The sequence below is a fragment of the Halanaerobium hydrogeniformans genome (genome assembly GCF_000166415.1).
In the GTDB taxonomy this organism is placed as follows: domain Bacteria; phylum Bacillota; class Halanaerobiia; order Halanaerobiales; family Halanaerobiaceae; genus Halanaerobium; species Halanaerobium hydrogeniformans.
Window position 1 is genome coordinate 2,133,846 of sequence record NC_014654.1, and the last position, 57,671, is coordinate 2,191,516.

A 57,671-nucleotide genomic window follows, 5' to 3' on the forward strand; every position below is an offset into this window, starting at 1 on the left:
CTCTGTTAAAAACAATTCTGCTTCAGCTGGTATTTGAGCCAGGTAATTAACTCCAGTTCTAGCTTCATCTATTACTTCAGCTAACCAATCCCGGTTTTCTTTAGCATAATCACTATCAATAAGACCACTTTCAATTAAAAATGGTATAGAAAGATCAAGAATTCTATCTAGCTCAGCAGATCTAATATATTTACCATTCATCCAATTTAATTTCTCTCTATCAAAAACTGCTCCACTCTTGTTTACATCTTCGAGAGCAAAACGTTTAATAATTTCTTCTTTAGATAAAATTTCTTCTTCATCACCACTGGACCATCCTAAAAGAGCCATAAAATTAAATAATGCTTCTGGAAGATATCCCTGTTCTCTAAATTCACCTACATAAACGGAGTCTTTGCCTCTCTTTTTTAGCTTAGCTTTATTTTCATCTAAAATTAAAGGTAAATGGGCAAATTTAGGTAGCTCAAAATTAAGGGCCTTATAAATCATAATTTGTTTTGGAGTATTTGATAAATGATCTTCTCCCCTGATTACATGAGAAATTTTCATTAAGGCATCATCTATAACAACTGCAAAATTATAAGTTGCCATTCCATCTGATTTAAAGATTATAAAATCATCCAAAACAGAACTATTAAATTCCACTTTGCCACGAATGATATCATCAACAACAATTAATCTTTCTTCTTTAGGCATTTTGAACCTTAATACATAATCTCTACCTTCAGCTTCATATGCCTCTTTTTCGGCCTGGCTCAAATTACGACAGCTTCCATCATAACGAGGCATTTTATCATTTTCTACAGCTTTGTTACGCATTTCTTCTAATTCAGCTTGTGTACAGTAACATTTATAGGCATGACCAGATTCTAACAATTCATCTCCGTGTTTTTGATAAATGTCAAGCCTTTCAGTTTGACGATATGGGCCATATTCTCCGCCAATTCCCACTCCTTCGTCAGCTTCAAGTCCCAGCCATTCCATTTCACGGATTATTATTTCCTCAAACTCTTTGCTAGACCTGGCTTGGTCAGTATCTTCTATTCTTAAAACTAGTTCTCCACCTTTCTGCTCTGCGACCAACCAATTAAATAGAGCAGTTCTCATGTTCCCAATATGTATTTTCCCAGTTGGGCTTGGTGGAAAACGCAATCTTATATTATCCATTATTGTAAATTCCTCCCTAAAAAATATTAAATAACACTTGTTCCAACGGTAAGATGTTCAGGACCATCAACCAGAGCATGGCCAAACTTGCCGAATATCGCTACAGAAACATGGCCTTCACCTCTTACAACAGCGATCTTAAAACCTCCGCCCAAGCCAGGATTAACCAGTGCTAATTGACTATAAGCATCTTTAACTGCATTAGAAATCGCCATTTTTTCTCTAGAATTTTCATTGATAACTCCTCTTGCAATTGCTGCAACAGTTGTGCTTTCACGCAGTTTAATTGGCAACTTTTCTGCACTTGCTCCTGTTTGAGTTATTGCACCCCTGTAACCATATCCCTGTATTTTTTTTAACCAGTACTCTTCATAGTCCCTACTCCTGGTCATGGATAAATAAATAGCAGAGCTTTCTGGAGTAATAGTTTTCTTTTCCATCTCCATCTCTGCTTCTTCATCTTTTAAATAGCCATAAACTATATCCTCTGACGTTACAATTCCAACCAGTTCCTGCTTATCATTAAAAACAGGTAAACCTCCAATATGATTATCGGATATTTTTTTTGCTGCATCTTGAACGGTCTTTTTTTCATTTATTTTAATTAAATCTTCGGACATAAAATCTTCAACTGGTGCCTGTAGGTCTTTTTCAGAAATTATATCACCATCTGTAAGCATTCCAATTAATTCTCCATTTTCTACTACTAAAAGTCTTCCGATTTTATTAATTGATAGAATTTTTTCTGCTTCCATGATAGTTGCATCTGGATTTATTGTAATCGGATTAGCGGTCATTACATCTTTAACTAACATCATCAGTCTGCTCTCCTCCTTCTATGGAATTATAGAAATTCCATAATCTCTTCTCTATTATACTTACAACAGCAAAAGCTGCCATACCCTCTTCACGACCTACAAAACCCATTTTTTCATTAGTTGTCGCCTTAAAATTTATTTTGTCTTTAGTAATTTCTAAATCATCAGCAAGAGAATTTACTATCTGTTCTCTATAACTTTGCAATTTAGGCTTTTCTGCAACAACCTGTAGGTCACAATTATTTATCAGAAATCCTTCCTTATTAACTTCTAGAACAATTTTTTTTAGCAGCTTTGAACTGCTAATGTCTTTGTATTCGGGAACATCATCAGGAAAATGGGTTCCAATATCTCCGCTTCCTAATGCTCCCAGCAGAGCATCAATTAAAGCATGAATTAATAAATCTGCATCAGAGTGTCCTTTTAAACCAAACTCAGAAAGGATTTCAACGCCTCCCAAAATTAATTTTCTACCTTTTATAAATCGATGACTATCATAACCAAATCCAACTTTTAACAATTACTTTCTCTCCTTTAAAATTACCTCAGCAGGTTTTAAATCTTCTGCAGTAGTAATTTTGAGATTATTATAATCTCCATCAACTATATATACATTTTTCCCAAGCAGCTCTACTAAAGAAGCATCATCAAGGGCTGTTTCTTTTTGATACTCATGATGTGCTTTTTTTATTAAATCTAAATCAAAAGCCTGAGGAGTCTGTATAGCACGTAGTTTATCTCGATTCAAAGTCTGCTTGGAAATAGAATCCTCTACAAGCTTAATTGTATCTTTTACTTTAACACCACAGCTAACTGCTTTATGCTCTTTTACAGCCTGATAGGTAGATTCTATTAAAGACTTTTCTATCAAAGGTCTTGCTCCATCATGTATTAATACATAATTAATATTATCACTTAAAGAAGTAATACCATTATAGACTGATTCCTTCCTGCTATTACCCCCTGAAACCAGAGACAAAGTTTTTTGGGCAGAATAAGAAAACAACGGCTGTATTTTATTTTTAAAATAATCTATTTCCTTACTATTAAGCACAATTACAATTTCTGCTGCTTTACCCCAATCCGCAAAAGATTGAATAGTATAATATAAAATAGGTTTGCCAAGCAGAGGTAAAAATTGTTTGTTTATATTATGCCCCATTCTTTTTCCCTGGCCAGCAGCAGCTATAACAACTCCTACTTTGTTCATATTTAATCCATCCTCTTTAGTTTGTTTTTGGACGAGCAAAAATCATTCGTCCAGCTGCTGTTTGGAGAATACTTGTTACTAAAACAGAAATGTCATCTCCAATATATTTAACACCATCTTCTATAACAATCATTGTGCCATCATCAAGATAAGCAACTCCCTGACCATTTTCTTTTCCTTCTTTGATAACTTTTACATCCATTTGCTCTCCTGGTAGCACAACAGGTTTTACTGCATTGGCAAGTTCATTGATATTTAATACATTAACACCTTGAAGTTCTGCAACCTTATTCAGATTATAGTCATTTGTCAGTACTTTAGCATCCAAATTTTTAGCAAGGCGAACAAGTTTGCTGTCTACTTCGGATATTTCTTCAAAATCTGCATCAATAATTTTTACCTTTATTTTAACATCATTTTGCATTTGTCTTAAAATATCAAGCCCTCTTCTACCGCGATTTCTTTTTAAATCATCAGATGAATCGGCAATATGCTGCAGCTCTTCTAAAACAAATTCAGGAATGATAAAATTACCTTCAATAAAACCAGTTTTACAAATGTCAAAAATTCTTCCATCAATAATTACACTTGTATCAAGAATTTTGTCACTTCCTGTTTTGTCAGCTTTAGTAAAATCAAGGTTTTCTTTATTACTCTGAAAAATAAAAGAACTTATTTCTTTTTCTTTATGAATTGCAAGAGCAAAACCCATATAGGTAAAGGTGATGTTTATCAGTATCTGTAAAGGCATACCTATACGCGGGATATTAGGAATAGAAAATACAAAATTTATAATAGCACCAAGAATAAGACCAATAATTAGTCCAATAATTGCAATAACAATTTTTTTCCAGGTTATATCTTTAACTTTAACTTCAAAGTCCATTATAAAGTTAAGCAGTTGGTTTAAGGAATAATATATAATAAAATAACCGAGTAAAAAACCCAACAACACAGCAAAAAATTGTGTTGTTAAGAAAAAATCACCTATATTCTGCCAGCTAAATTGATATTCAGTAGCCAAACCGAAAATATCAACTAAATGATAAGCTATAATACCTCCAAAAATAGCAAATATATATCTCATTATTTTTTTTAACATGATCTCTCACCTCCTTCCAGACAAGTTTTTTATTTATGCTTCAAGATCTTCTTCGTCTAGAATAAAGAGATCATCCATTTTTTCAGCAATTTCTTCTTCATCCATATCTTTAGCCAAAACCAATTCACTAATTAATATTTTTCTTGCATTGCTTAACATCTTCTTCTCACCAGTAGATAAACCTTTTTCTCTATCTCTTATACTTAAATTTCTCACAACCTCAGCTACTTCAAAAATATCCCCAGTTTTTAACTTTTCTTGATTTGCTCTGTAGCGTCTGTTCCAGTTTTGTGACATCTTACTTTTTTCACCATTTAATAATTTAAATACATCATTAGCCTTTTCTTCTGAAATAACATCTCTAATTCCTATCTTATCAATCTTGTCAACAGGAATCATTACCTTCATTTCTCCTATAGGTAATTTCATTATATAATATTTCTTTTTTTCATCCAAAATAGTTTTAGTTTCAATACCTACAATTGTTCCTGCACCATGATTTGGATAAACGACTTTATCGCCAATTTTATACATCTTACCCACTCCTCTTTTGTGAAAGCAATAAAAATCCACTCTACAATTATACCATCTCAAAAAGCAGCAGTCAATTTATGCAGCTTTTAAGAATTCAACTTATTGTGAGTGACAAAATTAAATATGTCTATCTAATAAAACCTGATCTCTTAGTCTTCTTAAACCATCTTTGATTGCTTGAGCTCGAACTTCACCAATTCCATCTACATCGTCTAACTCATCTGCTGATGCTCTTATTATAGCTTGTAGGTCTTTGAACTCGTCAACCAAATTTTCAATTACTGGCATAGGCAACCTGGGTATTTTCTTTAATATTCTATAACCTCTAGGTGATACAGATTCGTCAAATGCATTAACACTGCCACTATAACCAAGTGCTTTACTGATTGTGTTAAGAGTTAAGATCTCATCTGAAGACCAGTCAGTGAGACTTTCTAAAACAGCTTCAGGATGTGTTAAATCTTCTTCTAATTCTTCAGAAATATAATCCTCTATTAAAAGCAGCCCCTCTTCTTTAACGTTACTTACCAATTCTTCTAACTGCATTTTAATCAAGCGCCCCTCTGAACCTAATTCTGAAATATATTTTTCGATTTCACGCTGAATTTTTAATACCATTTCTGTTCTCTGAATCACGGTTACTACATCAGAAACAGTTACTAAATCTTCAAATTCAAGAGCACTTAAATTAGTTAATGCCTGATCAAATACCGAGCGGTATTTATCTAAAGTTTGTATTGCTTGATTCGCTTTAACGAGTACCACCCTGATATCTTCTAAAATATGTTTAGAATCCTTTTTATAAATTGTAATTATTGAGCGCCTCTGAGAAATAGCTATAACCAGTTCACCTGTCTGCCGTGCTACACGCTCTGCAGTTTTATGTCGGGTTCCCGTTTCAGAAGATCCTACAGTAGGATCAGGAATAAGCTGGGCATTTGCAAATAAAATATTTTCTGCTTCTTGATCTAATACTATTGCACCATCCATTTTAGCTAGTTCATACAATCTAGCAGGGGTTACAGAAGCACCAATTTTAAAACCATCATTTACCAGTTCAAGTACTTCTTTTTTATCGCTTACAATAATTAAACCACCTGTTTGGGCTCGCAGAATATTTTCTAACCCATCTCTTAATATGGTGCCTGGTGCAAGAATCTTAAGAATATCAAGTAGTTTTTCATCAATCTCTTCCATTGCTTCACCCCTCTCTTTATATAATTTGTCTTTATTTTGAGCTTAGTTTTATTATAATATTTTATTTGTTTTTTAAAATAATTTTAATAAACTCAGCAATATTTTTAACTCCATCAACTTTAATCTCCTGATCGAAACTTAAACTCTTTAAATTACCAGCTGGAATCACAAAATGTTTAAAACCCAATTTTTTAAGTTCTTTAACTCTTTTTTTAATCTGGCCTACAGCTCTTACTTCACCTGCAAGACCGATCTCTCCTATTACAGCACTTTTATTATTTATAGCTATATTGCGATAACTGGAAATAACTGCAGCAGCAATAGCAAGATCAAGTCCGGGTTCTTCTACATTAATACCACCAGTAATATTCATATTTACATCTTTATCTTTGAAATTAAGACCAAGTCTTTTTTCTAAAACAGCAAGCAAAAGTGAAAGCCTTTTATGATTAACGCCCTTGCTTAACCGCTGGGGTGAAGAAAAAGCAGCATCTGTAACCAAAGCTTGAAGTTCAACTAAAAGCACCCTACTACCTTCTAAAATAGGGGTGATAATTGATCCAGAAACATCTGCTGGTCTTTCGTTGATAAAAAAACTTGAAGGATTGCTAACCTCTTTAATACCACTTTCTTTCATTTCAAAAACACCAATCTCATTAGTTGAACCATATCGATTCTTTTTCGCCCTCAGCATTCTATACATATGATAATTGTCTCCTTCAAACTGAAGTACAGTATCTACCAGATGTTCTAAAACTTTTGGTCCAGCTAATTCACCTTCTTTAGTAACATGTCGATTAAAACGATTGGAATAGATGTAGTTTTAGCAAGTTTTAATAATCTATTCGTTACCTTTTTTATCTGAGTTAAATTACCCGGAGCAGCATCTAATTCTGGTATGTGTACAGTTTGAATTGAATCAACTACAATTAATGAATAATCTTGATTATTAGAGATATGTTCTTCTAATATTAAATAATCTCTTTCATCAAAAATATTTAGTTTTTCATTTAAACAATTTAGCCTCTCAGCTCGCATTTTTATCTGCTGAGCAGACTCTTCTCCGGACATGTAAAGAGTTTTGCCATGTTTTTGACTAAAAAGAGAAGCCACCTGAAGTATTAGTGTTGATTTACCAATACCAGGGGCTCCACCAAGTAATATAAGAGAGCCAGAAACAACTCCACCACCAAGCACCCTATCAAGCTCTTCAATATTTGTCTTAAGGCGCTGTTTTGCTGTAGAATTGATTTTAGTAATCGGCTGAGGGTTTTTCTCCTCTCTTATAATATATTTTTTAGCTTTAATTTTATCATTATTTTCAATTTTTTCTTCAAAACTATTCCAAGCTCCACAGCTGGAACATTTTCCCATCCAATTGACTGTTTTATATCCACATTCCTGACAGACATAAAACCTTTTTTCTTTTGCCATAAAAATTATCTCCTAATTGAAGGATTTAAGCATTATTTCATAATTATTTACATATAATTATATCATTTTTTACAGCATTTTACAAGCTCATCAACTGACCGGAATGATTATTCTAGCAGCATCTATTCTGCTTTCACAGCTGTTTTATCAACCTTCTTAGTTGTATGAAATGTATATTCTCCATCTACAACATCAATTTTGATTTTGCTGTTTTCACCAATTTCTTTATCTAATATCTTAATTGATAATTCGTTTTCAATCTGACGTTGAATTGTTCTTCTTAAAGGCCTAGCTCCGAATTCAGAATCATAGCCATCTTCTGCAAGTTTATCTTTAGCAGCTTCTGTAATTTCGATCTCCATTTCTTTTTCATTAAGCCTTTCTCTTAAATCATCAAGCATTAGATCTGCAATTTGTTTAATGTGCTCTTTGTTTAAAGCATGGAAAACAATTATTTCATCAAGACGATTTAAAAACTCCGGTCTAAATGTCTTTCTGAGCTGAGTGATTACATTATCTTTCATGCTTTCATAATTTGACTGTTCATCATTTTCAGTTTTAAAACCAAGTTTTGATTGTTTTTCAATGAAATCTGCTCCAACATTAGATGTCATTATTACAATGGTATTTTTAAAATCAACTTTACGTCCATGAGTGTCTGTTAAAACACCATCTTCTAAAATTTGCAGAAGTACATTAAAAACATCTGGGTGAGCTTTTTCTATTTCATCAAACAACACTACAGAATATGGTCTTCTTCTGACAGGTTCTGTAAGCTGTCCTCCTTCATCATGACCGACATAGCCAGGAGGAGAACCAACCAGACGAGAAACTGAATGTTTTTCCATATATTCAGACATATCCACTCTTATCATTGCATCTTCGTCATTAAACATTGTTTCGGCAAGTGTTTTAGCTAACTCTGTTTTACCTACTCCAGTAGGTCCTAAGAATATAAAAGAACCAATTGGTCTTTTAGGATCTTTTAATCCTGCTCTGGCTCTTCTTACAGCTTCAGAAACTGCTGTAATTGCTTCATCTTGACCAATAACTCTTTTGTGTAATTCTTCTTCAAGCCTCAAAAGACGAGCAGTCTCCGCTTCTTCTAACTTAGTAACAGGTATACCTGTCCAACTTGAGACTATTTCAGCAATATCTTCTGTAGTAACAACAGCTTCTGCTTTACCTTTTTCATTTTCCCAGGAATTTTTTAGTTCTTCCAGTTCTTTTTTAAGCTTTTTCTCTTTATCTCTCATTCTAGCTGCTTTTTCAAACTCTTGATTTTTAACAGCAGCTTCTTTTTCTTTTTCTGCTTCTTCTAATTTTCGGCTTAATTCTTTAAATTCGGGTGGTCTGGTACTATTGCTCAATCTAACTTTAGATGCGGCCTCATCTATTAAATCAATCGCTTTATCAGGTAAAAATCTATCTGATATATACCGGTGAGATAAAACCACAGCATCTTCTATAGCTCTGTCAGTAATCTCCACTTTGTGATGTGCTTCATAAGGATCACGAAGACCCTTTAAAATATCAATTGCTTCTTCAACTGAATTTTCCTCAACAAGAACTGACTGAAATCTTCTTTCTAAGGCAGCATCTTTTTCAATGTATTTTCGGTACTCATCTAAGGTTGTGGCACCAACTGCCTGTAGTTCTCCTCTAGCTAAAGCTGGTTTCAGAATGTTAGCTGCATCTATTGCCCCTTCAGCTGCTCCTGCTCCAACTAAAGTATGCATTTCGTCAATGAATAAAATTATTTCTCCACTTTCAATAATCTCATTCATTACTGCTTTTAAGCGCTGTTCAAACTCACCTCTATACTTAGAACCAGCTACAAGAGAACTCAAGTCAAGAGAAACAACCCTTTTATTCAACAATAAATCAGGTACATTTTCACTGACTATCATTTGGGCTAAACCTTCAATTATTGCAGTTTTTCCCACTCCCGGCTCTCCAATTAAAACCGGATTATTTTTTGTTCTTCTGCTGAGAACCTGTATTACCCGATTTATTTCTTTATCCCTTCCAATAACAGGGTCTAATTTGTTTTCTCTTGCCATATCTGTTAAATCACGGCTGTATTCATCAAGATTTTTAGTTTTTCTATTAGAAGATTTGGATTTCTTTTGCACAGCATTTTTACCCCCTAATAGATCAACTACTTCTTCTTTGATATTTTTAATATCGCTGTTTAAGTCCATCAAAATTCTAACTGCTACTCCTTCACCTTCTCTAATCAAGCCTAAAAGAAGATGTTCAGTTCCAATATAATTATGGCCCATTTTTCTAGCTTCATCCATGGCTAGATTTAATACCTTTTTACTCCTGGGTGTCAAACCGATAGATCCTTTAACCTCATTTTGACCTTTACCTATCATATCTTCTATTTTGTTTTCAACAATATCTCTGCTAATACCATTATCTATTAAAGCGCGGGCAGCAATACCCTGCCCTTCTGCAATTAAGCCATACAATATATGCTCAGTACCTACATAACTGTGTTTTAGTTTGAGTGCTTCCTGCTCAGCTATACTTAATACTTTTCTAGCTCTTTCTGTGAATTTTGCAAACATTATTTGATCACTCCTTATTTTATAAACTATTTCTTATCAGTTCTGCTCTTTTTATATTTAATTGTTCTTTATTGTTATAATTATTTAATTGTAAGTGGGCAGTTCTAATTTTAAAAATCAACTCACTAAAAGCATTTTTATTAATTTCCTCTTCAATCAAACCACTGTCAAGACCAAACTTAACTTTTGAAAGAAAGTTTAAAGCTTCATTTTCTTTAAGACTATGCGCATATTTTAAAATTCCTAAAGATCTTAAAACATTATCTTTTAATTTATCATAATTCTTATTTACTAAATAAAGTCTGGTTCTTCTTTCTTCACGGATAATTTGTAAAATAATACTTTTTAAATTATCGATTATTTCTTTTTCAGAATAACCTAAGGTTACCTGATTAGAAATTTGAAAAAGTTCACCTGCCGAGCCACTTCCTTCTCCAAAGACTCCTCTTACAGTTAAACCAAATTTACCAACTGCTCCAAGAACCTCATTAATTCTGTCACTTAAAACCAATGCTGGTAAATGACACATAACCGAAGCCCTTAAAGCTGTACCAACATTTGTGGGGCAGGAAGTTAAATAACCCCATTTATTAGAAAAAGCGTATTCAACTTCTGATTCAATTTGATCATCAAACTGATCTGCGATCTGCCAGATAGTGGTAAAATCAAGTCCTGATCCAAAAACCTGAATACGTAAATGATCTTCTTCATTTACCATAGTTGAAAGATGCAATTTATTGTTTAAAATAAGTGCTGTTCCTTCAATATTTTCAGAATGACATTTGCTGATCAAATTTTTTTCATGGAGAACATCTCTTTCCAAAGAACTAAATTCTTCCATTTTAAATAAATGAAAGTTTTTGTCTTTTAAAAAATTTAAGTTATTCTGCAATTCATCAATAATTTTTTCTTTTTCAGATAATGTTGCTTTGTTTGGGAAGTTGAATTCTTTGAGATTACGAGCTAACCTAATTCTAGAAATTAAAACTACATCTTTTTCATTTCCACTTTCGATCAGCCAATTATTATCAAATATTTTTTGATTCATCAATATCTTCCTTCATGCTTTTTTTAATTTCATGGATTTTATCTCTAATTTCTGCAGCATCCTCAAACCTTTCCTCTTCAACTGCAGACTCCATCTCGGCCTTCAAACGATTAATCTCTTCTTGATATTCTTTTTTCTCCTCTATATTTGCTGGTCTTTTACCAGTATGTCTTTTATTTCCGTGAATTCTTTTAAATAGAGTTTCTAAATCATCTTCAAATTCCAAATAACAATCAGCACAACCAAATTCTCCACTTTTGGTAAATTCATGATAATTCAAAGCACAACTATTACATTTTTTATTATTATTCAACTTATTATGCATAAAAGAATTATCACTGCTTTTATTATCATTTAAAACTGCAGAAAGCATGCTCTGAAAGCTAATATTATCAAAAGAATCTAAATTAAACTTATTACTTTTTTTAGCACAATCTTCACATAAATGAATTTCTTCTTTTTCACCATTAATAATTCTTGTCAGATGAACTACTGCATCAGTTTCCTGACAATTATCACAGAGCATAGCTTATTCCTCCTTAAGTTTAAAAATTACTTCTAACATATTTTTTAAAATTCTTCCTCTTAAATGGTCTCTTTCAGGTAAAGAAATATTCAGTACATTTCGATGTACAGCCATTTCCATTAAATAATATTCTCTTTTTGAAATCAAGTTATTATCATAAAGTCTTTTAATTATTCCATTAGCTTCCCGTTGACTAATCGGACCGTTTAATTTACTAATAACATTCTGAATTACTTCTTTATCAGAATCAAGAGTAACCTCGATAATTCTAATAAACCCTCCACCACCGCGCTGGCTTTCTACAACATAACCATTTTCTACAGTGAAACGAGTGTCTAAAACATAATTAATCTGTGAAGGGGCACAATCAAAATTTTCAGCCAGCTGATTTCTCTTTATTTTTACTTTACCTTGATATTTTTGTATTTGTCTTCTTAAATACTTTTCAATTTGATCAGATAAACTTGGCACAACTACCCCCTCCTAACTTTGACTTATTTTGACCTTTGTATATATAATACTATATATATATAAAAATGCAAGTAATTTATTACAAAATAATAAAAAAAAGACCCCAAAAGGGTCTTAATAATTAAATGGCTCCCCGAGCAAGACTCGAACTTGCGACAAGATGATTAACAGTCACCTGCTCTACCAACTGAGCTATCGGGGAGTATAAAAAGTATAAAAAGGATCCGGCAGAGACCTACTCTCCCACATCGTTACCAATGCAGTACCATAGGCGCTGGAGGACTTAACTTTTGTGTTCGAAATGGGAACAAGTGTTGCCCCTCCGCAATTACCACCGGAAAGCTGTAAATTCAAAGATACATATAGGAAATAAATATGATTAAGCCCTCGATCTATTAGTACCGGTCAGCTCAGTGTATTACTACATTTACACCTCCGGCCTATCTACCTTATCATCTTTAAGGGATCTTAACTCTTTAACAGAGTGGGATACCTTATCTTGGAGTTTGTTTCACGCTTAGATGCTTTCAGCGTTTATCTTTCCCACACTTAGCTACTCAGCTATGCTCCTGGTGGAACAACTGATTCACCATCGGTGTGTCCATCCCGGTCCTCTCGTACTGGGGACAGCTCTCCTCAAGTATCCTCCGCCTGCGACGGATAGGGACCGAACTGTCTCACGACGTTCTGAACCCAGCTCGCGTACCGCTTTAATGGGCGAACAGCCCAACCCTTGGAACCTGCTTCAGCTCCAGGATGCGATGAGCCGACATCGAGGTGCCAAACCTCCCCGTCGATGTGAACTCTTGGGGGAGATAAGCCTGTTATCCCCGGGGTAACTTTTATCCGTTGAGCGACGGCAATTCCACACTATACCGCCGGATCACTAAGTCCTACTTTCGTACCTGCTCGACTTGTTTGTCTCGCAGTTAAGCTCCCTTCTGCCTTTACACTCTTCGTGCGATTTCCATCCGCACTGAGGGAACCTTTGAGCGCCTCCGTTACTGTTTGGGAGGCGACCGCCCCAGTCAAACTGCCCGCCTGACAATGTCCTGTGACCAGTTTATGGCCTCCAGTTAGAATTCCGCTGTAGAAAGGGTGGTATCCCACCAACGGCTCCACTGATATTAGCATACCAGCTTCAATGCCTCCCACCTATCCTGTACATTCTACACCAAAACCCAATATCAGGCTGCAGTAAAGCTCCACGGGGTCTTTCCGTCCTGTCGCAGGTAGCCTGCATCTTCACAGGCAATTTAATTTCACCGAGTCCCTTGTTGAGACAGCATCCAAGTCGTTACGCCATTCGTGCAGGTCGGAACTTACCCGACAAGGAATTTCGCTACCTTAGGACCGTTATAGTTACGGCCGCCGTTTACTGGGGCTTAGGTTCAGACCTTCGTACATAAGTACTAAGCCTTCTCCTTGACCTTCCAGCACCGGGCAGGCGTCAGCCCCTATACTTCGTCTTACGACTTAGCAGAGACCTGTGTTTTTGATAAACAGTCGCTTGGATCTTTTCACTTCGACCCTCTAGGTATTCCTAAAGGGTACCCCTTCTCCCGAAGTTACGGGGTCATTTTGCCGAGTTCCTTAACAAGGGTTCTCTCGCGCGCCTTAGAATTCTCTTCCCGTCTACCTGTGTCGGTTTGCGGTACGGGCACTGTAAATCTCGTTAGTGGTTTTTCTTGGCGATTTATCCGGTGGCTTCGCCTCTTTTGGCTCCACATCACTTTAAGCTGTTTAGATGGGTAAAGGGATTTGCCTCCTTACCCCAGCTTAATAGCTTATACATGCTCTTCCAGTCACATGCTCCACCTTCTTTACCGCGTCCCCACTTCACTCAATCAATTTACAGTGGTATCGGAATCTTTACCGATTTTCCATCACCTACGCCTTTCGGCCTCAGCTTAGGTCCCGACTAACCCTGAGAGGACGAGCCTTCCTCAGGAATCCTTAGACTTTCGGCGAAGGAGATTCTCACTCCTTTTTTCGTTACTCATACCGGCATTCTCTCTTCTGTGCCGTCCACTACTCCTTACGGTATAGCTTCACCCAGCACACAATGCTCCTCTACCTCTCTAGAAACCGCCCATAAAACCTATCTAAATTCATCCTAAATCATTCCATGCTTTGCTAAATAATAGCTAAATCATCCATGCTTTAGCCTAGATCATTTGGTCAAAACTATCGATTGTAAATTATATTTGTTAGTTTTGACTAAATCTAACTTGATTTTTGATAGATAAATTTTATGGACAGTTCCTAGAAACCACAGCTTCGGTGATATGCTTTAGCCCCGTTACATTTTCGGCGCGAAACCGCTTAACCAGTGGGCTATTACGCACTCTTTAAATGAATGGCTGCTTCTAAGCCAACATCCTGGTTGTCTGTGCGATCTCACTTCCTTTTCCACTTAGCATATACTTTGGGACCTTATCTGGTGGTCTGGGCTCTTTCCCTCTTGACTATGAAGCTTATCCCCCACAGTCTGACTCCCAGAGAACATTAATTGGCATTCGGAGTTTGAATGGATTTGGTAACCTTGTTGGGCCCCTTGTCCAATCAGTGCTCTACAACCAATTAACTTTTACTCTGAGGCTAGCCCTAAAGCTATTTCGAGGAGAACCAGCTATCTCCGAGTTCGATTGGCCTTTCACCCCTATCCACAACTCATCCCATGTTTTTTCAACAACACCGGGTTCGGGCCTCCACAGGCTCTTACACCCGCTTCACCCTGGTCATGGATAGATCACTCGGTTTCGGGTCTACTCATCATAACTTCCGCCCTATTCAGACTCGCTTTCGCTCTGGCTACACCTCTATGGCTTAACCTTTTGCTACGATCAGTAACTCGCCGGTCCGTGATACAAAAAGTACGCAGTCAGACTTTCTAATAGTCCTCCTACTTGTTGTAAGCTTACGGTTTCAGTTTCTATTTCACTCCCCTTCCGGGGTTCTTTTCACCTTTCCCTCACGGTACTTGTTCACTATCGGTCATTCAGGAGTATTTAGTCTTGGAAGGTGGTCCTCCCATATTCTCACAGGGTTTCTCGTGTCCCGTGATACTCTGGATATCGTTTGACTTCTTTTGCTTTTCGCCTACAGGGCTATTACCCTCTCTGGCGGAACTTTCCAGTCCCTTCGACTTAGCAAAAAATTTAAGCCATCTAGAGGCTGTAGCCTCTAATTAACAATATCCCACACCCACTAAAAGCAACACCTACAGGTTTACACTTTTAGTGTTTGGACTTCTCCCCCTTCGCTCGCCGCTACTAAGGGAATCTCGTTTTGATTTCTTTTCCTCAGGGTACTAAGATGTTTCAATTCTCCTGCTTGTTCTTACACAGCTACTTCTTTCACTGCATAATACCAGTGCTCCACACTGGTGGGTTGCCCCATTCGGATATCCACGGATCTACGCTTATTTAGCAGCTCCCCGCGGCTTTTCGCAGCCGGTCACGTCCTTCTTCAACTCTGAATGCCTAGGCATCCACCATAAGCTCTTTCTAGCTTAATCTATATTATTTCCTATATGCATTTTTCAATGTACAGTTTTTAAATGTTACAAATTAAAAGTTAGTTTTATTTTTTGCTTATATCCTAACTTCTGATTTCTAACATTCAAGGTGTTAAATTGGTGGAGGTAAGCGGATTCGAACCGCTGACCTCCTGCTTGCAAGGCAGGCGCTCTCCCAGCTGAGCTATACCCCCGTATAGTAGTTCTAAATTAGTGAAATGGTGGGTCTAGGTAGATTTGAACTACCGACCTCACGCTTATCAGGCGTGCGCTCTGACCAACTGAGCTATAGACCCATTCTCTTTTTAAATTAATATAAATCCTCACATCTTTTATTGCAGGATTTATTTGTTTTTTTCTATTTTTTATTTTTATTGAATGATTTTTGCAAACCTTCAAAATTAAACAGCAAGCTCACGTTCTCTCCTTAGAAAGGAGGTGATCCAGCCGCACCTTCCGGTACGGCTACCTTGTTACGACTTCACCCCTCTTACCGGACACACCTTCGGCATCCGCAGATGACTTCTGGTGCATCCAACTCGATTGGTGTGACGGGCGGTGTGTACAAGGCCCGGGAACGTATTCACCGCAGTATGCTGACCTGCGATTACTAGCGATTCCAACTTCATACAGGCGAGTTGCAGCCTGCAATCCGAACTGGGATTGGTTTTCAAGGATTTGCTCCACCTCGCGGCTTAGCTCCCCTCTGTACCAACCATTGTAGCACGTGTGTAGCCCGAGATATAAAGGGCATGAGGACTTGACGTCATCCCCACCTTCCTCCGACTTTCACCGGCAGTCTTCTTAGAGTCCCCGACATTACTCGCTGGCAACTAAGAACAGGGGTTGCGCTCGTTGCGGGACTTAACCCAACATCTCACGACACGAGCTGACGACAGCCATGCACCACCTGTCTCCGTGTGACATAAATGCCAAACCCTGCTTTCACAGGTAGTCACGGGATGTCAATTCTCGGTAAGGTTCTTCGCGTTGCTTCGAATTAAACCACATGCTCCACCGCTTGTGCGGGCCCCCGTCAATTCCTTTGAGTTTCAATCTTGCGATCGTAATCCCCAGGCGGGATACTTAATGCGTTAACTCCGGCACTGAAGGATTCGAACCTCCAACACCTAGTATCCATCGTTTACGGCTGGGACTACCGGGGTATCTAATCCCGTTCGCTCCCCCAGCTTTCGTACCTCAGCGTCAGTGTTAACCCAGAGAGTCGCCTTCGCCACTGGTGTTCTTCCTAATATCTACGTATTTCACCACTACACTAGGAATTCCACTCTCCTCTGTTACACTCAAGATAACCAGTTTCAAACGCAGTCTGTCGGTTAAGCCGACACCTTTCACGCTTGACTTGATTATCCGCCTGCGTACCCTTTACGCCCAATAATTCCGGACAACGCTTGCACTCTACGTATTACCGCGGCTGCTGGCACGTAGTTAGCCAGTGCTTCCTCCAAAGGTACCGTCAGGTGGGTATCATTTTCTATACCCACGGTTCTTCCCTAAGGACAGAGCTTTACAATCCTAAGACCTTCTTCACTCACGCGGCGTTGCTCCATCAGGCTTTCGCCCATTGTGGAAGATTCCCCACTGCTGCCTCCCGTAGGAGTCTGGACCGTGTCTCAGTTCCAGTGTGACTGATCGTCCTCTCAGACCAGCTATAGATTGTCGCCCTGGTGAGCCATTACCTCACCAGCTAGCTAATCTACCGCGGACCCCTCCTCAAACGATGCTAATAGCACCTTTTCTGATTGTGTGATGCCACACTCTCAGCTTACCCGGGATTAGCCCGACTTTCGCCAGGTTATCCCAGACTTGAGGACAGGTTATCCACGTGTTACTCACCCGTCCGCCACTATCTAGTCTCGTCTTCCGCCCGAAGGCTTCCGTCGAGGTAGACCGTTCGACTTGCATGTGTTAAGCACGCCGCCAGCGTTCGTCCTGAGCCAGGATCAAACTCTCCGTTTAAAGAATTTGATTTGGCTTCTATTATTTATATAAAAGCTTTGAACTAATAATTACTTTTAAGTTTTAACACTCAAAGTATATTAACGTTGGCTTGCTGTTTAATTTTCAAGGTTCACTGAATCTTCTTTAATAGAACAAAAAGGATGATTCAGCACTTGGACATTGAGTCCGTCGCACTGATCTTCTTTAATAGAACAATAATAAGATGATACCTTGCTAGGTCATTGAGACCGTCGCACTATATCTTCTTTGATTGGTGCTTTGCTCGGGAAGTTTCGCCCCTCACAGATCGCTTTTGTTTTTAACAGCGACATTTAATATCTTATCAATCCTGCTGCTGTTTGTCAAGAACTTTTTACAAAAAAATGATTATTTTTTCTGCTCAAAAGAACTTGTTTTTTTGCTCTTTTTCTATGCGACGTTTATTATCTTATCAACACTCTTTGACTTTGTCAAGGAGTAATTTTAAATAAAATTTACGCCTCTTCAAAAAGCAAAAATCCTTTTCAGCGACATATATTATCTTAACACTTATCCCCTCTTTTGTCAAGGGGTTAGAGCAGAAAAAACACTGGGAAATATCTCCATTCCCCAGTGAAATTATAGCTTTGGTTTAACTGTTTTTTAAAATGGTTACAATTATCTTTCTTCTTCTAGGGCCATCGAATTCACAAAAGTATATACCCTGCCATTTTCCAAGTTTTAATTGTTGATTATAAATTATTAAATTCTGATCAACTCCAATAAGACTTGACTTTATATGAGCTGCTGAATTGCCTTCAAGATGAGAATAGTTATCTTCAAAAGGTACTATTTTATTAAGTTCTTTTTTTATATCACTTTTCACACTTGGATCAGCATTTTCATTTATAGTAACTGCTGCTGTAGTGTGAGGAATATGAATTTGGAGTATTCCAGACTCAACCCCAGAATTTTCTACTATTTTTTTTATCTTATATGTTATATCAATAAATTCTACCCTATCTTTAGATTCAATAGAAAGTTCTTTTAACATTATAATCTGCACCTCCGTTTTAAAAGACTGAATATTTAGAATAATTACCGATTAAAAATACCGGGTTTTCCCCGGTATTTATTTTTAGTTGGTACTTTCAGGTCTCATGGTTGGAAATAAGATGACATCTCTGATTGAACTAGAGTCGGTTAATAACATAATTAATCTATCAATCCCAATTCCAAGTCCACCTGTAGGTGGCATACCATACTCTAAAGCTCTAATAAAATCAAAATCCATCATCTGTGCTTCCTCATCACCAGCTTCACGCATTTCTACCTGCTTTTCAAATCTGCTTTTTTGTTCTTCAGGATCATTTAACTCACTAAAAGCATTAGCAATTTCTCTTCCATAAATAAAACCTTCAAAACGATAAGTAAAGCGAGGATCATCTGCAATTTTTTTAGCTAAAGGTGAAACTTCAATTGGATAATCCATAACAAAAGTTGGTTGGATAAGTTTCTCTTCTACTCTTTCTTCAAAAATTTCATTTAAAACCTCACCATATGATAAACCCTCTTCTGGTTTAATACCAATAGAGTTTGCCAGCTCGTATGCTTCTGCTGCGCTATCAATTTCTGTGAAATCAACTCCAGCATATTCTTTAACTGCCTCAACCATAGTAATTCTTCTCCAGGGAGTAGTTAAATCTAATTCAGTACCTTCATATTCTACAACAGTCTTATCCAAAACTTTTTTTGATAAACTATAAATAAGATTTTCTGTTAATTCCATCATATCATGATAGTCGGCCTGTGCCTGGTAAAGTTCAAGAGTAGTAAATTCAGGATTATGTTTATATGACATCCCTTCATTTCTAAAATTCCTGTTTATTTCAAAAACCTTCTCAAAACCACCAACAATTAACCTTTTAAGATATAATTCGGGTGCAATCCTTAAATATAGATCCATATCTAATGTATTATGGTGAGTTACAAAAGGACGAGCAGTTGCTCCACCAGCAATCGGATGCATCATTGGTGTTTCAACTTCTAAAAAGCCTTTTTCTTCTAGAAAATTTCTCATTTCCCTAATAATTTTACTTCTTATAACAAATGTTTCTTTTACATCAGGGTTAACAATTAAATCAAGATAACGCTGACGATAGCGAATATCTTTATCTTTAAGACCATGAAACTTCTCCGGCAGAGGTCTTAAAGCTTTTGTTAAAAGCTCAAAAGAACTGACATTTATGGAAACTTCTCCTCTTCTGGTTTTAAATACAGTACCGGTAATACCGATAATATCTCCCAGATCTAAATTTTGGAAAAACTCATAACGGTCTTCTCCCACATTGTTTTGTTTAATATATAATTGAACCTTTGAGGTCATATCCATAAGATCAGCAAAACTAGCTTTACCATGGGTCCGAATAGCCATCAAACGACCAGCTAATTTAACTTCTTTATCCTCTAATTCTTCATAATTTTTTTCAATTTCAGCTGCATGATGAGTAGTTTCATATTTTTCTGCAAATGCTTTTTCTTCCCTGAGTTCAGCTAACTTTTCACGTCTCTGCAGCATTAATTCATTCATATCTTCTAAAATATTTTCGCTCATTATTAAATATACATCCCCTTATTTAATTATAATAGAAATTTCCAATTTCTTTGCTAGAGGCAGTTTCAAATAAATCAAACAAATCTTTATAAAATACTAATGCTTTGATTTTTTAATTGAAAGAATTTCGTAATGTGCCTCACCAGATGGAGTTTCAACTGTTACTTGATCACCAATAACATGACCTAAAATAGCTTTTCCTATCGGTGACTCATTGGAAATTTTATGATTTAATGGGTCTGCCTCAGCAGAACCAACAAGTGTATAGCTTATCTTTGTATCATTATCAAGGTTATAAAGCATTACAGTAGTACCCAGGTTAACTTTAGTATCTGTTACATCTTCATCTTTAACCACATGAGCATTATTAAGCATATTTTTAATTTCTTTTATTCTACCCTCAACAAAAGCCTGCTCATTTTTTGCATCATCATATTCAGAGTTTTCACTTATATCTCCGAACTCTCTTGCTACCTTAATTCTTTTGGCAACTTCTCTTCTCTTTTCATTTTGTAAATAGTCTAATTCATTTTCTAACTTGTCAAATCCTTCTTCTGTCAGCATCAATTGCTCTGCCATAAATATCTACCTCTTCTTTCTTTTATTATATTAACTTTTATATTATTCTGTAATATCATAATAAATTGTCTTTAAATTGCAAAATTAACTGTGCTAATTAAAAGTAAGAAAGGAGTAAAGCACAATTATTAATCATTATAGATAAATTTGCTTTTTTTGTCAAGAAAAATCAAATTCCTTTTTATAATCATTAAGAAGAGAAACTAATTTATCTTTCTCAAAAATTTTATTTACCTTGCTTTTAACCTTAGATGCATATGGCATCCCTTTTAAGTACCAGGCAATATGTTTTCTCATTAAAGGTATTGCCTGTTTTTCACCATAAAAATCCACAGCCAAATTTATGTGTTTCACGGCTATCTCTAATTTTTGCTGATTTGAAGGACCTTTTATTTTTCTGCCATTTTTTAAATACTCAATAACTTCTTTAAAGATCCAGGGATTACCCTGGGCAGCTCTGCCAATCATTATACCACTACAATTGATAAAATCAAATGCTTTTGCTGCATCTTCTGCACTAAATATATCACCATTTGCAATCACGGGAATCTCAACAGCATCAACTACATCTTTAATAATTTGCCAATCAGCTTTTCCTTTATAAAATTGTTTTCTAGTTCTGCCGTGGACTGCAAGCCCAGCAGCCCCCATTTTTTCAGCAGTTTTAGCTAATTCAACAGCATTAATATTATCTTCATCCCAGCCACTTCTCATTTTAACAGTAACTGGTATCGAGACGGCTTCTACTACCCGTCCAATAATATTTTCTGCTAATTCAAGGTTTTTCATTAAAGCTGAACCAGCTCCATTACTAACTATTTTTCTAGCTGGACATCCCATGTTTATATCAATTATATCAATATCATAATCATTTGCAATGTTTTTAGCTGCAGCAGCCATAAAATCTGCTTCTTCTCCAAATATCTGTACAGCTATCTTTCCATCTTCTTTTTTTTCAAATTCCACTAATTCTTTAGTCCTATTATTTCCATACTCATAACCTTTAGCGCTAACCATCTCTGTATATAATAATTTAACACCCATCTCTCTCACAATTTGCCGATACGGATAATCACTTACACCGGCCATAGGAGCAAGAAAAACGGATGGCTCAATACTTATATCAGAAATTTTAATTTTCATTTTACGATCCCATCCCATTAATATCTGCAATATATTTTAAACCTTTTAAAGTTAAAAATGGCTCTACATGATTTATTTTATCTGTTTCTGCAGAAATTAAGGTTACTAACCCACCAGTAGCTATAACTGTAGCATCTTCTGAAAGCTCTACTTTAAACTTATCAACCAAATATTCAACTTGGCCGACAAAACCGTAGACAATTCCTGCCTTCATTCCATCGATTGTGTTTTTACTTATCGCATTTCCTGGACCAATCAATTCAATTCTTGGCAGTTTAGCTGATTGGTTAAAAAGTGCTTCAGTTGAAATTCCTATTCCCGGAGCTATTGCACCACCGAGATATTCTCCCTTTGCAGAAACAGCACAAAAAGTAGTCGCAGTTCCAAAATCAACGATAATTAAAGGTCCTGAATATAATCTGCTGGCAGCAACTGCATTAACTATCCTGTCAGCACCAACTTCTTTTGGATTATCAGTTTTAATATTCATACCGGTTTTAACACCTGGACCGATTACTAATGGATTAAGCCCAAAATATCTATAAGCAGTTTTCTTTAAAATCCTCAAAATCGGGGGAACAACACTTGAAATAATTATTGAATTTACTGACCCACTTTTGATATTTTCTGATTCAAATAAATTTCTAAAAAGTATTCCATATTCATCCGGGGTTTTAGATCTGTTGGTAGAAATTCTCCAGTGGGTTATCAGCTCATCCGCTTCATATAAACCTAAAACTGTATTAGTATTACCAATATCCATCGTTAAAATCATTTTTTACACCCCATTAAATATTAAAATGATCCTTTATTTCTTGGAAAATTTCTTGTGTTGAAAGAATCTCATCGATTCTCCCTATTCCTTCACCAGTAAAAAATACTCCATTTTTCATATCACCAGCTTTTGCAGCTACTAGAGCGTCTCTGATACAAAAATTCTTTTTGCAGTGTTTTAAACAATCAGTACAATTAGCCGGGGGTGGGGCCTTATCTTCTTTGATTAAATTAGCAAACTCTGTCTTAATTGCATTTGCTTTTAAACCAACAGAACTCATAATCTTCATTACATCACTCGAAGATGCTTTGACACACAGTTCTTTGAATTTTTCTGAAATGGCAGCTTCTTTGCTGGCCAAAAACCTTGTTCCCATTTGAATACCATCTACACCCATCTCAAACATCTTTTCCATGTCAGTAGGTGTAACAGCATCTCCTGCACCAATGATAGGAATATTTACTTTGCCAACTATCTTTTTTATGAGATCAAAGCTGTGTTCATCTGTCCCCAAATGTCCTCCTGCATTACCACCTTCAACTACTATCGCTGCAGCACCTAATTTCTCAGATATCCTGGCTAATTTTAATGATGATACTATTGGTACAACAGGAGTATTACTCTCTTTACCAACACTAAACATATCACGTGAAAAACCAGCCCCAGAAATAATTACATCTACACCAGCTTCTACAGATGCATGAAGTAAGTTTTTGAAGTTTTTGGCTGCAAACATTATATTAACACCTATTATTCCATTTGTTTTTTCTTTAGCCTTTTTAATTTCATTTTTTAATTCCTGCACACCTAAAACAGTCCCAGCGATTACTCCAATTCCACCTTCATCAGCAACAGCTGCTGCTAATTCTGCCATAGATATGCGAATTGCCATACCTCCTTGTATTATAGGAAGCTCTGGCTTTAAATTTCCAATTTTAAGTTCAGGTAATTTCAATTTATCACTCCTCATATATTAACATTAGTAATTAACTAACTTTTATCTTATCATAGAATGCTTTATATTTAAATATCATTTTGACTATTAGTCAACTAAAATTATCAATCTCCTTAATTATTCTCTTAAGTTAATAATTATTAAAATTGTCTGGGACTTCTAATTCCCCATTAATAATTTTGTTTTTATATAGTTCCAGTTTATCAATTATTGAATCAGAAAGCTTATTATCAGCAATCTTTTGATCAATAGTTAAACCATAATTAGCCAAATTATAAGCTTTTGATCCATTTTGAAAAGCATCATCGAAAAAATTATTACTTTCTTTTTTTAATACATATGAGATGTTTTTAATAACATTCGTTAAAATTTTATCAGAAACTGTTTCAACAGTTTTGTTTTCTACTCCAATTAAATAAAAGTCATTTGCTTCTGCAGAAGCGATTATAGCGTCAGACGCAGAACCAGTAAAATAATATATTACATCTGCCCCATTAAAATAAAGCTGATCTGCTGTTTCTCTCGCAGTATCTTTAAAATTATTAGCACAAAGGTATTTACTGAGCAGCTTTATATCTTGATCAACCTGTTTGGCACCAGCAAAAAAACCAGCTTCATATTTTTTGCTTCTATTGTTTTCTCTTTCTCCAATAAAAGCTATAACAACACTTTCACTTTTTAAAGCTGCAATAACCCCTGCCAAAAATGAGCCTTCTTCGACGGCAAAATTTATTGATAACACATTATCCAGTTCAACTATACCATCAATTATTATAAATTTTTTCTGACTATACATTTGAGCTGTTTCTTTTAGCGACTGCTGCATTGAAGGCCCAATTGCCCAAATTAGATCAGCTTGACTTTCAGCTAAATAACTTAATTTTGGTAGATAATCTGTTAAAAGTTCTGTTTTGATAAAATCGTAATTAATATTAAAATCAATTTCTAATTCTTCCATAGCTAATTTAGATGCATAATTATAAGAAGGAGCAGTTGTATTTTCAACTTCAGTTATAACTGCAAGCTTCATATTTTCTGCAGAAATTGTTCCGGTAATGGTTAAGACTAAGAAAAAAAATAATAAAAATATTAGTTTTTTCAAAAGATCACCTCAAAAGTTATTCTATATTCATAAATTGCTGTATTCGAAACTTGTATTAAAAGAGTGGAAAGTTTTTTTACTTCCATCTTCCAATTCAGCAAGTATCTCACCACTATCCAATACATCTTTGATAATTACATTATATAAAGTGTTATTTTCTCTAACTTTTACTTTTTTCCCTATTATATTTAATGATTTTTTCCATTTTGAAATGACTTCTTTTCTGTATCCAGAAAAATATTTATTTATATAATCTTCTATTTCAAAAATAAAATTACTTAAAAAAATATTTTTATTTATTTTTTTAGACTTTTCTAGATAAAAAGAGGTTGCTGATTTTTTGATCTCTTCGTTAAAACAGCTGTTATTTAAGTTAACACCACAGCCAATGATTACAAAAGCACTTTTATCTTCAGTAAAAAATAATTCAGATAGTATTCCACAAATCTTTTTATTATTAACTAAAATGTCATTGGGCCATTTGATATCTGTTTTTAAAGAAAATTTTTCAAAAGTATTTTTCACAGCTAAAGCTGCTGCTGCAGTAACTTGTGGTATCTCCGGATAATTTTCTGGAAGCTTAAATAAAAAAGAAACGGAAAGACTTTTTTCACTACTTGAAAGCCATTTTTTCCCTCTCCTACCTTTGCCTTCGAGCTGTCTATCGGCAGCAAAAATAAATAACCTGTCTTCTGATAACTCTTTTATTGCAGTAGAGCTTAGTTTTTTTATAAACCTTTTAGCTTTTTCATTGGTTGAATCTGTTTCTTTTTCGATATATAAATCTATTTGGTCTATTAAACCATTCTTCCCTTTAATTTCTGCTAAATTCTTATATATATTTTTTTTATTTAGATTATTTAAACTTCTTTGTTTAACCATAAATTCACCCAATTCCTAAGAAAAGGCCCTCTTAAGAGGGCCCATTTTAAAAATTATACTATTAATTTTTAATTAACAGCTAGTACCTGCCCTTATTTCTCTTATATTAACTGTATTATGATTGAGTACTACCATAATAAAATAGGTATAAAGCGGAATATTTATCAACTGACTTATTAATCTAGGTGGCATTAAGACAGCAAATGGAACACCAAATAGAGTATTAATGAAATAAGGCACCAAAATTATAGAAGTTATTAATTGACCTATTGAGATAGCAGTAAAAATCACGGTCAGAGATCTACATCTTTTTAAAACATAAAACACAATTAAACCGGGAATAAACCCAGTCAAAAAAGAAGTTAAAGTAAAATGAGGCATGTAAGCACCAAGTGGATTAATAAAATACCCTAAAAGATCACCTAATCCACCTACTATACCTCCAGCAAGAGGTCCAAAAGCGATCCCGGCAAAAATGATAGGAAGAGCTCCAAAACCTACCCTAACTCCTTCTACTCCGGCCACCGGAATTCTAATACTAAAAACTCTAGTAAAAATAATCGTTAATGCTATTAAAAAAGATAATTGGGATATTCTTTTTGTACTAAAATTCAAAATTCGCACCTCCCTCCCTCTTCGGTTAGGATGATAGTTTTTCTGCACCAAAGAAAGAGGAAACTTTGGTGACAGCGGACGCGACATTGAGACCGCAGCTAAATGCTTTCGTTTCAGAGCAACGTCCCATCTCTGAACACTCTACGCCTCAAGCCTACTCTATCACATAATAATATTTGTCTATATTATAACCTATCTAAATTATAATTTAAAGTTAAATTAAAACAAACCAGTAATTTTTCCATCAGCATCAATATCTATATCCTCAGATGATGGCCTTTTAGGTAGACCTGGCATTGTTAATACTGGCCCTGTCATAACAACCAAAAAGCCTGCACCTGCTGAAAGGTTAATCTCATTAATACTGATCTTAAAACCTGTAGGTCTTCCTTTCAAAGCAGGATTGTCAGAAATAGAGCTAGAAGTTTTCGCCATGCAAATGGGAAGATCAGAATAACCCTCTTCTCTATATTTGTCTATCTGATTTAAAGCTTTATCACTATATTCTACACCTTCAGCCCCATAGATTTCTCTTGCAATAGTTTCAATTTTTTCTTTAATAGGAGAATCAGTTTGATAAAGAAATTTAAATTGACTTTTTTCATTTTCGAGAATATCAAGTAATTTATTAGCTAATTCTTCACCACCTTCGCCTCCTTTTGACCATACTTCAGACAGAGCAGTTTTTACTCCTAATTTGTGACATTCTTTTTTGATAAGTTCTATTTCTGCTTCTGTATCATCAGGAAAGCGGTTTATCGCTACTACAGCAGGAACACCAAATTTAGCAACATTTTCGATATGCTTTTCTAAATTGGCCATCCCCTTTTTTAAAGCTGATAAATTCTCTTCTTTTAAGTTGTCGATATCTACTCCACCATGCATTTTTAATGCTCTAATTGTTGCAACTATAACAGTTGCATCAGGGTTCAAATCAGCATAACGAGACTTTATGTTATAGAATTTTTCTGCTCCTAAATCAGCACCAAAACCAGCTTCAGTAATAGTTATATCAGCAAGTTTCATAGCAAGTTTTGTTGCCATAACACTATTACACCCATGGGCAATATTCGCAAATGGGCCTCCATGAATAAAGGCTGGAGTATTTTCTAATGTTTGTACTAAATTAGGCTTAATTGCATCTTTTAAAAGAGCAGTCATTGCTCCTTCAACTTTTAAATCATGAGCTGTAATACTTTTACCTTCATATGTATAAGCAACAACAATTTTACCCAGTTTTTCTTTTAGTTCCATAAGGTCATTTGCCAGACATAAAATTGCCATAACTTCTGAAGCCACAGTAATTAAAAAACCGTCTTCTCGTGGTTGCCCATTTATAGTTCCACCTAAACCTACAACTGTATTTCTTAAAGCCCTGTCATTCATGTCTAAAGCACGCTTAAAAGTAACTCTAGTCGGATCTATGTTTAGTTCATTACCCTGTTTAATATGGTTGTCTATTACTGCTGAAAGCAAATTATGAGCAACCCCTATTGCATGAATATCACCAGTAAAATGAAGATTGATGTCTTCCATTGGAACTACCTGAGAATAACCGCCACCAGCTGCACCACCTTTGATGCCCATTGTGGGTCCTAAAGATGGTTCACGAAGAGCTATAACAGCATTCTTACCAATTCGATTTAATGCTTGACCTAACCCAACTGTTGTAGTGGTTTTTCCTTCACCAGCTCTTGTAGGTGTTATTGCAGTAACCAAAACAAGTTTGCTATCTTCTTTTTCCGGTAGTCTTTTTAAAACATCTAGATTCACCTTAGCTTTGTATTTTCCAAACAGCTTTAAATCATCTTCTGATAAACCTAACTGAGCAGCAATTTCAGTAATTTCCTTCATTTCAGATGCCTGAGCTATTTGAATATCACTTTTCAAGATATTTCCCCCCTCAATAGTTAAATATTACTTAATTCTTATTAATTTATTTCAATATAATTTAATAAATCCCTTTATTTGCTCACAACTATCTCATTAAATTTAATTAATGTTAATTCACTCATTGTTTTCTTTTAATTGTTTTCTCTTGTTAAAAAAGGTTTTGCTTCCCTTATTAACCATAAAAAATACTGTTAGCGTAACACTACCCAGAATACCCATCATAATTGCTATTTGATATCTAATTGCAATTAATGGTGATGCTCCAGCCAAAATTTGACCAGTCATCATTCCCGGCAAAAAAACTATTCCCATCCCCATCATTGAATTAATAGTTGGTAAGATAGCGTTGTAAAAAGCTTTTTTATTTATTTCTTCTACCGCAGTGGATGGTTCTGCACCTAACATTAAATAATTTTCTATTAAGCGTTTGTTGTCTCTAAAACCATTTACTAAATGATTTACTCCAAGAGATATACCTGTCATAGAATTTCCTATCAACATTCCAGATAGAGGAATAAAATAATCAGCTCTATACCAGGGATCTAGACCAATAACCCCTAAAAGAAAAAACAATATAGCAATTAAAGTACCTGAAAACATCGAAGCTGCAATAATTCTTTTAAGCTCACTGGAAATTTCACCATCAACTCTGGCATAAATATTATAAATAGCAAAAGTTTCCATGACAAGAAGAATCAAAACACTAAAAAATGGATTCTGATTAGCAAAGACATAGTCAAGCAAAAAGCCAATTGCCACTAATTGAATGGTCATCCTTATAGAAGCCAAGATAATTTCAGATTCATTGCCGATATTCTTTTTTCTAACTATAAGAAGCAAAATCACAACAAAAGAATATGCCAACACTAACTGCATTATTTGAATACTAATGATGTTATTATCCATGATTAACTCTCCTCTTAAATTCTTTTAGACCAATTTTCCCTGTTCAATATTAATAATCTCATCTGCATATTCTTCTGCAACATTTGGATTATGAGTTACCATGATTAAAGTTCTTTTATTTTTTTTGGCATAATTTGCTACCATTTTTATAATTACATCTTCAGTTTCTAAGTCAAGAGATGCAGACGGCTCATCTAAAAGCAATGTTTCTGGCTCTAAAAGCATAACTCTTGCTAAAGCAAGACGCTGTCTTTCCCCACCAGAAAGATTTGCAGCATCATCATCTAAATTTTTATTTAGGGAAACCTTTTCCAAAAGATTTTTATATACCTTATCATCAGAATATTCATTACAGGTTATTTCTTCAGTTGTTTTAAAATTGTCCCTGATTGTACCTTTGAAAATTTGCGGTTCCTGAGCTAACATAACAACTTTTCTTCTTAATTGAACAGGATCATATTCTTCAATTTTTTTACCTTTGTAATATATATTACCACGATCTGAAGAAATCATATTGTTTAATAATTTTAAAAAAGTTGTTTTTCCTCCACCACTACTACCCAAAATAGCGGTGATCATATCCTCAGCAATCGATAAATTATCAATTTCTAAAATATCCTTAAATTTTACATTTTCTAGTTTAAACATGGTTTCCTCCCTAAGAATATGCTTTAATTATTCCGATTATAATTTTAGCAATTATTGTTCAATAAAGCAAGTTCTTAATTATCAGTTAAGCTATTAGAAAAACCAGCCCGAATTGGGCTGGTTAATAAAATACGAACTTTTAAAATAGTTTTACTGTTGTGGCTCAGGTTGGAAAGTAGTAACTATTGTGCTCTCTTTACTTTCCTTTTCTTCAGAATTATCTTCTTCAATAATATCCTTCTCAGGGTCACCAGTGATTTTTTCACCTTTAATTATAAGGCGAATTTGATCTGCATTAAGTGTTTCAAACTCTTTTAATGCTGTAACCAGTCTTTCTACAGTTTCCCGGTGTTCCTCTAATAAGCGCACAGCTTTACTAAAACATTCTTCAACCATTTTGCTTACTTCTTTATCTATTCGAGCAGCTACTTCTTCACTGTAATTTCTCTGACGAGAAATATCTCTACCCAGAAATACCTGTTCATCATGCTTTTGTCCCAGAGTTAATGGTCCTAAATTTTCACTCATTCCATATTCTGTAACCATAGCTCTGATAATTTTGGTGGCTCTTTCAATATCATTTTGAGCTCCAGTACTTATATCCTCTAAGAATATTGATTCTGCTGCTCTACCACCAAGTAAACTGGTTACTTTATCTAAGAGCTGTCCTTTTGTCATAAAGTTTTGATCATCTTCAGGTAGTGGAATGGTAAAACCACCGGCTCTACCTCTTGGAATAATAGAAACTTTATGAGTACGATCAGCATGCTCTAATAATTCTCCTAAAAGAGCATGTCCGGTTTCATGATAAGAAACAAGATTTTTCTCTTTTTCTGAAACCAATCTGCTTTTTTTAGCAGGGCCAGCTATAACTCTATCAATTGCATCATCAAATTCTTTCATAGACAATATTTTTTTACCCCGCCTAGCAGCTAAAATTGCCGCTTCATTAGCAAGATTTTCCATATCAGCACCTGTAAAACCAGGGGTCCTTTTAGCTAATATCTCTAAATCGATATCATCATCAAGTGGTTTATCTTTTACATGTATTTCTAAAATTTTCTGTCGACCTAATCTATCAGGTTTGTCCACGAGAATCTGACGGTCAAAACGACCTGGTCTTAATAAAGCTGGATCCAATACATCAGGTCTATTGGTAGCAGCCATCAAAATAATACCTTCATTAGGCTCAAATCCATCCATTTCTACCAAAAGCTGATTTAAAGTTTGTTCCCTCTCATCATGACCGCCGCCAAGTCCAGCTCCACGCTGACGACCAACAGCATCTAATTCATCAATAAAAATAATACAAGGAGAATTTTCCTTGCCTTTTTCAAACAAATCTCTAACTCTTGAAGCACCAACACCAACAAACATCTCCACAAAATCTGATCCACTAATAAAATAAAAAGGTGTTCCGGCTTCTCCAGCAACAGCTTTCGCCATTAAGGTTTTACCTGTTCCAGGTGGCCCTATCATTAATACCCCTTTAGGAACAGTAGCTCCCAGCTGAGAAAACTTCTGTGGATTCTTTAAAAACTCAACAACTTCCTGTAATTCTTCTTTAACTTCTTCGTAATTAGCTACATCATCAAAACTTAACTTGCTTTTACTTTCATCTAGTTTAGCTTTACTTTTTCCAAATGACATCATTTTACTGCCGCCACCCTGCATTTTCTGCATAATAAATATCCAGGCAACAATTAAAATAGCTACTGGTAAAATGTAGCTAAGTATATTTACCCACCAGGGTGCAGTTGGTTGAGGCTCAGTTTTTATATTTACATTTCCAGCTCTCAGTTCTGACATTAATGATGGGATAGCTTCCGGTGGAACAGCAACTTCAAATCTCTGTCCATCTATTTCACCTGTTACTTCTTGATTACCAATTATAGTTACTTCTTCAATATTATTAGCTGCTACTTCTTGAAGAAGATTTGTATATGTGAATTCTTCCATAGTTGCAGGTCCTTGCTGCATAAAAAATTGAGCAACTAAGATAGAAATGGCAATCAAAATCAAGTAAAATCCGATATTTTTAACGAATTTATTCAAAATAATTTACCTCCCTACTACTTCAGTTATACAGTAAAATATTATAACACAATATTTATAATTTGTAAATGTTATCAGGTCCACTTAAATTAAAATTCGATTAGAATGCAAAATATTAAATATTAATATAATAATTACTTTAAATAACTTAATTACCAATGTATTTTAATTATACATTTTTTCCTTCAAAACTCCAATAAAAGATAAGTTGCGATATTTTTCAGCGAAATCAAGCCCATATCCAACTACAAATTTGTCTGGAATCTCAAACCCATTAAAATCTGCATCAATTTCTTTTTGTTCTCTTCTATCTGGTTTATCTAGCAATGTAACTACTTTTATGCTTTTAGGATCTCTTGTTTTTAAAATTTCAACAACATGTTTTAAAGTTCTACCAGTATCAATAATATCTTCTACAATTAATAAATGTCTTCCTTCAATGTTTTCTTCCATATCTTTAATTATTCTTACAACCCCAGAAGATTTGGTAGAAGCTCCATAGCTCGAAACATCCATAAAATCAAAAGTTACTGGTAAATCTATTTCTCGAGCCAAATCAGCCATAAAAATAACTGCTCCTCTCAAAATACAGAGCATTACTATATCATCATCTTCATTGTAGCTTTCAGTAATTTCTTTACCTAATTCTTCAATGCGTTTTTTTATTTCTTCTTCAGCAATAATTATTTCTTTAAAATCACCTTTAAATACAGAGTTATTCCCCATTATTAATTATCCCCCTTAAGATTATTTTTTAGCTTTAAAACTAAAACTTTCTCTGTTTTAGAAGTTACTTTAAAATTATCAGCAATTCTAAATTCTGTTAACCAAACAATATTGTCATTTCTATCTACAATGAGAGGAATCTTATCCCTTTTGTATTTTGGTACTTTCTGATCAATTAAAATATCTTTCACTTTCTTTTTACCCTGCATTCCTAATGGAATGAAACTATCACCTTTTCTTCTTGAGCGAAGATATAAAGGTAATTCAACTTTTTCATAATCTAACATAGCCACTTTGGGGTCAGAATTAAAATTTATCTTATTTTTATTTTCTATAAATATTTCTATAAAATAATTGCTGGAGTATTTATTATTTTTGTTGATTTCTAAAAGCTTTTTATTATCAATTTTTCCAGCTTCAACCACATCTTTTTTGAAAAAGATTAAGTTCTCATAACTGATCTCAACCCTTATAGAGGCAGGTAGATCAATTCCCCGACCTGTAGTTAAATTATTTAATAATTTCTCTATTTCCAAAATATGCTCTAAATATAAATCTTCTAAATCATCTTTTAATTTTTGATAGGCTATCCTTAAGATTCTCCGCCTAATAACTTTATCATAGTTATTGAATTTCTTGAGCTCTAAAATTAGTTTATCATTTTCTGAGCTTATAAGACAATTATTATACTTCTGAAAAGAAATTTTATTTAAAAAATTCTCTTCTTCAGCAATTAATTTAGCATTTCTGGCGATTACTTCTTTTACAGCAGGATTAATTTCGGCCTCAATAATTGGAATAATTTTATTTCTTATTATATTTCTGCTATAAATATTTTCTTTATTACTACTGTCATAACGAGGATTTAATTTTTTTTCCTGACAATATTTTATAATTTCTTTTTTGCTAAAATCAAGTAAAGGATGAATAACTTGAACTCCATTAATATTTATTTTTTTTTCTATGCCACTTAAACCTCGCAAACCACTTCCCCGAAAAAGATTTAATAATACTGTTTCTGCCTGATCATCTTTATGATGAGCAAGGGCCAGTAGATCAAAATCATTTTTTAAATATATTTCTTTAAAAAAATTAAATCTTTCTCTGCGGGCTGCAGCTTCAGCAGAAATGTTTTCGTTTTTTATTATTTCTGGCAAATTAACTTTTTTAGTATAAAAATTTATGTTTAAATCTTTTGCTTTTTCTTCCACAAAGTCTAATTCCTGGCCTGACTCTTTTCTGAACTGATGGTCAAGATGAATTAAAGCAATATCTACTGCAAAATAATCTTTAAACTCAAAAAAAAGCTGCAGCATTGTTAAAGAATCAGGTCCACCGGAAACAGCAAGTAAAATTTTATCTCCTTTTGAGAGAAGATTATTTTCTTCAATATTTTTTTTAAAATTTACTTCAAAATTCAAGAAAAATCCTCCCCCTTTAAATTAAGTTTATCTTTTAAAAAATAAAGTCAACCTATAATTAAAATAACTGCTCTTTTAACAAACCATATAATAAATCTTTGTCACTTACAGTTAAATTATTACAAGCACAGAAATTTAAAATACTGATTAAAATTACCAATCCGGCTGTTATTATATCTGCTCTTTCCGCTTGTAAGCCTTTGACTTGTGATCTTTCTACTAAATTCATATCTTTAAAATCAGTTAAAAAATCATTCAATTCAAAAACATTTAATTTACTCCCTTCAATTTTGCTGCTATCATACACTGCCATTCTATGCTTAACTGCAGCTAAAGTAGTTATTGTACCACCTACTCCTTTTAATCTTAAATTTTGGGGTAAATCTAACTCTTTACTAAGTAAATCTAAAGTGAATTCTTCGATGTTTTTGATTTCTTCTTCTGACACTTCAGCTTCTGGATTATTAATAAAACGCTCTGTCATTCTAACACAACCGATATCAAGACTTTTGTAATTAATCTCTTTATCAGCTGGCCAAATAAATTCGGTGCTTCCACCACCGATATCAAGCAACAAAAATTGGTCTTTTAAACTTGAAGCTGCCCCTAAAAAATTTAATTGAGCTTCTTTTTCTCCACTAATTATTTGCAGTTCAAAACCAATCTCTTTTATTTCTTTAGTTAAAATCTCTGAATTATGTACATCTCTTAGAGCACTTGTACCAACAACTCTAATACTTTTTAAATCATATTTATCCATTATATTTTTATATTCTCTAATCGCTTTTATAACTCTATTTACAGCATTTTTTGTTAGTTTTTTGTTAGCATCTACACCTTCACCAAGTCTGGTTATTTGAAGTTCTCTTTCTAGTATATTTATTCCATTTTCCTGGCAGTTTAATTCACCAATTAATAACCTAGAAGAATTTGTCCCTATATCAATTGCTGCTGCTTGCAAATTTATCAATCCTTTCCTGGCAAATCGAGCAGTTTTCTGGCCACTCAATTTTTTCAAAAGCAATTTCCCCAACCGGATTAGACTTATCTATTAAAAAATGAGCTAAATGAGTATGTAAGCATTTAATACCTTCTTTATCTTTGATCCCCCCCACTCCAGAATAAAGGAGTGTTTGATAAAGGTTTTCAGAAAGAGATTTTGCTTTATTGAGATCTTCCTGACTTAATAACTCTCTTCTCATTTTAGCATATTTTTTATGAGCTTTTTCCATCCTATTTTTGAATTCATGGTCTTTATCTAAAAGCTCCTGAAGCACTGCTAGAAGATTACTTTCTGCTTCTAATCTATCCACTTTATAATTTAAATATGGACAGCTTAACCAATATATTGTTGGGGCTGGAATATTATTTTTATATGGATTAACAATTACTACAGTTGGAAAATCAAATGGACAAAATACTGCAGACTTAGAAAAGTTATTAATATTTCTTTTTAACTGCAGTTCAACAATTTTTTTTTCAGATAATAGCATCTTTAATTCTCCTTGAAATAATAAGCAAATAATAATTTATATAATTTTAAAAAGAGAAAACACCCTTTACACTAGTTAAAGGATGTTTAAAAAATTAAAAAAAATTGGCATGTATTTATTTAGAATTACCGCCCTTTTTTGCCTCCCTATTTTTTAAATCCTGCTGACGTTCACTACTCTGCTTGAGAAAACGATCCATCTTTTCTTCAAAAGACATCTCAGGAGCATGATCAATTCTGTCACCCGGATCCTCTAACTGTTTAATCGAAAGACCAATTTTCCCGTCATCATCGATATTAATAACCTTAACTTTTACATCATCATCTTCTTTAAGAAAATTACTAATATCTTTAACATAAGTGTTAGCAACTTCGGAAATATGAACTAAACCTGTTTCTCCACTTTCCAGCTCAACAAAGGCGCCAAAATTAGTTATCCCTGTAACCTTACCATCAACTATACTTCCCACTTCTATGGACATGCTTAAAAAATTCCTCCCTAAATATTGATATTGTAATTATTATAACTTACTTAGGTCAAAGCTGTCAAATATATAGACTAAAATTTTAAAGTAGGTGAATTGCAACATGCAATGCACGCTTTTTTAATCTTTCTTAAAATCACCTGTACCTTCATTACTTCTAGACACTAAAGCTTAATTTCTCTTTAAATAATTTATCTGAGTTTTCATAGTTAAACATTTTTCTAGGATAAGTATTTATAAAATCCTGAATCTTTTTTATCAGTTTTCTCTTAATACCTTTAAAACTTGTGCCTTTAGGTAAAAATCTTCTGATAAACTTATTAGCTACTTCATTTGATCCCCTTTGCCAGCTACAGTATGCATCACAATAATACAAACTAGTTCTAGGTATACTGCTACCTGTATATGATTGTTCTATACCTTCATAATCTGCAAATTCTGAACCGTTGTCTGTAGTAATCGATTTAAATGTTTCCCTAAAATTAACAACCCCAAATCGTCTTTCTATACGATCAAGTCCTTTTACCACTGACTTTGCTTTTTTGTTTGGTATTTTTTCTATGATTTCCTGCCTAGTTTGTCTTTCTGTCAGCACTAGTAAGGCAGGTTCATCTTTTTGTTTTAACCCTTCTACTAAGTCCATCTCCCAATGCCCAAATTCCTCCCTGGTATCAGCTCCTTCAGGCCTATCTCTAATTGTACGACCTTCCTTACGCCTCGTAGTGCTTTCACTTTCTTTTGGTCTGTCTTTCCCAGTTTTATAATTACCATGTGGGAGATCGCTTCTGTCTATATTCAAAACACCTTTATCTATGTAATTATAGATTGTTTTCCAGTGTAATTGAATTTCAAATTTATCTGATTCTTCAATGTCTTTTGCCACTGCTGCAGGAGATCTTAATTCCTTGATTTTTTCTTCTATAAATTCTGCTAACTCTTTATTTTTATCGATTTTTAAATCAGGGCCTTTATTCGAATTATTAAATTCATATACTTTCTGTGCTATCTCTGGTACATATTCTTTTCTGGTTGTTCCATCACCATTATCAAGTTCTACCTCACCTTTTTTTATTTCTCGACTGATTGTTGTTCTATGGCAGTTTAATTCTTCGCCTATTTCAGTATAATTTTTTTCTTGGACATTATATAAATGTTTAATTAATTTGCGATCATCAAAATTCAGGTGTTTTCCTTTGCTTCGTTTTGTGTTACAATTACTTTGACACATATTCTGTACCTCCTAATGTTTTTGTCGCTATTAACATTATACAAAAGGTACAGGTATGTGTCTATTTTTTTATCTAATCACCGCGTGCATTTAATTATACAATTCAAAAAAATTTTAAAGTAAAAGAAATTCTTTCCCTTTTTTTATCAACATTTAAAACTTTTACATCAACATTTTGGCCAATTTGTAGAATTTCAAAAGGATCATTTAAATAAAAATCGCTCATTTCAGATATATGAAGTAGGCCATCCTGCTTTAATCCAATATCAATAAAAGCTCCAAAATCGACAATATTTCTAACTTTACCGGTAAAAATCATTCCTTCTTCAATATCTTCAATTTTTAAGATATCTTTTCTAAACACTGGCCCTGGCATTGAAGCCCTTGGATCCCTTCCAGGCTGTTGTATAGCTTTTATAATATCTTTAGTAGTTGGTATTCCAATTTCAAGGGTTTCGGCAGTTTCTATAATATTTAAAGTTTTTATCTTTTCCCTGATTTTTTCTAAAGTCTGATCATCTTTAATATCACTGGATTGATGATCTATTTTGTTTAAAATTCTTTCTGCTTCTTTATATGACTCTGGATGAATAGGAGTTAAAGCAAATGGATCAGCATCAGAATCAATTCTTAAAAACCCCGCTGCCTGTTCATAGGTTTTTGGACCGAATCCATATACATCAAGCAATTCTTTTCTTGTTTTAAAACCACCTTTTTCACTTCTATGATCAATAATTTTTTGAGCATTATTGGATGAAATACCTGAAACATAGGTTAATAAAGCTGCAGAAGCAGTATTTAATTCAACCCCAACATGATGGACAGCATCAACAACCACCTCATTTAAAGCTTTCTCTAATCTCTTTTGACTTATATCATGCTGATACATACCTACCCCCAGTGATTTAGGCTCTATTTTTACAAGCTCTGCTAGTGGATCTTGAATCCTCCTTCCAATCGAAATAGCTCCTCTGATAGATACATCAAGCTCAGGAAATTCCTGACGAGCTAATTTTGAAGCAGAATAAACTGAAGCTCCTGCCTCACTCACAATAGTATATTCAATATCTAAGCCATTTTTTATCATATTAACAACAAAAATTTCAGTTTCTCTACTTGCAGTTCCATTACCTATTACAATTAAATCAACATCATGTTTTTTTATAAGCTTTGCTGTAACTTCAACTGATTCTTCCAGATTATTGACAGGTGCATGAGGATAAATAGCAGCTGTATCTAATAAATCTCCGTTTTCTGCTAGAACAGCAATTTTACAGCCTGTTCTAAAAGCCGGATCAATTGCTAAAACTTTTTTACCAACTAATGGGGGCTGCATCAAAAGTGATTTTAAATTGGTGGAAAAATTATTAACAGCTTTTTCTTCAGCTTTATCAGTTAAATGATTTCTAACTTCTCTTTCCAAAGAGGGAAAGATCATTCTTTTATAGGCATAATCTAGAGCATTTTCAATAAAAGGATAATATTGATTTTTTTCAAACTCAAAATGATCATTAATTATTTTAACTGCCTTATCTTCATCACAGACAATCTTAACCCTCAATACTTCCTCTTTTTCTCCCCTGTTTAAAGCTAATATCCTGTGGGGAGGAATCTTATTAATTGATTCTTTAAATTCATAATAATCCCTAAATTTTTCCGCTTCTTCTTCATTTTTTAGTTCTGATACTATATCCGATTTAGCAAAAACAAATTCTCTCAATTTTTTTCTAAGTTCAGCATCATCAGATATATCTCCCGCAATAATATCTTCTGCTCCACTTAATACATCTTCAATATTTTCTAAAGCTTTTTCTGGGTCTATATACTCCTGTGCTAATTGCTCAGGAGTTGTAGCCAATTCCTCCTGTTTAAAAATAAGCTCTGCTAAAGGTTTAAGACCTTTTTCAATAGCTTTATCAGCTTTAGTTTTTTTCTTGCTTTTAAAGGGTCTATAAAGATCTTCTACTTCCTGTAAGGTATCAGCTTTTATCAGTTTTTCCTTAAGCTGACCACTGTATTTATCAACTTTATCAGCTGCAGCAGCTACTTCGTTTTTTCTTTGCAGTAATCTCCTTAAATAATCAATTTTTTCTTCTATATTTCTGATTTCTAGCTCATCTAAACTTCCTGTCATTTCTTTTCTATATCTTGCAATAAAAGGAACTGTATTCCCAGAATCCAAGAGTTCTACTACTGCCTTTACATTATTCTTTTTTAATTTCAATTCTTCAGCAGTTAATTTCAAAATATCCATTTCAATGTATTTAGCCATAAAACGACTCCCTTATTATATAATTAATCATTATCTGTTTCTTCTTCAGTTTCTTCCTGCTCTTCGATAGGAACTAAAAGCATTTCACCGGGTTTAACCAGACCTAATTTCTCCCTGGCAACCTGCTCTATGTACTCTTCATCAGTAGTATTTTCAAGCTGATATTTTAATTCTTCATTTTCTGCTTCTGCTTGAGCTATTCTTGCTTCCATCTCTTCTATCTCTTCGTCTAGACGGCTCATCCTGGATAAATTGTTCCAAAAGTTAAAAGCTGCAATGATCAAAATTACAGAAACAACAGCTATTACAAAAGGATTAAGCAAAAAATCTTTTCTATTACGAGGCATAAATCTCCCTCCAATATATTGAATAATTGCACTGTGAGTTGAGAATTTCTTTTAACTTAATTATACTTTAATTACTTAGATTTATCAAAAAGAATTAATAAGAGCCCATTCCCAGGAAAAAGTTCCAGAAAAATGGACTCTAAAAAGCTTTGCTTTTAAATTAATTTAACAACAGCCTGAACCAGGAGCACATCCTCCCTGTTGAATACCAAGACTTTGCGAAATTATATTATTAACTTTATTCATCAAATTATTAAACTGCTTTTGTGTTTGTATATAATTCTTTATTTTTTCATTTTGCCAAAGCTTTTGTTGAAGTGATATTAGCTCTTTTTTTAATTTTTCATTTTGTCTATTAGAAGCAAAAGTCTGCTGTTTTTCTTCCATTTCTTTTTTTAGTTTTAATGCCTCAGTATCATTTTCAAGAGTTGATTCTGCTTCTTTTAGTGCTCTAAAAGCTTTAGATTCTATCAGCTTATCTCCTAAAATCTCTGCTTTTTTAATTACTTCTGACATATATTTTTACCTCCATAAATAAGATTTATATTTTTTCGTCCTCAAAAAGTTTTTGTCCAGCTTCTTGCAATAATTCAATCCCTTTAATCTCTTCGGCAAAAAGCGGCATTTTAATAATTGGAGCAGAAAATATATCTTTCATTTCTTCAAGATGTTTATCCTGCATTGCTTTTCTCTTTTTAAAATAAGGGGTAGTACAGTATTCTGCAGGTAATATTTTATTAGCCACAATAAGTTGAGTATCTATATCAACGGTTTTTAATTCTTCGACTGCTCTACTTGCCTCAAGGATTGGAGTGTTTTCTGGATAAAGAGTAAAAGCAAATATTGTCTGCTTTTTATCCTGTAATTTTTCGATTACTTTTTTGAATCTTTTTTGAGATTCTAAATCAGCTTGATTTTCTTTGCTGTTAGCCATTTTAAACTCTAACTGCTGATTCCAGTTTAATGGTAATTCAAGCAGGCGCAAAGTATGACCAGTTGGCGCTGTATCAAATACAATTTGCTGATAATAATCCTTTTCTGTATAATCGATAAATTTATCAAAAGAAGCCATTTCTTCTGTACATGGTGATTCTAGCTCTTCTTTTAAACCCATTAACATTTCTTCAGTATAATTTTTTTCTTTTGCCTCATTTAAAACCTTATTTTTATATTCTTCTGCAACTTTTTTAGGATCAATTTTTACGATATCAAGATTTTCTACTCCAGCAACTGCAGATATTTCACCACCTACTTCTTGTTCAAATACATCTTCTAAATGAGATGCAGGATCTGTGGTCAAAAGCAGTGTTTTATAGCCTTTTTCTGCTAAATAAACTGCTGTAGCTGAAGAGATAGAGGTTTTACCTACTCCACCTTTTCCAGCGAAAAATATTAATTTAGGTTCTGTATCTACCGCTTCAATTATTTTAGCATCATTTATCATTAAACAGCCTCCTTATAAAGCTTATCTGCAACATTTCTTAAAATATCTAAGCCTTTAATTTCATCATCTAATAACTCCATTTTTTTAATTGGCAAATCTATTTTTTGCTGTATCTCTTTTAGATGTTTTTGTTGCATTTCTCCCCGTTTTTTAAAGAAAGGATTGTTACACTCTTCTTTAGGTATTATCCCATTTACTATTAAGGAGCTAGTATTTATGCCAATTTCTCTTAATTCTTTACTGGCTCTTTGTGTCTCTCTAATAGAACTACTTTCTGGGTGCATCACAAAAATAAATTCTGTTCTTTTTTCATCTTTTAGTAGTTCAATTGCCCTGTCATACTTTTCTTTAGAATCCTGAATATTTTGTACAGGCCCCATACAAGTTTGCCCACTACCTTCTGCACTTTCTTCTATATGTTTACTCCAATCAACAGGTAGCTCTAAAAGCCTGATTGTATGGCCTGTAGGAGCTGTATCAAAAATAACAACATCATAGCTATCATCATCCATAAAATCTATAAAACGATCAAATGAAGCCATTTCTTCAGTACAGGGTGAATTTAATTGTTCTTCTACAACTGCCAGCATTTTTTCATTAAAAATTTCACGCATTGGGGCTAGAGTTTGCTCTTTGTATTCTTCAGTAGCTTTTTTTGAATCTATTTCCATTGCAAAAAGATTTTCTACTCCATCTATTGGAGTAACCTGATGACCTATTTTTTGCTGGAAAACATCTGCTAAATTAGCTGCAGGATCAGTTGTTACTATGATTGTTTTTAAACCTTTTTCTGCGTAATGAACTCCAGTTGTTGAAGCCATTGATGTTTTACCTACTCCACCCTTACCTGAAAAAAAGATATATTTACTAACGTTTTTAGACATTAATTTTCCTCCTTATATTTTGTCAACTGCGGATTTTATTTTTTCATATGATGCATATTCGCCTATTGTTAATATTTCTCCGTTTATTTCTATAATGGGTAAATTTTCAGTTCCAGAATCATTTACCTGTGTTAAAACAGATTGATTGTTTTGAAATGCAAACGGATTATGATTCATGGAATTTCTTTCTACAGTGAAACCTTCTTCTTTTAATTTTTTTATGGTTTGACTAAATTCAACTAATTCATCGTCAACATCTGGCCCACAAACTCCTGAACTACAACACATTGGTGGTTCATATACACTAATTTTAATTTTACTCAATTTAATACTCCTCTCTCTTAAATGACAATGACTACTGGGCAAAACCGCTTACAATATTAATCACAATCGTAATTTTTAAAATTAGAAATTACAGCAGATTCTGCTAAAATACTATTAATTTCAGCTTTGATTAGCTCAATACTTTCTGTATTTAAGCTGTAATCGATCCAACGGCCCCTTTTTGTAGCATTTATTAATCCAGCTTCTTTTAAAATTTTAAGATGATGTGATACATTAGGCTGACTAATTTCTAATTCTTCTACAAAGTGACAGCTGCACATACTATTATAGCTTAATAATTCTATCATCATTAACCTATTTTCATCTGCTAAAGCCTTTAACATTTTAACAAGCTTTTTATTGATATCCATAATTTGCTCCTTTTTTAAATTTACTTTTACTATTCTATTTTTTCTTATCTACAGAATTAATGAGCTCAGAAAACAAATTATTAAAACAGATCAAACTGTCAATTAAATCTTCTGGATGCCATTGTACTCCAATTAAAAAATCTTTGCTTTTGGCTTCTACAGCTTCAGTAATTCCGCATTCTGATTTAGCACTGATTGATAAATCATCTGCTAAATGTTTAATTGCCTGATGATGATGAGAATTAACATGAATATTTTCAGAACAAAGAATTTTATCAAGTTGCGTGTCTTTTAGAATATTTACTTTATGTTTTTCATATTCTAAATTATTTTTTCTCTTTAACTCCAGGGGTAGATGTGGTGAATCACAATTAAGTTGAAAATCGATATCCTGATATAAACTGCCACCTAAAGCTACATTTATCAGTTGCATTCCCCTACAGATACCTAAAATCGGTAAATTAATTTCATAAGCCTTTTTAAAAAGCTCAATCTCCCATTTATCACGAAAAACATTATTATCCTCTACTTGAGGAAGCTTGCTTTCGCCATAAATCTCAGGAGTTATATCACTTCCTCCGCTTAATATTAGAGCATCTATTAAATCTACATACTTAGAAGAAAGTTTTAAATTTTCAAATGGCGGAATAATAATAGGGATACCACCAGCTTTATAAACAGCATCAGCATAACTGCAGCGTACTTTATTATATTTTTTTTCTTTTTCTTTCCCACAAAAACTAGTAATCCCAATAATTTCCTTTGGCATATCAACACCTCATATCAATATATTTAAATCTATTTATATAATAAGTGTTTTTTGTCTCAAAGTCAAGCTAAACTTGAGTTATTTTCAATAAAAAAAGGAACAGCCGAAAAAAACGGCTGCTCGCTCTGTTGGTTAATATATAATTATATTAAACTATTTTAGAATATAACATCTTCTGTTTCGGCATCAAACACATGAATTTTTCTTAAATCTACTCCTAAACTCATTCTATCTCCAACTTCAGCTGTACTTTCAGCTTCTACCCGCGCAATTAAAGAGTGACTTTCTTCAGCAAGATAGAGATATATTTCAGATCCCATTGGTTCTACAACCTCTACTTCAGCTTCAAAAGAATTATCTTCTTCAACTTTAAAGTCATGACTTATTGCTGTATCAACAATATCTTCTGGTCTTACTCCAAACACTACATCTTTATTAACATAATCTTTAATCAAATCCTCTTTATCTTCTGGTACCCTAATTTTAAATGTACCATCACCATCAATATAAAAAATATCTCCTTCTTTTTTTATTTCTGCATCCATAAAGTTCATAGCAGGTGAGCCAATAAATCCAGCTACAAACATATTGTTTGGTTCATTATAGAGAGTCAGCGGATCATCAACCTGCTGAATAAGTCCATCTTTAAGTACTACAATTCTATCCCCCATTGTCATAGCTTCTGTTTGATCATGGGTAACATAAATCATAGTTGTTTTTAATCTATCATGTAATTTAGAGAGTTCTGTTCTCATCTGAACCCTTAATTTCGCATCAAGATTAGAAAGAGGTTCATCCATCAAAAATACCTTTGGTTCACGAACTATTGCTCTTCCAAGTGCTACCCTCTGTCTCTGTCCACCAGATAGTTCTTTTGGTTTTCTCTTTAATAATTCTTCTATTCCCAAAATATCAGCAGCTTCTTGAACTCTTCTTTCAATTTCTTTTTTAGGAAATTTACGTAGTTTTAAACCAAATGCCATATTATCATAAACATTCATATGGGGATAAAGAGCATAGTTCTGAAAAACCATTGCTATATCTCTATCTTTAGGAGCTACATCATTAACAACTTCATCCCCGATTTCAATTATTCCCTCACTAATTTCTTCTAAACCGGCAATCATTCTTAAAGTTGTAGACTTACCACAACCAGAAGGCCCAACTAATACTAAAAATTCTTTATCCCTGATTTCTAAACTTTGATCACGAACTGCCACAACATCACCAAAACGCTTATAAACATTTTTTAATGTAACATTTGCCATTAAAATTCCTCCTCATGAAATTTAATTATATTTTGCTAGTGATGAATCTCTAATAATTAAGCTGGGATTTAAAACCTCAATTTTTTTGCTATCCAAATCATCATTGATCAATTTTAATAAAAAATTAAAAGATTTTTTTGCAAGCTCTTCTAGTGGTTCACTTAAAACTGTTAATGGAGGTTCAATAATAGATGTTAAAATACTATCTCCATAACCAATAACCGCAAAATCATCAGGAATAAAGTATCCTCCCATTTTTATTGCCTCAACAAGGCCAATTGTGGTTAATTCTTTAGTTGAGATAAATGCATCAGGAATAACTTCAGACTCAATAATTTTCAAAAAAGCATTATATCCTGCTTCTCTACTTGAGTCAGTTGAATATATTAAATCTTCTTTTATTTTTAACCCTGATTCTTCTAAAGCCTGCAAATACCCATTTGTTTTTTCTTCTTCAACTAGATTATCTTTTGGCCCACTCACCAAAGCTATTTTTTGGTAACCTTCTTTTAGAAGATGCTTAGCTGCCTGATAAATCCCATTACTGTAATCAGTTAAAACAGTAGTAAAAAAGTTTTCTTCAGCCAGGCGATTAACTAAAACTATAGAATTCTCATTGCTGAAACTAGCCCTCAAAAGATGGCTGCCAACTAATTTACCTCCAATAAAAATTGCACCATCAACCTGGTTTGACTCCAAAAGACTTAAATATGTTTTTTCTTTTTCCTGCTGATTATTTGTATTACAGAGTATTATTTGATAATTAACATTTTCTGCAGCTTTTTCGAGATATTTAACTATCTCTATATTGCCAGGACTATCCATTTCAGAAAGAACCACAGCAATCATATTTGTTTTTTTAGCAGCCAAACCTCTAGCCAGCTGATTTGGTCGATAATTATGTTCTTTAGCAATTTTCAATATCTTAAGTTTAGTCTCTTTGCCCACTCCTTTTTTGTCATTTAAAGCTCTGGAAACAGTAGACTCTGCAACTCCAGCCATTCTGGCAATATCTTTTAAAGTTATCTGCATCAATTGACCCTCCATTTACGCAAGCGCTTGCGAAAACTTGTAGAAAAAAAAGAATCTGTAAAATAGACTCTATAAATACTATTCAATACAGATCCTTTTTCTCCTGCTTTTTTTAGAAAAAATTTATATTTTCTCTAATATTTCTTCAAAATCAATTTCCTTTACAGTAGAAAAAACTAGATGTGCTTTACCTACTCTATCATCAGGTCCAACTCCAATAGCTATCATATTTGCAGCTAAAGCAGCTTCTACACCAGATTCAGCGTCTTCTAAAACAACACATTCCTCAGCTTTCACACCGAGTTTTTCTGCTGTATGCAAAAATAAATCTGGAGCAGGTTTAGCATTTTCAACACTATTGCCATCTGAAATTGTATCAAATAAATCTGAAATTTTCAGGTTCTTTAATACTTTTCTTGCATTTCGACTTGAAGAAGCTACAGCTATTTTGAATCCCTGTTCTTTAAGATCAATTATTTTGCTCTCCATATCATCAAGAATATCATCTTTAGATATCTTCTTTAAATACTTCTGATAATAATTGTTTTTTCGATCAGTCATCTCTTTTTTTACATCTTCGGGTAATTCCTTGCCATCAAGAATTATTTCTAAAGAATCCATTCTTGAAACACCCCGCAGCTGTTCATTAATTTCGCGATTAAAATACAATCCTTCTTCATCAGCAAGTTTCTGCCAACTTTTATAGTGATATTCAGCTGTGTCTGTGATAACCCCATCAAGATCAAAAATAAAAGCTTTGATATCTTTTGACATATTTAATCTCCCCTATATTATAAGTTTAGGCTCCCAATTCAAAACTGGCAATTATTTTTTCAACCGGATCTAATGTTGGTCGCCAGATTTCTAATTGTTCTGCATATGCAGACAAAGGTCTTGACATCCCTTCCATAAACAAACATATCTCGGTTAATTCATCCATAGGAATTGGATTTTCAGCAAATATATTACTTACAATAGTAATGTGAAACATCCATTCTTCATAATTTTCTATAGTAGAAATATTTTTTTCACTCAACTCTCGATGAATTGCTCTGGCAAATTTACTGAGTGATGGTGTTTCATTTACTTCAAGTACTAATTGGTGTTGACCAGAAAATTTTATACAGCTAAAACGATCAACCTCAATTTCTATCTCCCCAAATTCTTTTGCCTTATTTTGTAATATCTCTTCTGCTAGTTCTGCTTTATTTTTATCAATTCTATCGATAGTTATATGCAGTTGAGGATAGATCTGATCAGGATAAAGATTATAGTGTTCTGATACTATTTTTTGAACCTGAGCTGCAGTTTCTACCAGCTCCTGCCCCGGTATTAAAACCAAAAAATACTCTTTATCTAGTTCAGCTGCTTTAATCATAATTCACGCCCCATCTCTGACTTCTCAAGCCTTTTAATTTCTGAAAATAAATTTTCTTTTTTCTCAAGCAAATAAATATTTTCTGTTTCTAATAATTTATTCCAGATAAATTTAGCTTTCCCTTTAGTATAATCTCTTTTTTCTATTTCAATATTATTAAATAAAATTTTCTTCTTGTTTGGAAATTCTTCTAATACTTTAAGATTTGCTAAATTACCATTTCCAAAAGGCAAGTTAGTTAAAATTATTAAATCAGCTTTAGAAATCATCTCTTTATTTTCTCTAACTTCTTCTTCAGTAATATTTTCAAAAGGATCAGCCTCAGCCATCTCCAGACCAAGTTCTCTGGCAAGCTGCCAGTCTGCATCTCCAATATTTAGAACCCCGAGAGTTATTTGATAACCTAAACTAAGTAAATCAGACAAAAAATTCTTAGTTGTTCCTCCACCTGCAATAATATGGATTTTAAAATCTTTATTATTTTTATTTTCCTGTAAACTAGCTGCAGGAATCAGGGTAATAAAAGGACGATTTGAAAGCGGATTTTTTTTGATTAGTACTTCCGTATTATAAACTTCTTTAATATTGCTTTTTGTTAAAACCTCTTCTGCTGAACCTGAGGCAAATATTATGCCATCTTTAATCAATAGTAATTTTTCACAATATTGAGCAGTTAAATTCAAATCATGAGAAACAGTAATAATGGTTAATTTGAGATTTTTATTTAAATATTTTAAAAGATCATAAATTTCTCCCTGATAATTAATATCTAAACTGGATGTAGGTTCATCTAAAAGCAAAACCTCTGGCTTCTGAGCAAGGGCTCTGGCAATAATAACCCTTTGTCTTTCACCACCTGAAAGTGCATTAATATTTTTTTCTTTAAGTTTTAATGTATCAGTCACCTGCATAACTTCACGAACTATTTCTTTATCTTCATTACTTGTTCGGGACCACCTTTTTTGGTATGGATGCCTACCCATCATAATAATATCATAAACATTAAAATTAAAGTTAACCTGGCTATCTTGAGGTACAACAGCTAATTTTTTAGCAAGTTTTACTGAAGAATATTCTGCTAGTACTTTATTATCTAGATAAACACTACCACTATCTGCTTTTAAACTTCGGCTTAGATTTTTTAAAAGAGTTGATTTGCCTGAACCGTTCGGTCCAATTATCCCAATAAAATCTCCCTTATAAAAATCAAGATCTATTCCTTTTAATATGTTTTTTTTATCATAACTAAATTTTAGTTTCTCAGTTTTAATCATTAAACTCACCAAATATCCTTTGTTTTTCTGCGTAATAAATAAATAAAATATGGTCCACCTACCAGAGCTGTTATAATTCCAACTGGTAGTTCAAGTGGAGCCATTATTGTTCTTGCTAAACTATCTGTAATCAGTAAAAAAGCTCCTCCTAATAAAATTGCTAAAGGCATTAACTTCCTATGGTCAGGCCCAATAATCATCCTTGCAATATGTGGAACAACTAAACCAATAAAACCAATACTACCACTTACAGATACAACAGAAGCTGTTATTAATGAGGCAGCACCAAGCAAAATAATTTTAACTTTTTCTACATTAACTCCTAAATGGCCAGCACTTTCTTCTCCCAGGAGAATTATATTTAAATCTTTTAGATAATAAATAATAATTATCATACCAATTATAAAATAAGGTAAAATCATCTTAATTGCAGCCCAATCACTACCTGCAAGGCTTCCCATTAACCAGTAAACGATTTGTTGAAGATTTTCAGTTCTAATAACCATTAAAAATGACATAACAGAATTCAAAATAAAACTGACTGCAACTCCAGCAAGCAAAAAAGTTAAAACAGGTAATTTATTACCTACCTTTGCTAAATTATAAACTAAAATCACAGTTAATAATGCTCCTAGAAAAGCAAAAGCTGGAATCGAGCTAAAATTCCAAAAGACTATTTCTATTCCCAAAAGCAAAGCAAGCATTACTCCAGTACCTGCTCCAGCAGAAATACCAATTATATATGGATCAACCATTGGATTTCTAATCACACCCTGAAAAACTGTACCTGCAGCAGCTAAACCTGCCCCTACAATAAATGATAAAATAATTCTTGGCAGTCTAATCTCTGATAATATTATGGTGCTTGTCCTTGAAATTTCTTGAGTCCCAGAAAGAAAAGCAAAAACATCAGCAGGTGGGATATAACTCGAGCCAAGAAGTAAAGAAATTATTCCTAATGCTAAAACTATTAATATTGTAACTATATATATTAATGATATCTTATATTTTTTATCCATTATATCATTCGCTAAAGCGAAATCCTTTCCTAAAATTTTGTCTTATATAAATATATCATACTTTAGCCTTAATATCTAACTTAAGAAAACAAAGCAGCAAAAACAAACCCCTTTTAGAATTATTTGGTTAAATGTTTAATAATTTAACAAAAATTTATTAAAAGGGGTTAATGATTTTATTTAGTTTTTAGGGCTCATTACTTTTTGATCGATAGTTTATTAATCACAAGTCCAGTCAATAATTTAGGATAAAAATCAGTTGATTTCTGGGGCATTTTTTCTCCTAAATCTGCAATCTCTTTAACTTCTTTTACAGAAGTAGAGTTTAAGATAAAAGCTGCTTGATAATCTTTTTCTGCTAATGCTTTTAAAGCTTGATCTCTATATCTAATATAATCAAGATTAGTCTTAGCAGCTAAAGCTTTTTCATCAATACCTAAGTATTTTTCCAGAATTAATTTATGCAGTATACTAACATCTAACTCAGCATATTCTTTTGAAAAATCACCCTGGATTTCTTCTAAAATGTCCTCGTTTTTAAACTCAAAACCTCTATAAGTTCCTTCCTCAGCTGCTTTAAATCCAAAAACAGTTTTTTCTTTATTGTCATCTAAGAAATCATATAATTCTTCTTTATTGTTAAAATCGTAAATTCCAAAATCCTCGGCTGCTCGTTCTAAAAAAGATTCCAAATTAAAATTTTCAATTCCATATAATAATCTATGAGTAGGTAAGACTTTTAAACCTGGATCATCCATATTAATAAAGGTCATTAAACGATTATTAAAACTTTCAACTCCATCTGCTTTCCAACCCTTTTCTTTACATTCATACTGAAAATTTAAAGCAGTTTGATAGCGGTGATGTCCATCAGCAATATAAAGATTTTTATCTTTCATTTTAGAACTAACTTGATCTACTATTTTAGGATCTGTTATATGCCAAACTTTATGTAAGTTATGATCTTCATCACTGACCTCTATTAAAGGTTCATTTTGCATTATTTCAGTAAAAAGATTATTTATTTCATTTTTTTCATCTGCATATAACATAAATATATGACCAAAGTTAGCCTCAGTGGCCCTTATTAGATTTAATCTATCAGCCTTAGGGCCTTCCATGGTGTTTTCATGAGCTTTAACACCTTCACCAGATTCTAATTTCCCTAAACCTATAAAACCACGTCTAACAAACTTTTTACCCTCAACAACATATTCCTGTGTATAAAGATAGAATCCTGCTTCTTCATCACGAATTAAGACATTGTTATTTAACCAATTATCCAATTTTTCTGCTGCACTTTGATAGCGATTTTCTTCTTTACCTAAAATTAACCTTACAATATTATAGGGACTTTTCTCATAATATTCTGCCTGCAGCTCAGCATTAATTTTATCATAAGGCTGAGTTACAACATTATTTAGATCATCAACTTTTTCCGGATTATAACGGTAACCTCTAAATGGAAAAACATCTGCCATATATATCATCTCCTTTTGTTTATTATATATTTTAAATCAACTAACAGCAAGTCTATTTTACTGCTTTTAAATATTAAAAATATACAGAAAATATTTTATATTTTGTGAATAGTATCAGATTAAATTTTTAACTTGCTTTATTAATCACAATCCTATATAATTAAAAAAAAATTAGCAGTTCGAAGAGAGAAGGAGTGGTAATAAGTGTATAAGGTTTTAGTCAGTGATAATATTTCTCAAAAAGGAATTGATATTTTAGAAGAAGCTGGAATGGAAGTTGATTTTAAGCCTGAACAAAGTAGAAATGATTTTTTAGAAAATATTGCAGAATATGATGGAATTATTGTCCGCAGTATGACCCAACTTGATAAGGAAGCTTTGTCAAAAGCAAAAAGTTTAAAAGTTATTGGAAGAGCTGGTACTGGTTATGACAATATTGATCTTGATGAAGCAACCAAAAAAGGAATTTTTGTTTTCAATACTCCAACTGGAAACACTATCTCTGCTGTAGAACATACTTTAGGTCTCATGTTAGCTCTTGCCCGTAATATACCACAAGCAAACCAGGCATTACATAATGATATCTGGGATAGAAAAAAATATCAAGGTGTAGAAATCAAAGGCAAAACATTAGGTATTATAGGCTTAGGTCGTATCGGAAGTAGGGTTGCCAAAAGGGCTCAAAGTTTTGGTATGAATGTTATAGCTAATGATCCTTATCTTGCTCCTGAAAAAGCTGAAAATATTAATGTACCTTTAAAATCATTTGAAGAGGTTATTAAACAATCAGATTATATTAGTCTGCATACTCCATTAACAGACGAAACCTATCACATTTTAAGCCATAAAGAGTTTGCAATGATGAATCCGAGCACCAGAGTAATCAACTGTGCTCGCGGACAAAATATTGATACTGAAGCTTTGGCACAAGCTATAAAAAATAATAAAATCGCTGGAGCAGCAATTGATGTACATGAAGAAGAACCGGTAAAAGCAAGCAATAATCCTTTATTAAAATATCCTGACCAAGTAATTATGACCTGCCATCTTGGTGGTACTACTACTGAAGCTATGGATAATGTTGCCATTATGGCTGCAGAAGAAGTTGTATCTGTCTTAAAAAATAATTTACCTGAATCTCCTTTAAATATTCCTGCTATGGATCCTCAGGAATTTATTAAAGCCAAGCCATATATAACTTTAGTTACTAAATTGGGTAATTTTATGGCAAAATGGAAAGGGCATCATAGAATCAAAAGCATTGAAGTCGAATATGCTGGAGAGGTTAATAATTATAGTCATAAACCTATGACTTTAAGTCTGGTTAAATCAGTTTTAGAACCTATTCTTGATGATAGAATTAACTTAGTTAATGCCATGCATATTGCTGAAGAAAGAGGTATTAATGTTACAGAAAGCCAAACTCAACACAAAGGTGAACTTAACAATATAATAACAGTTAAATTAAACACTAATAAAGGTAAATATAGTCTAGCTGGAACTTACTTACCGATTGGGTTTAGAGTAATTGAAATTAATGGTTTAAGAATAGATTTAGACTTATCTGGAGAATTTATTATTGTTACCTACCAAGATAAACCAGGAGTAATAGGAAAAATTGGTACTTCACTTGGTGAAGAAAACATAAATATCGCTAATATGCAGGTTGGAAGGCAAACTGCAGGTGGAGAAGCAGTAATGTTAATGCAAATAGATTCTAAACCATCTCCAGAAACAATGAAAAAAATCAAAAATCATCTTGATGATTTAAATACAAATGTTAAAGATTTAAGTTATATTGAAATGTAAATTAATTTAAAATCTTTTAATGTTTTAAGAGCAGCACATATGTGCTGCTCTTTTTTAAATTATTTTTTAGAAAGCTTTAATTTTTAATACTCAATAAAAAACTTCTATATGTCTAAAATATCTTCTATTATAGCAATTAATCCTTTCATATCACTTAAATTTAAGTCTCCCATATGGCCAATTCTAAAAGCTTTATTTTTAAGATCTCCATAACCATTTGCTATTCTAATTTGATACTTGTCTACAAGAGTGTTAATTAAACCTTGTACATCAATCCCTCTGGTATTTTCAATACATGTAACTGTATTAGACCAATACCCTTCCTCAGCATATATATCAAAATATTTTAGTGCCCAGTTTTGTACATATTCAGCCATTTCTTGATGTCTGGAAAATCTCGCTTCTACACCTTCATTGTCAACTATATCATTAAGCTGTTTTCTTAAAGCATATAGCTGAGGTATTGCAGGAGTTGTTCTTGTTTGTGATCTTTTATGATATTTATAGAGCAAAGGTAAATTAAAGTAATAGCTGTTATTTTCTACTTCTTCAGCTCTTTTTAATAATTTGTCACTAACTGAAGCAACTGTTAATCCTGCTGGTAAAGCAAAAGCTTTCTGTACTCCAGCTAAACACATGTCTATTCCCCATTCATCAACTTCAATCTTTGTACCTGCCATACCTGATACAGCATCTACTAAAAATACTACATCTTCATATTTTTTTACTACTTCACCAATTTCAGCAATTGGATTCATTAGGCCAGTTGAAGTCTCATTTAAAACTACAGTAATTGCATCATACTTTCCGCTAGAAAGTTTTTCATCAACTAATTCCGGTTTAATAGCTTTATCCCAGGGAACTGAAACTTTATCACACTTTATACCATTTTTAACTGTAATTTGATGCCAGCGTTCTGAAAATGCTCCGTTCACAAAATTTAAACAACGTTTTTTCACCCCATTAGTCACTGCAGCTTCCATTGCCCCAGTAGAAGAAGAAGTAAATAAAAGTACTGGCTTTTCTGTGTAGAGTAATTTTTTTAGATTTTTTTGTATATCATCATATAAAAGAGAAAATTCTGGACTACGATGATGAATTTGAGGATTAGCTAATTCTTTTAATAATTCAGCCCTTACTTCAGTTGGTCCAGGAGTAAATAGTTTGTCATGCATTTTATTAACACCTCATAATTTATATTTTTCAGATTAAATCTGAAATAATCAATATTATTTTTTTTAGAACATAATCATTTATATTATAGCAGTTAAAATTAAATAAATAAAGGTGAATAATTAATATTATCATTTTTTTACTATAAAAACAAAAAAAGCACCTTATTAGGTGCAAAATTATAAATGGAGCGGGAAACGAGATTTGAACTCGCGACCCTCACGTTGGCAACGTGATGCTCTACCACTGAGCTACTCCCGCATAATGGTGGAGGGGAAAGGATTTGAACCTTTGTAGGCATCGCCGGCAGATTTACAGTCTGCTCCCTTTAACCACTCGGGCACCCCTCCATAAATTATATAATTATATTTTTTATCTCACCTAATATTATGTTTATTTGGTGGAGATAAGGGGATTCGAACCCCTGGCCTCTACACTGCCAGTGTAGCGCTCTCCCAGCTGAGCTATATCCCCATGGCTAATGGAGCCGATGACCGGATTTGAACCGGTGACCTCTTCCTTACCATGGAAGCGCTACTACCAACTGAGCTACATCGGCAAAAAATGGCGGAGGAGACGGGATTTGAACCCGCGATCTCCGGCTTGACAGGCCGGCGCGTTAAACCGCTACGCTACACCTCCGTATTTAAGAAGTTTGATGTAGTCTATCAAATCATTTCAATTTGATAAAACACTTCTTTTTTAAAATTATTAAATGGTGGGCGAAACAGGGCTCGAACCTGTGACCCCCTGCTTGTAAGGCAGGTGCTCTCCCAACTGAGCTATTCGCCCATAAAATTTTAAGTTTTATGAAAAAGTAATGGTACCCTCAAGGGGATTCGAACCCCTGCCGCCAGGATGAAAACCTGGTGTCCTAGACCCCTAGACGATGAGGGCATGTAATTAAATGGCGGAGAGAGAGGGATTCGAACCCTCGCCAGGGTAAATACCCTGCTACAGGTTTAGCAAACCCGCCCCTTCAGCCACTTGGGTACCTCTCCATGTTAAATAATGGTGGGTCTAAGAGGACTCGAACCTCTGACACTGTGGGTATGAACCACATGCTCTAGCCAACTGAGCTATAGACCCATTTAAAATTAATGGAGCGGGAAACGAGACTCGAACTCGCGACCCTCAGCTTGGAAGGCTGATGCTCTAGCCAACTGAGCTACTCCCGCTTGCCTTTAAGTCCATTTAAATAATATTTGAAAAATTGGTTGCGGGGGCCGGATTCGAACCGACGACCTCCAGGTTATGAGCCTGACGAGCTACCAGACTGCTCTACCCCGCGTCAATAACTGGTGAGCCATGGAGGAATCGAACCTCCGACAACCTGATTAAAAGTCAGGTGCTCTACCAACTGAGCTAATGGCCCAAAAATAGTGAATTATTTTATGGCTGGGGCGGCAGGATTCGAACCTGCGCATCATGGGACCAAAACCCATTGCCTTACCGCTTGGCTACACCCCAATAAAACAACCACTAATTTTCAAAAAAGGATCCGGCAGAGACCTACTCTCCCACATCGTTACCAATGCAGTACCATAGGCGCTGGAGGACTTAACTTTTGTGTTCGAAATGGGAACAAGTGTTACCCCTCCGCAATTACCACCGGAAAACTGTAAATTCAAAGATACATATAGGAAATAAATATGATTAAGCCCTCGATCTATTAGTACCGGTCAGCTCAGTGTATTACTACATTTACACCTCCGGCCTATCTACCTTATCATCTTTAAGGGATCTTAACTCTTTAACAGAGTGGGATACCTTATCTTGGAGTTTGTTTCACGCTTAGATGCTTTCAGCGTTTATCTTTCCCACACTTAGCTACTCAGCTATGCTCCTGGTGGAACAACTGATTCACCATCGGTGTGTCCATCCCGGTCCTCTCGTACTGGGGACAGCTCTCCTCAAGTATCCTCCGCCTGCGACGGATAGGGACCGAACTGTCTCACGACGTTCTGAACCCAGCTCGCGTACCGCTTTAATGGGCGAACAGCCCAACCCTTGGAACCTGCTTCAGCTCCAGGATGCGATGAGCCGACATCGAGGTGCCAAACCTCCCCGTCGATGTGAACTCTTGGGGGAGATAAGCCTGTTATCCCCGGGGTAACTTTTATCCGTTGAGCGACGGCAATTCCACACTATACCGCCGGATCACTAAGTCCTACTTTCGTACCTGCTCGACTTGTTTGTCTCGCAGTTAAGCTCCCTTCTGCCTTTACACTCTTCGTGCGATTTCCATCCGCACTGAGGGAACCTTTGAGCGCCTCCGTTACTGTTTGGGAGGCGACCGCCCCAGTCAAACTGCCCGCCTGACAATGTCCTGTGACCAGTTTATGGCCTCCAGTTAGAATTCCGCTGTAGAAAGGGTGGTATCCCACCAACGGCTCCACTGATATTAGCATACCAGCTTCAATGCCTCCCACCTATCCTGTACATTCTACACCAAAACCCAATATCAGGCTGCAGTAAAGCTCCACGGGGTCTTTCCGTCCTGTCGCAGGTAGCCTGCATCTTCACAGGCAATTTAATTTCACCGAGTCCCTTGTTGAGACAGCATCCAAGTCGTTACGCCATTCGTGCAGGTCGGAACTTACCCGACAAGGAATTTCGCTACCTTAGGACCGTTATAGTTACGGCCGCCGTTTACTGGGGCTTAGGTTCAGACCTTCGTACATAAGTACTAAGCCTTCTCCTTGACCTTCCAGCACCGGGCAGGCGTCAGCCCCTATACTTCGTCTTACGACTTAGCAGAGACCTGTGTTTTTGATAAACAGTCGCTTGGATCTTTTCACTTCGACCCTCTAGGTATTCCTAAAGGGTACCCCTTCTCCCGAAGTTACGGGGTCATTTTGCCGAGTTCCTTAACAAGGGTTCTCTCGCGCGCCTTAGAATTCTCTTCCCGTCTACCTGTGTCGGTTTGCGGTACGGGCACTGTAAATCTCGTTAGTGGTTTTTCTTGGCGATTTATCCGGTGGCTTCGCCTCTTTTGGCTCCACATCACTTTAAGCTGTTTAGATGGGTAAAGGGATTTGCCTCCTTACCCCAGCTTAATAGCTTATACATGCTCTTCCAGTCACATGCTCCACCTTCTTTACCGCGTCCCCACTTCACTCAATCAATTTACAGTGGTATCGGAATCTTTACCGATTTTCCATCACCTACGCCTTTCGGCCTCAGCTTAGGTCCCGACTAACCCTGAGAGGACGAGCCTTCCTCAGGAATCCTTAGACTTTCGGCGAAGGAGATTCTCACTCCTTTTTTCGTTACTCATACCGGCATTCTCTCTTCTGTGCCGTCCACTACTCCTTACGGTATAGCTTCACCCAGCACACAATGCTCCTCTACCTCTCGCGAATGAACACTACAACTCACCACTTCTTAGATAAAATGCTTTATCTAATTTCTAACTTCTTAGATAAAATGCTTTATCTAATTTCTAACTTCTTAGATAAAATGCTTTATCTAAAGGTCATTTGGTCAAAACTCTCTTTTTAATTCTTGTTGTTAGTTTTGACTAAATCTAACTTAGTTAGTAATTTATATTTATCGTGATGAACTTTAGTGTTCATTCGCGAAACCACAGCTTCGGTGATATGCTTTAGCCCCGTTACATTTTCGGCGCGAAACCGCTTAACCAGTGGGCTATTACGCACTCTTTAAATGAATGGCTGCTTCTAAGCCAACATCCTGGTTGTCTGTGCGATCTCACTTCCTTTTCCACTTAGCATATACTTTGGGACCTTATCTGGTGGTC

49 protein-coding genes, 16 tRNA genes, 5 rRNA genes and 1 riboswitch (2 of these 71 cut by a window edge) are annotated in these 57,671 nt (G+C 34.3%); of the genes, 1 reads left to right on the top strand and 69 read right to left on the bottom strand.

Annotation, left to right across the window (positions count from 1 at the left end; translation table 11 throughout):
* From gltX to HALSA_RS10130, 53 genes are all read right to left on the bottom strand, one after another.
* A protein-coding gene (gene gltX / locus HALSA_RS09875) for a glutamate--tRNA ligase (RefSeq protein ID WP_013406429.1) crosses the window boundary here: on the bottom strand, positions 1-1,167 show its 5' portion. 300 nt of this gene lie to the left of the window's left edge; the window shows 1,167 of its 1,467 coding nt (coding positions 1-1,167); its start codon is at positions 1,165-1,167; its stop codon lies off the left edge, out of view.
* Between the two features lie 26 nt (positions 1,168-1,193).
* On the bottom strand, positions 1,194-1,985 hold the full coding sequence (locus HALSA_RS09880; protein WP_013406430.1) for a HutP family protein: 792 nt from the start codon (positions 1,983-1,985) through the stop codon (positions 1,194-1,196).
* The gene (gene ispF / locus HALSA_RS09885; RefSeq protein ID WP_013406431.1) at positions 1,972-2,505 is read right to left on the bottom strand and encodes a 2-C-methyl-D-erythritol 2,4-cyclodiphosphate synthase; all 534 of its coding nucleotides are present in this window, start codon (positions 2,503-2,505) and stop codon (positions 1,972-1,974) included. Before ispF ends, HALSA_RS09880 begins: the two co-directional genes overlap by 14 nt.
* On the bottom strand, positions 2,506-3,195 hold the full coding sequence (gene ispD, locus HALSA_RS09890) for a 2-C-methyl-D-erythritol 4-phosphate cytidylyltransferase (RefSeq protein ID WP_013406432.1): 690 nt from the start codon (positions 3,193-3,195) through the stop codon (positions 2,506-2,508).
* Between the two features lie 16 nt (positions 3,196-3,211).
* Entirely contained in the window at positions 3,212-4,297 is a 1,086-nt protein-coding gene (locus tag HALSA_RS09895; protein ID WP_013406433.1) for a PIN/TRAM domain-containing protein, read from the bottom strand.
* A gap of 33 nt (positions 4,298-4,330) precedes the next feature.
* A complete protein-coding gene (locus tag HALSA_RS09900) occupies positions 4,331-4,831 on the bottom strand; it encodes a CarD family transcriptional regulator (RefSeq protein ID WP_013406434.1) in 501 nt (166 codons plus the stop codon).
* Positions 4,832-4,948: 117 nt separating this feature from the next.
* Positions 4,949-6,028 (bottom strand): DNA integrity scanning diadenylate cyclase DisA, encoded by a 1,080-nt coding sequence (gene disA / locus HALSA_RS09905; RefSeq protein WP_013406435.1) that lies wholly within the window; start codon positions 6,026-6,028, stop codon positions 4,949-4,951.
* Between the two features lie 61 nt (positions 6,029-6,089).
* The gene (locus HALSA_RS13035; RefSeq protein WP_238524747.1) at positions 6,090-6,731 is read right to left on the bottom strand and encodes a magnesium chelatase domain-containing protein; all 642 of its coding nucleotides are present in this window, start codon (positions 6,729-6,731) and stop codon (positions 6,090-6,092) included.
* A gap of 65 nt (positions 6,732-6,796) precedes the next feature.
* Positions 6,797-7,462, bottom strand: coding sequence for a DUF7125 family protein (locus tag HALSA_RS13040; protein ID WP_238524748.1), 666 nt, complete (start codon positions 7,460-7,462; stop codon positions 6,797-6,799).
* Between the two features lie 122 nt (positions 7,463-7,584).
* Positions 7,585-10,038 (bottom strand): ATP-dependent Clp protease ATP-binding subunit, encoded by a 2,454-nt coding sequence (locus HALSA_RS09915; RefSeq protein WP_013406436.1) that lies wholly within the window; start codon positions 10,036-10,038, stop codon positions 7,585-7,587.
* A 19-nt stretch (positions 10,039-10,057) separates the two neighbouring features.
* On the bottom strand, positions 10,058-11,086 hold the full coding sequence (locus HALSA_RS09920; RefSeq protein WP_013406437.1) for a protein arginine kinase: 1,029 nt from the start codon (positions 11,084-11,086) through the stop codon (positions 10,058-10,060).
* Complete coding sequence (locus tag HALSA_RS09925) at positions 11,067-11,612, bottom strand: UvrB/UvrC motif-containing protein (protein WP_013406438.1); 546 nt, start codon at positions 11,610-11,612, stop codon at positions 11,067-11,069. Before HALSA_RS09925 ends, HALSA_RS09920 begins: the two co-directional genes overlap by 20 nt.
* 3 nt (positions 11,613-11,615) lie before the next feature.
* On the bottom strand, positions 11,616-12,083 hold the full coding sequence (locus tag HALSA_RS09930) for a CtsR family transcriptional regulator (RefSeq protein ID WP_013406439.1): 468 nt from the start codon (positions 12,081-12,083) through the stop codon (positions 11,616-11,618).
* Positions 12,084-12,209: 126 nt separating this feature from the next.
* Positions 12,210-12,285, bottom strand: a tRNA-Asn gene (locus HALSA_RS09935).
* Between the two features lie 20 nt (positions 12,286-12,305).
* Positions 12,306-12,422 (bottom strand): 5S ribosomal RNA (gene rrf, locus HALSA_RS09940).
* 36 nt (positions 12,423-12,458) lie between these two features.
* Positions 12,459-15,603: ribosomal RNA gene (locus tag HALSA_RS09945) — 23S ribosomal RNA — on the bottom strand.
* 118 nt (positions 15,604-15,721) lie between these two features.
* Positions 15,722-15,797: transfer RNA gene (locus HALSA_RS09950), tRNA-Ala, on the bottom strand.
* Between the two features lie 25 nt (positions 15,798-15,822).
* A tRNA-Ile gene (locus HALSA_RS09955) sits at positions 15,823-15,899 on the bottom strand.
* Between the two features lie 135 nt (positions 15,900-16,034).
* Positions 16,035-17,583 (bottom strand): 16S ribosomal RNA (locus tag HALSA_RS09960).
* Together the 16S, 23S and 5S rRNA genes with 3 tRNA genes alongside form the textbook arrangement of a ribosomal RNA operon.
* Before the next feature lie 613 nt (positions 17,584-18,196).
* Positions 18,197-18,598 carry a secondary thiamine-phosphate synthase enzyme YjbQ gene (locus tag HALSA_RS09965; RefSeq protein WP_013406440.1) on the bottom strand — a complete coding sequence of 134 codons (402 nt, stop codon included), beginning with the start codon at positions 18,596-18,598 and terminating at the stop codon, positions 18,197-18,199.
* Positions 18,599-18,682: 84 nt separating this feature from the next.
* Positions 18,683-20,158: a lysine--tRNA ligase gene (gene lysS, locus HALSA_RS09970; protein ID WP_013406441.1), complete on the bottom strand. Its 1,476-nt coding sequence runs from the start codon at positions 20,156-20,158 to the stop codon at positions 18,683-18,685.
* 96 nt (positions 20,159-20,254) lie between these two features.
* Complete coding sequence (greA, locus tag HALSA_RS09975; protein ID WP_013406442.1) at positions 20,255-20,737, bottom strand: transcription elongation factor GreA; 483 nt, start codon at positions 20,735-20,737, stop codon at positions 20,255-20,257.
* 159 nt (positions 20,738-20,896) lie between these two features.
* Positions 20,897-21,874, bottom strand: coding sequence for a tRNA dihydrouridine synthase DusB (gene dusB, locus HALSA_RS09980; protein WP_041596047.1), 978 nt, complete (start codon positions 21,872-21,874; stop codon positions 20,897-20,899).
* Positions 21,875-21,881: 7 nt separating this feature from the next.
* Entirely contained in the window at positions 21,882-22,655 is a 774-nt protein-coding gene (locus HALSA_RS09985) for a type III pantothenate kinase (RefSeq protein ID WP_013406444.1), read from the bottom strand.
* Between the two features lie 13 nt (positions 22,656-22,668).
* Entirely contained in the window at positions 22,669-23,610 is a 942-nt protein-coding gene (locus HALSA_RS09990; protein WP_013406445.1) for an NAD(P)H-dependent flavin oxidoreductase, read from the bottom strand.
* A gap of 130 nt (positions 23,611-23,740) precedes the next feature.
* The gene (locus HALSA_RS09995; protein ID WP_013406446.1) at positions 23,741-24,712 is read right to left on the bottom strand and encodes a BMP family lipoprotein; all 972 of its coding nucleotides are present in this window, start codon (positions 24,710-24,712) and stop codon (positions 23,741-23,743) included.
* 27 nt (positions 24,713-24,739) lie between these two features.
* A complete protein-coding gene (locus HALSA_RS10000; protein WP_013406447.1) occupies positions 24,740-25,594 on the bottom strand; it encodes a biotin--[acetyl-CoA-carboxylase] ligase in 855 nt (284 codons plus the stop codon).
* A 72-nt stretch (positions 25,595-25,666) separates the two neighbouring features.
* Entirely contained in the window at positions 25,667-26,209 is a 543-nt protein-coding gene (locus tag HALSA_RS10005) for a folate family ECF transporter S component (protein WP_013406448.1), read from the bottom strand.
* Between the two features lie 70 nt (positions 26,210-26,279).
* A riboswitch (THF riboswitch) is annotated at positions 26,280-26,373 on the bottom strand.
* 55 nt (positions 26,374-26,428) lie between these two features.
* Entirely contained in the window at positions 26,429-28,099 is a 1,671-nt protein-coding gene (locus HALSA_RS10010) for a formate--tetrahydrofolate ligase (RefSeq protein WP_013406449.1), read from the bottom strand.
* Between the two features lie 117 nt (positions 28,100-28,216).
* Positions 28,217-29,008 (bottom strand): ABC transporter permease, encoded by a 792-nt coding sequence (locus tag HALSA_RS10015; RefSeq protein ID WP_013406450.1) that lies wholly within the window; start codon positions 29,006-29,008, stop codon positions 28,217-28,219.
* A 24-nt stretch (positions 29,009-29,032) separates the two neighbouring features.
* Positions 29,033-29,656, bottom strand: a complete 624-nt coding sequence (locus HALSA_RS10020; RefSeq protein WP_013406451.1) for an ABC transporter ATP-binding protein — start codon at positions 29,654-29,656, stop codon at positions 29,033-29,035.
* 150 nt (positions 29,657-29,806) lie between these two features.
* On the bottom strand, positions 29,807-31,711 hold the full coding sequence (ftsH, locus tag HALSA_RS10025) for an ATP-dependent zinc metalloprotease FtsH (RefSeq protein WP_013406452.1): 1,905 nt from the start codon (positions 31,709-31,711) through the stop codon (positions 29,807-29,809).
* A 165-nt stretch (positions 31,712-31,876) separates the two neighbouring features.
* On the bottom strand, positions 31,877-32,437 hold the full coding sequence (hpt, locus tag HALSA_RS10030) for a hypoxanthine phosphoribosyltransferase (RefSeq protein ID WP_013406453.1): 561 nt from the start codon (positions 32,435-32,437) through the stop codon (positions 31,877-31,879).
* Between the two features lie 2 nt (positions 32,438-32,439).
* Positions 32,440-33,858: a tRNA lysidine(34) synthetase TilS gene (gene tilS / locus HALSA_RS10035; RefSeq protein WP_013406454.1), complete on the bottom strand. Its 1,419-nt coding sequence runs from the start codon at positions 33,856-33,858 to the stop codon at positions 32,440-32,442.
* A 58-nt stretch (positions 33,859-33,916) separates the two neighbouring features.
* Positions 33,917-34,876, bottom strand: a complete 960-nt coding sequence (locus HALSA_RS10040; RefSeq protein ID WP_238524750.1) for a Ppx/GppA phosphatase family protein — start codon at positions 34,874-34,876, stop codon at positions 33,917-33,919.
* Positions 34,800-35,351 carry a DUF501 domain-containing protein gene (locus HALSA_RS10045; protein WP_013406456.1) on the bottom strand — a complete coding sequence of 184 codons (552 nt, stop codon included), beginning with the start codon at positions 35,349-35,351 and terminating at the stop codon, positions 34,800-34,802. Before HALSA_RS10045 ends, HALSA_RS10040 begins: the two co-directional genes overlap by 77 nt.
* Before the next feature lie 115 nt (positions 35,352-35,466).
* Positions 35,467-35,832 (bottom strand): S1 RNA-binding domain-containing protein, encoded by a 366-nt coding sequence (locus HALSA_RS10050; RefSeq protein WP_013406457.1) that lies wholly within the window; start codon positions 35,830-35,832, stop codon positions 35,467-35,469.
* A 160-nt stretch (positions 35,833-35,992) separates the two neighbouring features.
* Positions 35,993-37,063 carry an IS30 family transposase gene (locus HALSA_RS10055; protein WP_013404838.1) on the bottom strand — a complete coding sequence of 357 codons (1,071 nt, stop codon included), beginning with the start codon at positions 37,061-37,063 and terminating at the stop codon, positions 35,993-35,995.
* Positions 37,064-37,166: 103 nt separating this feature from the next.
* On the bottom strand, positions 37,167-39,335 hold the full coding sequence (locus HALSA_RS10060) for a Tex family protein (protein WP_013406458.1): 2,169 nt from the start codon (positions 39,333-39,335) through the stop codon (positions 37,167-37,169).
* Between the two features lie 23 nt (positions 39,336-39,358).
* Positions 39,359-39,682 (bottom strand): FtsB family cell division protein, encoded by a 324-nt coding sequence (locus HALSA_RS10065; RefSeq protein WP_013406459.1) that lies wholly within the window; start codon positions 39,680-39,682, stop codon positions 39,359-39,361.
* Positions 39,683-39,847: 165 nt separating this feature from the next.
* Positions 39,848-40,198 (bottom strand): YlbF/YmcA family competence regulator, encoded by a 351-nt coding sequence (locus HALSA_RS10070; protein WP_013406460.1) that lies wholly within the window; start codon positions 40,196-40,198, stop codon positions 39,848-39,850.
* 25 nt (positions 40,199-40,223) lie between these two features.
* Complete coding sequence (locus HALSA_RS10075) at positions 40,224-41,126, bottom strand: ArsA family ATPase (protein ID WP_013406461.1); 903 nt, start codon at positions 41,124-41,126, stop codon at positions 40,224-40,226.
* Positions 41,126-42,010, bottom strand: coding sequence for an ArsA family ATPase (locus tag HALSA_RS10080; RefSeq protein WP_013406462.1), 885 nt, complete (start codon positions 42,008-42,010; stop codon positions 41,126-41,128). The genes HALSA_RS10075 and HALSA_RS10080 overlap by 1 nt, the downstream gene beginning before the upstream one ends.
* Positions 42,011-42,022: 12 nt before the next feature.
* Positions 42,023-42,334: an arsenite efflux transporter metallochaperone ArsD gene (gene arsD / locus HALSA_RS10085; protein ID WP_013406463.1), complete on the bottom strand. Its 312-nt coding sequence runs from the start codon at positions 42,332-42,334 to the stop codon at positions 42,023-42,025.
* A gap of 56 nt (positions 42,335-42,390) precedes the next feature.
* Positions 42,391-42,705: an ArsR/SmtB family transcription factor gene (locus HALSA_RS10090; RefSeq protein WP_013406464.1), complete on the bottom strand. Its 315-nt coding sequence runs from the start codon at positions 42,703-42,705 to the stop codon at positions 42,391-42,393.
* 34 nt (positions 42,706-42,739) lie between these two features.
* Positions 42,740-43,474: a gamma-glutamyl-gamma-aminobutyrate hydrolase family protein gene (locus tag HALSA_RS10095; RefSeq protein ID WP_013406465.1), complete on the bottom strand. Its 735-nt coding sequence runs from the start codon at positions 43,472-43,474 to the stop codon at positions 42,740-42,742.
* A gap of 158 nt (positions 43,475-43,632) precedes the next feature.
* Positions 43,633-44,742: an ABC transporter ATP-binding protein gene (locus HALSA_RS10100; RefSeq protein ID WP_013406466.1), complete on the bottom strand. Its 1,110-nt coding sequence runs from the start codon at positions 44,740-44,742 to the stop codon at positions 43,633-43,635.
* Positions 44,743-44,763: 21 nt separating this feature from the next.
* Positions 44,764-45,774, bottom strand: a complete 1,011-nt coding sequence (locus HALSA_RS10105; RefSeq protein ID WP_013406467.1) for a LacI family DNA-binding transcriptional regulator — start codon at positions 45,772-45,774, stop codon at positions 44,764-44,766.
* A 123-nt stretch (positions 45,775-45,897) separates the two neighbouring features.
* A complete protein-coding gene (gene pgmB, locus HALSA_RS10110) occupies positions 45,898-46,548 on the bottom strand; it encodes a beta-phosphoglucomutase (RefSeq protein ID WP_013406468.1) in 651 nt (216 codons plus the stop codon).
* 25 nt (positions 46,549-46,573) lie between these two features.
* On the bottom strand, positions 46,574-47,152 hold the full coding sequence (locus HALSA_RS10115; protein WP_013406469.1) for a hypothetical protein: 579 nt from the start codon (positions 47,150-47,152) through the stop codon (positions 46,574-46,576).
* Entirely contained in the window at positions 47,149-48,426 is a 1,278-nt protein-coding gene (locus HALSA_RS10120; protein ID WP_041595826.1) for a heme ABC transporter ATP-binding protein, read from the bottom strand. Before HALSA_RS10120 ends, HALSA_RS10115 begins: the two co-directional genes overlap by 4 nt.
* Positions 48,427-48,431: 5 nt before the next feature.
* Positions 48,432-49,445, bottom strand: a complete 1,014-nt coding sequence (locus HALSA_RS10125) for a FecCD family ABC transporter permease (protein ID WP_013406471.1) — start codon at positions 49,443-49,445, stop codon at positions 48,432-48,434.
* Positions 49,446-49,642: 197 nt separating this feature from the next.
* The gene (locus HALSA_RS10130; protein WP_013406472.1) at positions 49,643-50,926 is read right to left on the bottom strand and encodes a DUF1015 domain-containing protein; all 1,284 of its coding nucleotides are present in this window, start codon (positions 50,924-50,926) and stop codon (positions 49,643-49,645) included.
* 204 nt (positions 50,927-51,130) lie between these two features.
* Between HALSA_RS10130 and serA the strand changes: the two genes are divergently transcribed.
* On the top strand, positions 51,131-52,735 hold the full coding sequence (serA, locus tag HALSA_RS10135) for a phosphoglycerate dehydrogenase (RefSeq protein ID WP_013406473.1): 1,605 nt from the start codon (positions 51,131-51,133) through the stop codon (positions 52,733-52,735).
* Positions 52,736-52,839: 104 nt separating this feature from the next.
* On the opposite strand, the gene HALSA_RS10140 is transcribed toward serA, so the two are convergent.
* The 16 genes from HALSA_RS10140 to HALSA_RS10215 form a co-directional block, all read right to left on the bottom strand.
* Positions 52,840-53,910 (bottom strand): pyridoxal-phosphate-dependent aminotransferase family protein, encoded by a 1,071-nt coding sequence (locus tag HALSA_RS10140; protein WP_013406474.1) that lies wholly within the window; start codon positions 53,908-53,910, stop codon positions 52,840-52,842.
* A 184-nt stretch (positions 53,911-54,094) separates the two neighbouring features.
* Positions 54,095-54,169 (bottom strand) — tRNA-Gly (locus tag HALSA_RS10145).
* 4 nt (positions 54,170-54,173) lie between these two features.
* Positions 54,174-54,258: transfer RNA gene (locus HALSA_RS10150), tRNA-Tyr, on the bottom strand.
* Positions 54,259-54,306: 48 nt separating this feature from the next.
* A tRNA-Ala gene (locus tag HALSA_RS10155) sits at positions 54,307-54,382 on the bottom strand.
* 8 nt (positions 54,383-54,390) lie between these two features.
* Positions 54,391-54,467, bottom strand: a tRNA-Thr gene (locus tag HALSA_RS10160).
* A gap of 6 nt (positions 54,468-54,473) precedes the next feature.
* Positions 54,474-54,550, bottom strand: a tRNA-Asp gene (locus HALSA_RS10165).
* A 74-nt stretch (positions 54,551-54,624) separates the two neighbouring features.
* Positions 54,625-54,700: transfer RNA gene (locus tag HALSA_RS10170), tRNA-Val, on the bottom strand.
* Positions 54,701-54,729: 29 nt separating this feature from the next.
* Positions 54,730-54,805, bottom strand: a tRNA-Glu gene (locus HALSA_RS10175).
* A gap of 11 nt (positions 54,806-54,816) precedes the next feature.
* Positions 54,817-54,909, bottom strand: a tRNA-Ser gene (locus HALSA_RS10180).
* Positions 54,910-54,920: 11 nt separating this feature from the next.
* A tRNA-Met gene (locus HALSA_RS10185) sits at positions 54,921-54,997 on the bottom strand.
* 12 nt (positions 54,998-55,009) lie between these two features.
* Positions 55,010-55,086: transfer RNA gene (locus HALSA_RS10190), tRNA-Gly, on the bottom strand.
* Positions 55,087-55,122: 36 nt separating this feature from the next.
* A tRNA-Met gene (locus tag HALSA_RS10195) sits at positions 55,123-55,199 on the bottom strand.
* 8 nt (positions 55,200-55,207) lie between these two features.
* Positions 55,208-55,283, bottom strand: a tRNA-Lys gene (locus HALSA_RS10200).
* A 20-nt stretch (positions 55,284-55,303) separates the two neighbouring features.
* A tRNA-Gln gene (locus tag HALSA_RS10205) sits at positions 55,304-55,378 on the bottom strand.
* Positions 55,379-55,407: 29 nt separating this feature from the next.
* Positions 55,408-55,524, bottom strand: a 5S ribosomal RNA gene (gene rrf, locus HALSA_RS10210).
* Between the two features lie 36 nt (positions 55,525-55,560).
* Positions 55,561-57,671 (bottom strand): 23S ribosomal RNA (locus tag HALSA_RS10215); it runs 1,071 nt beyond the window's last position.

What these genes read in the sequence shown, in the direction of transcription:
- HALSA_RS09880 (WP_013406430.1), bottom strand. Translation starts at nt 1,985, where the DNA reads ATGATGTTAGTTAAAGATGTAATGACCGCTAATCCGATTACAATAAAT.
- ispD (WP_013406432.1), bottom strand. Translation starts at nt 3,195, where the DNA reads ATGAACAAAGTAGGAGTTGTTATAGCTGCTGCTGGCCAGGGAAAAAGA.
- HALSA_RS09895 (WP_013406433.1), bottom strand. Translation starts at nt 4,297, where the DNA reads ATGTTAAAAAAAATAATGAGATATATATTTGCTATTTTTGGAGGTATT.
- HALSA_RS09900 (WP_013406434.1), bottom strand. Translation starts at nt 4,831, where the DNA reads ATGTATAAAATTGGCGATAAAGTCGTTTATCCAAATCATGGTGCAGGA.
- disA (WP_013406435.1), bottom strand. Translation starts at nt 6,028, where the DNA reads ATGGAAGAGATTGATGAAAAACTACTTGATATTCTTAAGATTCTTGCA.
- HALSA_RS13035 (WP_238524747.1), bottom strand. Translation starts at nt 6,731, where the DNA reads ATGTATAGAATGCTGAGGGCGAAAAAGAATCGATATGGTTCAACTAAT.
- HALSA_RS13040 (WP_238524748.1), bottom strand. Translation starts at nt 7,462, where the DNA reads ATGGCAAAAGAAAAAAGGTTTTATGTCTGTCAGGAATGTGGATATAAA.
- HALSA_RS09915 (WP_013406436.1), bottom strand. Translation starts at nt 10,038, where the DNA reads ATGTTTGCAAAATTCACAGAAAGAGCTAGAAAAGTATTAAGTATAGCT.
- HALSA_RS09920 (WP_013406437.1), bottom strand. Translation starts at nt 11,086, where the DNA reads ATGAATCAAAAAATATTTGATAATAATTGGCTGATCGAAAGTGGAAAT.
- HALSA_RS09925 (WP_013406438.1), bottom strand. Translation starts at nt 11,612, where the DNA reads ATGCTCTGTGATAATTGTCAGGAAACTGATGCAGTAGTTCATCTGACA.
- HALSA_RS09965 (WP_013406440.1), bottom strand. Translation starts at nt 18,598, where the DNA reads ATGTTAAAAGAACTTTCTATTGAATCTAAAGATAGGGTAGAATTTATT.
- lysS (WP_013406441.1), bottom strand. Translation starts at nt 20,158, where the DNA reads ATGAGCGAAAATATTTTAGAAGATATGAATGAATTAATGCTGCAGAGA.
- greA (WP_013406442.1), bottom strand. Translation starts at nt 20,737, where the DNA reads ATGGCAGAGCAATTGATGCTGACAGAAGAAGGATTTGACAAGTTAGAA.
- HALSA_RS09985 (WP_013406444.1), bottom strand. Translation starts at nt 22,655, where the DNA reads ATGATTTTAACGATGGATATTGGTAATACTAATACAGTTTTAGGTTTA.
- HALSA_RS10000 (WP_013406447.1), bottom strand. Translation starts at nt 25,594, where the DNA reads ATGGTTAAACAAAGAAGTTTAAATAATCTAAATAAAAAAAATATATAT.
- HALSA_RS10015 (WP_013406450.1), bottom strand. Translation starts at nt 29,008, where the DNA reads ATGGATAATAACATCATTAGTATTCAAATAATGCAGTTAGTGTTGGCA.
- HALSA_RS10020 (WP_013406451.1), bottom strand. Translation starts at nt 29,656, where the DNA reads ATGTTTAAACTAGAAAATGTAAAATTTAAGGATATTTTAGAAATTGAT.
- hpt (WP_013406453.1), bottom strand. Translation starts at nt 32,437, where the DNA reads ATGGGGAATAACTCTGTATTTAAAGGTGATTTTAAAGAAATAATTATT.
- HALSA_RS10045 (WP_013406456.1), bottom strand. Translation starts at nt 35,351, where the DNA reads ATGCTATTATCTGAAAAAAAAATTGTTGAACTGCAGTTAAAAAGAAAT.
- HALSA_RS10050 (WP_013406457.1), bottom strand. Translation starts at nt 35,832, where the DNA reads ATGTCCATAGAAGTGGGAAGTATAGTTGATGGTAAGGTTACAGGGATA.
- HALSA_RS10055 (WP_013404838.1), bottom strand. Translation starts at nt 37,063, where the DNA reads ATGTGTCAAAGTAATTGTAACACAAAACGAAGCAAAGGAAAACACCTG.
- HALSA_RS10060 (WP_013406458.1), bottom strand. Translation starts at nt 39,335, where the DNA reads ATGGCTAAATACATTGAAATGGATATTTTGAAATTAACTGCTGAAGAA.
- HALSA_RS10065 (WP_013406459.1), bottom strand. Translation starts at nt 39,682, where the DNA reads ATGCCTCGTAATAGAAAAGATTTTTTGCTTAATCCTTTTGTAATAGCT.
- HALSA_RS10070 (WP_013406460.1), bottom strand. Translation starts at nt 40,198, where the DNA reads ATGTCAGAAGTAATTAAAAAAGCAGAGATTTTAGGAGATAAGCTGATA.
- HALSA_RS10075 (WP_013406461.1), bottom strand. Translation starts at nt 41,126, where the DNA reads ATGATAAATGATGCTAAAATAATTGAAGCGGTAGATACAGAACCTAAA.
- HALSA_RS10080 (WP_013406462.1), bottom strand. Translation starts at nt 42,010, where the DNA reads ATGTCTAAAAACGTTAGTAAATATATCTTTTTTTCAGGTAAGGGTGGA.
- HALSA_RS10090 (WP_013406464.1), bottom strand. Translation starts at nt 42,705, where the DNA reads ATGGATATCAATAAAAAGCTTGTTAAAATGTTAAAGGCTTTAGCAGAT.
- HALSA_RS10095 (WP_013406465.1), bottom strand. Translation starts at nt 43,474, where the DNA reads ATGCCAAAGGAAATTATTGGGATTACTAGTTTTTGTGGGAAAGAAAAA.
- HALSA_RS10100 (WP_013406466.1), bottom strand. Translation starts at nt 44,742, where the DNA reads ATGGCAAATGTTACATTAAAAAATGTTTATAAGCGTTTTGGTGATGTT.
- HALSA_RS10105 (WP_013406467.1), bottom strand. Translation starts at nt 45,774, where the DNA reads ATGCAGATAACTTTAAAAGATATTGCCAGAATGGCTGGAGTTGCAGAG.
- pgmB (WP_013406468.1), bottom strand. Translation starts at nt 46,548, where the DNA reads ATGTCAAAAGATATCAAAGCTTTTATTTTTGATCTTGATGGGGTTATC.
- HALSA_RS10115 (WP_013406469.1), bottom strand. Translation starts at nt 47,152, where the DNA reads ATGATTAAAGCAGCTGAACTAGATAAAGAGTATTTTTTGGTTTTAATA.
- HALSA_RS10120 (WP_041595826.1), bottom strand. Translation starts at nt 48,426, where the DNA reads ATGATTAAAACTGAGAAACTAAAATTTAGTTATGATAAAAAAAACATA.
- HALSA_RS10125 (WP_013406471.1), bottom strand. Translation starts at nt 49,445, where the DNA reads ATGGATAAAAAATATAAGATATCATTAATATATATAGTTACAATATTA.
- HALSA_RS10130 (WP_013406472.1), bottom strand. Translation starts at nt 50,926, where the DNA reads ATGGCAGATGTTTTTCCATTTAGAGGTTACCGTTATAATCCGGAAAAA.
- HALSA_RS10140 (WP_013406474.1), bottom strand. Translation starts at nt 53,910, where the DNA reads ATGCATGACAAACTATTTACTCCTGGACCAACTGAAGTAAGGGCTGAA.